Source organism: Mycobacterium kansasii ATCC 12478 (genome assembly GCF_000157895.3).
Lineage (GTDB): Bacteria > Actinomycetota > Actinomycetes > Mycobacteriales > Mycobacteriaceae > Mycobacterium > Mycobacterium kansasii.
Genome location: NC_022663.1, coordinates 3511654 through 3568750, shown reverse-complemented (window position 1 = coordinate 3568750; position 57097 = coordinate 3511654). Strand labels below are relative to the sequence as shown.

Genomic DNA, 57097 nt, shown 5'->3' with positions numbered 1-57097 from the left:
CACGGCATCGATCTGCGCGCCGCACTCCTGGTCCAGACCGGCCAGCGCGCACTCCCAGCCCGGTGTCCCGCCCCAATCCGACATCACCCAGCCGCGGTATCCCCAGGCGGCCTTCAGCACATCGTTGAGCAGGACGGCGTTCGCGGCGGCGTAGTCGCCGTTGACCTTGTTGTAGGCCGTCATCACCGCGCCGGGCTGGGCCCGCTCGATGGCGATCTCGAAGGCCAGCAAGTCCGATTCGCGGTGCGCGTCGGGATCGATGACGGCGTCCAGCCAGTGCCGGTTGGTTTCATTGCAGTTCAGCGAATAGTGCTTGGTCGTCGAGATGACACCCTGCCGCTGGATGCCGATGATCTGCTCCGCGGCCATGGCCGCGCTCAACAGCGGGTCCTCGGAGAGGTACTCGAAGTTGCGGCCGTTGCGCGGGTCACGCGTCAGGTTGATGGCGCCGGCCAACTGGACGTTGAACCCGCGGCTGCGGGCCTGCCGCCCGATCACCTCGCCGGTGGCCCGGGCCAGTGCGGGGTCGAATCCGGCGGCCAGCGCCAGCCCGGCGGGCAGCGCCGTGGCCGAATCGCCGGGGCGGTAGCCGGGATTGGTGACACCGAGTCCGGCGTCGCTCATCCGCAGCGCCGGAACCCCCAGCCGCGGAATGCCGGGCACATAGCCGGCGCTCATCGAAACGTCGGGCGGGATGCGCTCATCGCGCAGCGGCCACCAGTCCCCGGCGCCCATGACCCCGACCAGCAGGGCGAAGCGTTCGTCGTCGGTCATTTGGGACTCGATCTCGCGGGCCCGGGCGTCGGGGTCTAGTCCGTCCACCGCACACCCTCTTTCGCGTAGACAACCCGCAGAATGTGGCCAGCCTCGGCTCCCATCACCAACTCGGCCAGCTCACACATCGTCGCCACGAATTGCGGCCCGTGCGGCGGCGGCACCCGGCACAGGTGATGGGCGACTTCATGGAGCACGACCAGCTCGCGCATCGCCCAGCCGGCGGTGTCGCGGTCCGGCACGGCGATAGTGCCTGCGCCGTCACGGTTTTCGTAGTGCGCCGCGGTGGCCGCCCGCCGGGCGCGCACCCGTAGCGGCGACACCGACGACCAGTTCCGGCGCACCGCCGGCAGGGCCAGCACGTCGTCGACGTAGCGCTGCACCGACGCCACCGAGGCGAAGCGTCCCTCGGGCGGCAGCGTCAACTGGGTCCCGAAGAAGTCCACTCCGGGTGACCCGTGCTCGACGGCACGGTCGAACAGGGTGCGGACGAACTCCTCGGCCGCATAAACCCTGGCCCGCTGGGAGTCGCGGCCCGAGGAATCCGCCCGGGTCACCGGTCCAGGGCGGTGCGCGCGCCGGGCAACTCGGGGCTCTGGCCGAGCCGCGCCTGGCGCCCGGCCCGGTCACCGGCGCGGCGCGCCGCCGACGAATATCCGGCCGAGGCCCGGTGGGCCTGCCAGGTGCCGCGCGCCCGGGACGCGCCGCGGTAGTAGTCGCGCAACTCGACCTCCTTGTCCCGCAACGCGATAGCGGTGCGCGGTGCTCGGCCGCGGTCCGCGGTGACTTCGCGTCTGGCCTGCTCGCGGGCCTCGGCCAAACGCTGGCCAACTCGGGCCCCGAACGCGAGCTGGAAGTTCAGCCGGGCCGTGATGGTCGGCGTGGGCCGGTGGGCACCGGAGGCCAGGTAGGCATCGGACGCCCGGACCATCTGAACCACCAGGCTGGCGTACAGCGCGTGGGTCGCGTCGATGTCCTCAGGAAACCCGTAGGCATAGAGGAACGTCGAATTCGACGCGACGTCGCAGCGTACGTCGTTGGCCGCGGCGATCAGCACGAACAGCTGCACATAGGTTCGCAGCCCCCGGACGCCGGCGGTTCCGATCGTGATGGTGCGCTGGGTCGGCGATTGCGCGGCCGAACGGGTAGCCGAGTGGGACCGCGCCACCGCCAGGTCGATGGACGCCGCCGTGGCCAGCCGCTGCGCGGCGGCCATGAACGCGTCGGCTTCGTGGGGATTGTCGGTGCCTTCGGCCTGACGCAGCAGGGCGGCGATGCGGGCCAGCATCTTGTCGTCGGTCATGGCGGCCAAACTACTGCAGCGGTACGACAATTCGGTTTCAGAGGCGTTTGGTGATCCAGCCGACCACGTCGTCGAGCACCTGGTTGCGCTCCGGCTCGTTGAAGACCTCGTGGTAGAGCCCGGGATACTCCTTCAGCTCGACATCGCCGGATCCCACACATTCCACCAGGCGCCGGCTGCCCTCGATCGGGATAAGCCGGTCACCCGTGCCGTGCACCACCAACAGCGGCGCCGTCAGCGCCGGTGCCCGCCGCGGCATGGTCTCGCCGACCTGCAGCAGCGCCCGGCCGATCCCGGCCGGCACCCGGCCGTGGTACACCCGCGGATCGTTCTGGTAGTCCGCCACCACCTGCGGGTCGCGGGATATGGCGGTGAAGTCGAGTTCCTGGACCGGCAGACCCGGCAGCACGACGCCGAGAACCTTCGCGGCCAGCGCCACCACCGGCGACACCAGATCCTGGGCCGCCACCGCCGGGGCCGACAGCACCATCAGGTCGTAATTGTCCGGGCGTTCCACGCCATAGGCGAACACGATCCCGCCGCCCATGCTGTGCCCGAGCACGATGCACTTCAATCCGGGGTTTTCCCGGGTCGCGATGCGCACCAGGGTGTCGAAGTCGGCGGTGTATTCGGAGATGTCGCGCACCAGCACCCGCTTGCCGCCCGAGCGGCCGTGTCCGCGATGGTCGAGCGCGTAGGTAACCAGACCGGCCTCACCGAACCGCTGCGCGACGTGGTCGTAGCGGCGGGCATGCTCGCCCAGACCGTGAGCCAGCACAACCACGGCATTAGGCGCGGTGTCGGGCGTCCAGACGTCGTAGACGATGTCCACACCGCCGACGCCGGCGAAGTTCCGTTCAGTGCGCGTCGCATTCATTACGGGCAGCTTACGGCCTGCACAGCGGCTCCCGGGCGGGGCTGGGCGGGGTGTGTCATAGGCGCTGCGTAGGCTCGTCGGGGTGGGCCTGCTAGCACAGGACAATGACCTCGGCGGTGATTTCTCCGCCCGTGCCGAACCCTACCGGCGCGAACTGCTGGCGCACTGCTACCGGATGACCGGATCGTTACACGACGCCGAGGATCTGGTGCAGGAAACGCTGCTGCGTGCCTGGAAAGCGTATGACCGGTTCGAAGGCAAGTCGTCGATACGGACCTGGCTGCATCGGATCGCCACCAACACCTGCCTGAGCGCCCTGGAAGGCCGGCAACGCCGGCCGCTGCCGACCGGACTGGGAACGTCCAGTGCGGATCCGACGGCGGAGCTGGTCGAGCGCGGTGAGGTGCCCTGGCTGGAGCCGCTGCCGGAACCGACGGATGATCCGGCGGATCCGTCGGTCATCGTCGGATCGCGCGAATCGGTCCGCTTGGCCTTTGTGGCCGCGCTGCAGCATCTGTCGCCCCGGCAACGTGCGGTGCTGTTGTTGCGCGACGTGCTGCAGTGGAAGTCGGCCGAAGTGGCCGAGGCGATCGGCACCACCACCGTCGCCGTCAACAGCCTGCTGCAGCGGGCCCGGTCCCAGCTGGAGACCGTGCGCCCCAGCGCCGAAGACCGGTTGAGCGCGCCGGATTCGCCGCAGGCCCAGGACTTGCTGGCCCGCTACATCGCCGCGTTCGAGACCTACGACATCGACCGGCTGGTGGAGCTGTTCACCGCCGAGGCGATCTGGGAGATGCCACCCTACGTCGGCTGGTACCGCGGCGCGCAGGACATCATCACGCTCATTCACCAGCAATGTCCCGCCGAATCGCCCGGCGATATGCGCATGCTCCCGTTGGTGGCCAACGGCCAGCCCGCCGCGGCCATGTACATGCGCGCGGGTCAGCGGCATGTGCCGTTCCAGTTGCACGTGCTCGACATGGTCGACGGCCGGGTGTCGCACGTGGTGGCCTTCCTCGACGGCTCACTGTTCCCGAAGTTCGGTCTGCCACCGTCGCTGTAATGGCGCTGTGATGACCGTCGTTTCGCCCGTCCCCGGCAAGCCGCTGCTGCTGTTGGGCGCCCTCGACATCGGCGGCGTGGGTTACGTCGCCGAGGAATTCTCAGGCCTGGGGGATGACGTGCCCTGCCGTAATTTGGCGGCTTGGCGGACGACGTAGTCAGTACGCGGGCCCGATCTGCCGGAACATTGCGCGCATTATCGACGGCACTTCATCGCGCTGCCCATGGCTATGTTGGCTATGGGAGCCCATTCATCCCGTTATGACCGAACGGTCCGGCGCTACCGCCTTTGCCACCCGGCTTACCCCCCGTACCGTTGCCCCCGTCACCGCCATTGCCGATGAAAATGGCGTTGCCGCCGTCACCGCCGTTGGCTCCGACACCGAAACCGCCGGTCGCACCAGCGTTGCCGCCGCGACCGCCGTCGCCGATGAACAGGCCGCCGCGGCCACCGGCACCGCCCATGCCGGCGGTGCCGCCACCCTCGCTGGCACCGCCGGCCCCGCCGGCTCCGCCATTGCCGAACAACCTCGCGGCGCCACCCGCACCGCCCATACCGCTGGTCCCGTCACCCACCAGACCGGCTCCGGCTTGGCCACCGCTGCCGCCCGCACCACCATTGCCCCACAGTCCACCCCTCCCGCCGGTGCCACCATCGCCGCCGTCACCCCCGGTATTGGCCGACGAGAGCCCGCCTGCCCCACCGTGCCCACCCTGTCCGCCGGCGCCACCGCTCCCGAACAGGTGGCCGGCTCCGCCGATCCCACCGACGCCACCTTTGCCCGCGGTGCTTCCGGGCACAGCTGCAGCGGCTCCGCCGTCTCCTCCTGGTCCGCCAGCCCCACCGTCGCCGAAGAGCCCCGCGGCGCCGCCGGCTCCGCCCATGCCGCCGTCGCCGGCGACGCTGTTGGGCACCGCGGCGCCCACCCCACCCATTCCTCCGCGTCCGCCGGCTCCGCCGTTGCCGAACAGCCCGGCGGCGCCGCCGGCGCCGCCCACCCTGGTAGCGTCTGGTGGCTTTTCACGAACGTCTTGCCGGGCTTGCTCAGCCGATGATGTGCGGCGGCGGACGGCGCAAAACCCGCCCCGGCAATCAGTGCAAGGTTCAGCTCCGCTCGCTGGGCGCCGGACCACGGTCAGCACCAGGCGAAGGCGGCAGGGCGAGCTAATTCATCAGCCGGACAACAAGATTCGTGAGTGGCCGCGGGGGCGGCTAACCGATGCACCCGGGCGCCCCGCGCCCGCATTCGCGCCGCCGCAGCGGATGCCCTGCCGCGCATGCAGCGACGGCCGAGCCGCTACTGTGGAGACCATGCCTGCCACCGTGGAGATTCGGCGAGCCGCCGAGCGGGCCGTCACCACAACCGACTGGTTGGAATCCAGACACTGCTTCTCGTTCGGCGATCACTACGACCCGGACAACACCCACCACGGGCTGCTGCTGGTCAGCAACGACGACATCGTGCAACCCGGGACCGGATTCGCCACCCACCCGCACCGCGATATGGAAATCGTCACCTGGGTGCTGAAAGGTGAACTGACCCACCGGGACTCGACGGGCACCCACGGCGTGATCTACCCCGGCCTGGCCCAGCGCATGTCGGCGGGCAGCGGTATCCGGCATTCGGAAACGAACGAATCGGCCACGCGTCCAGTGCATTTCGTTCAAATGTGGATAGTGCCCGACCAGACCGGCATCGCCCCGAGCTACCAGCAGCATGATATCGGCGATGACCTGTCCAACGGCGCTCTGGTCACCATCGCCTCGGGCATCAACGGCCACGACGATGCCGCGATCACGCTGCACAACCGCAGCGCGGCCCTGCACGCGGCGCGGTTGCGGCCCGGCGACATGGTCGACGTCCCCGCGGCGCCTTACCTGCATCTGTTTGTCACCCGCGGCCGGATTGACCTGGACGGGGCCGGCGAACTGGCCGAAGGGGATGCGGTCCGCTGCACCGACACCGGGGCGCGGCGGCTCACCGCCAACTGCCCCGCGGAGGTCCTGGTGTGGGAGATGCACGCAAACCTGGGGTCCTGAGCCCGCTCTGACACCACATAGAGTGGGCTCGACAGACAGGAGCCCACATGTCTCAATCGCATCCGCGTCATGCCGCACCGAACCCCAAGCGCAGTATCAAGTCGGTTCGGACCGTGCGGTTCTGGGCGGCACCGATACTCATCACACTGGCCCTCATGTCGGCGCTGGCGGCCCTGTACCTGGGCGGAATCCTGAACCCGGCGACCAACCTGCGCCACTTCCCCATCGCGGTGGTCAACCAGGACGCCGGACCCACCGGCAAGCAGATTGTCGAGGGTCTGGTGGCCGGACTGGACAAGGACAAGTACGACCTGCGCGTCGTCTCCCACGACGAGGCCAAGCGGCTCCTGGACCGGGCTGAGGTCTACGGTTCGGCCGTCATTCCGCCGACTTTTTCCTCGGCGCTGCGAGATTATGCGATGAGCGCCGTGCAGCCGACCCACGCGGACCGGCCCACGATTACCATCTCGACCAATCCGCGTGCGGGCACGCTGGGCTCGAGCATCGCCGCACAGACGTTGACCCAGGCGATGGCCGTGGTGAATTCCAAAGTCGGGCAACGCCTTACCGCCGACGTTGCGGCGCAGACCGGCGGTGCGCCGCTGGCCGGCGCCGCCGCGCTCGGGCTGACCAATCCGATCGACGTCAAATCCACGGTCTACAACCCGCTGCCCAACGGAACCGGTAATGGACTGTCGGCCTTCTACTATGCGCTGTTGCTGCTGCTGGCCGGATTCACCGGCAGCATCGTGGTGAGCACACTGGTGGACTCGATGCTCGGTTACGTACCAGCCGAATTCGGCCCGGTGTATCGCTTCGGTGAGCAGGTCCGCATCTCGCGGTTCCGCACCCTGCTGCTCAAGTGGGGATTGATGACAGTGCTGGCCTTGCTCACGTCGGCGGTGTACCTGGCGATTGCCCATGGCCTGGGCATGCCCGTTTCCCTCGGCTGGCAATTGTGGCTGTACGGAGTGTTCGCGATCATCGCGGTAGGCGTCACGTCCAGCTCGTTGATCGCGGTGCTGGGATCGATGGGCTTACTGGTGAGCATGTTGATCTTCGTCATTTTCGGGTTGCCGTCGGCGGGCGCCACGGTTCCCCTCGAGGCGGTCCCGCCGTTCTTCCGCTGGCTGGCCACCTTCGAGCCGATGCACCAAGTGTTCCTGGGGGTAAGGTCGCTGCTCTACCTCGACGGTCACGCCGACGCCGGGCTGTCCCATGCCTTGGCGATGACGTCCATCGGTCTGGTCATCGGCCTGCTGTTGGGGGGCATCATCACCCACCTGTACGACCGCAAGGGGTTCCACCGGATACCCGGGGCGGTCGAGTTGGCCATTGCGGCCGAGCACCAAGCGCAGCACCAGGCAAGGGAACGAGCCCGCGCCGGCGCGGTCGAAGGCACAAGCGAAAATCCAAGCGAGCAAACGTGATTCGAGTGCGGCACAATCGTCACATCGCTGTTACATAAGTTGACAGTGTGACAGATGTGACTAATTCTGGGATGGCTGCTTCCCGATCGGGCCGAAAGGGCTACCGTGCTGACGCCATCTGCCAGCCTGCGCCGACTTGCGGCTTGTCTTGCCTTAGTGGCTGCATGCGCCACGCTCACCGCCACCACCGGACGACCCGTCGCCCATGCCGCCGACGGTCGCGAGATGCTCGAGCACGCCATCGCCACAACCAAGGGCTCCTACCTGGTGTACAACTTCGGCGGCGGGCACCCGATGCCGCTCCTCAACGGCGACGGCGGCCGCTACGAGATGAACAACGGCGGCCATCTCATGATCATCAAGAATGCGTCGCAGCGGCTGCAGCCGCACCTACTGGTCGATACCCACACCGGTGACCAGGCGCGCTGCGAACACAACGCCGGGGCACGCACGAATGAAGGACTTTGGCAGGCATCGGAGATCTATGCTCCGCTGCAGGCCTGGCAGCGAATGGGACAGCCGACAATCGCGATCAACGCCAACTTCTTCGACGTGCGCCCGCAAAAGGGCGGCTCCTGGCGATCGACGGGTTGCAGTTCGCCATTGGGCGCGTTCGTCGACAACACCCACGGCCAGGGCCGCGCCAACCAGGCGGTCACCGGCACCGTCGCCTACGCCGGGAAGCAGGGCCTGTCCGGCGGAAACGAGACCTGGACCTCGCTGACCACCATGATCATCCCGGCCGGTGGTGCGCCATATGTGTTGCGGCCCAAGGGCAGAGAAGACTACGACCTGGCCACTCCGGTGATCCAGGACTTGCTCAACAAGAACGCAAAGTTCGTCGCCGTCGCCGGGATCGGGCTGTTATCGCCGGGCAACACCGGCCAACTTCACGACGGCGGCCCGAGTGCCGCGCGTACGGCGCTGGCCTACGCGAAGCAGAAAGACGAGATGTACATCTTCGAAGGAGGTAACTACACGCCGGACAACATCCAAGACCTTTTCCGGGGCCTGGGCAGCGATACGGCGATCCTGCTCGACGGCGGCGGGTCGTCGGCAATTGTGCTGCGTCGCGACACCGGAGGCATGTGGGCCGGTGCGGGGACGCCGAAGGGCTCGTGCGACACCCGTGAGGTCCTGTGCGACTCCCACGAGCGGGCGTTGCCCAGCTGGCTCGCATTCAACTAGTAAGCGCCTGAGGCGTTTTGCGATCCACGGGGCCGTAGCGGAAGACCAGCATGCTCACCGAGACCACGGCGGCGGCCAGTGCGAACACCGGCGCCACGGTCACCCGGGACATGGCGGCACCGAGCAGGGCGCCGCCGCACATCGCCGCGATCACGCTATAGCGCAGCAAGCTTCGGCCACCCGTGCCGCCGGCCAGCCGGCTCTCGGCGCCGATCGCGACGATGGTCGACGTCAACATTGTGGTGCTGAGCTCACGAATACCGAACTCCCGAGCGATCGCGTTCTGCAAGCCGAACGTCAACGCGAGCCCACCGATGAGGAACAGCTTGGTGTTGTCGTGATAGTGCAGCACCCCGCTGCCGGCCAGCACCGACAACGTCGCCAGCACCGCGACCTCGGTCCCCAGCGCCGCGCTGATCCAGCGTCGTGGCTGACCACCGAGCGCCCGGGTCAACCGGCCGCCGATGATCGTGCCGATGACGAAGGTGACCACGGACACCACGCCGGCGACCAGGTCGATACCCGTCTGCGACTTCGGTACCAGGCAAATGCCGAGGAAGATCACGTTGCCGGTCATGTTGGCCACGAAGACATGCCCGAGGACCAGCACACTGATCGCGTCGGCCAAGCCGGTGGCGAAGGTCAGCAACAGCAAAGCGACGATCGTCAACCGGTGATACCGGGGTGTGCTGACGGCCATGTAACCCCTCGACCAGGCCGAGGCTACAGGCGAGGCGTCAAATCCAGCGAGGTGATCGTCGTCATCCTGGTCACAAACCAGCGGGAGTTATCCCGCTTCATGATCAGCCGGTACGACAGATACTTCATTGCCGGAATGTTCTTGGTCAGCGGGCTGGTGGTGGTGGTATTCGTGTACACGATGGCCACCGCATTGGGACCATCCAGCGATTCGACCGCGACGCCGGTGACCTCGGTGTTGTTGGTGACCTTGGCTTGCTTGTTCGGCGCTACGATGCTGTCGACGAATTTTCGGTATTGCGCTCCGAAGTCACCGCTGAGGTAGACCGCCGCGCGATCGGCCAGCTTATCCATGTTTTCCGGGGTGTAGGTCCACAACGTCGTGATCGCGTTCGCCGCGGTCCGCGCCACGTTCAGCTTGACGGCGACGACCGCGCGATCGGCCAGGTACGGCTGCAGGGTCGCGCCGGCAAATGCGGCAGAACCCACGAAAAGCAGTACGCCAACCACAGCGACGGCCGCAGCGACGCGCTTGCCGCTGGGGCGTTTGACCTTGCCCCTCAGTCGCTTGAGGAACCCGACCTTGCGTCCGGCGCCGTCACCGGCCGCCTCGGCGTCGGTTACGGCAGTCTCGGTGTCGCCACCGGCGACCTCGGCGTCGGTGTCGGACTGTTCGGAATCAGTGTCGTCACCGGCGGCCTCGGAGTCGGTGTCGGCCGCCTCGGCGTCGGAGTCGGCCTTTTCGGAATCGGTGTCGCCGCCATCAGCTTGCTCGGACTGATCAGCTGCTGCTGGCGCAACGTCGCCGCTTCCGAGTTCCTCGTCCACCGCCTCGGTTGCTTGAGTTGCCTGATCGTCGGTCTCGGCGTGGGAATCTGGTTCGGCGTCGGACGCATCCGAGTTGGCCTCGGTCAGATCATCTGCAGCAGGTTGCTGATCTTCCACTGATTCCCTTCCTGCTTAGCTGTGGCAGCCCAACGGTTCGTGTTCTCGAAGACCTCTTTGCCGTCGGGTGACTTGGAGGTGACCTCGGTGGCCACCAAAACGCTGGCGGTGCCGTCGTCGTTCCACCGTTCCACGCCCGCGTCCAGGACGGTACCCCTGGCGGGCTCGGCTTGAGCGACCTGCAGCAGGATCTCGTTCGCCTTGTCGTGGTATTGCTTGGCGAAATCGCCGGTCGCCTGCGCCAATATCCGCTCGACGTATTCGTTGGCGTGATACGGGTCAACGGAGGTGAACTGCCCCATGAACCATTTCACGTAGTTGACCACCTCGTGCTCCCGGTGCGCGGCCTGATCCCGCGACACGTGCGCGACCAGCATCAGGCTGGATAGCGTGATCGCCACCACCATCACCACGGCAGCGGAAATGGCCACGAACGGGAATACCCACGGTCGCCTCGGCGGCAGCGGGTGTGTGACAAACAGGAATCCCTCACCGGGGTGGAATCGGCGCCGCGGACTCATTTCCCGTCCCCGCGCGGCTTCGGTTTGGTCAGTACAGTCAGGTCGTCAACGCGCCATTGGTCGTCCCGGTCCCTTGCGAAGCTGACCCGTACGGTTGCGCTGATGTAGCGGATGTCGGGTGGTGTGCCACGGCGACCCTGGATGAACAACAGCATGGTCGCCCGGTTCGGCGTCGCGGATTGGATAGAACTGCCCGTCACCCAGTACTCGTTGAGGACGGGGTGCCCCTTCGCGACGGTGTCCTGCTGGGCGGCCAACTGACCGCGGTACCTGTCGGTGGTCAGCGATTGTGCTCGAGCGAAGTCCTCGCGCAACGTTTTCGGGTCGTATGTCAGCATCTGGGCGACCATCTTGGGGCCCTGCGTCGCAAGCTCAGCACGGGTTCGATCGGTTGCCTTGTCGTAGGAGTACACCACCGCGTAGCTCACACCGGCACCGCCCAGGCACAACCCGGCCGCGGTGACCAGTACCACCGCCGTCCACCGCCGTACCTTGGCCGGGCGCTCGACGGGCTCAGCGGTTCGCACCTCGGTGCGCAACAGCATGTCGGCGAAGGTGCGCCGGTCCGGATCCCACAGCGGCCACAGCCATCCGACCACCAGCGGCACGGTGTCGACCAGGTGGGCGAGGTCACGCACCATCAGCCGCCACGGACCGACGGCGTCTCCAGCCGCCCCATTGTGACGTACCACCGCGATTCCGCACAGGGCGCGTCCCAGGGTCCAACCGGTCAGGGCGGGCGCCAGCCACCGGTTGACCGACATCAGCAGGGTCACCAAGGCCAGGATGGCGACGCACACCCACCACCATGAGCTGTCCGACGGCACGGTAAACGAGACCAGCGCCAGGGTCGCTACCACCGCGATGCCCGGCACCACATCAACGGCGAACGCAGCCACCCGCAAATGCCATGGCGCCAAAGCCTTTTCGGCTAGGGCTTGGACGGTCTCGGGGGTCTGGATCTCCTCGACCACCACCGTCACTTCGTCACCTGGTCGAGTTTCGAAATCTTGTACTGACCGTCCGTAGGCGTCATACGCACCCGCAGCCGGTAACCGGTTTCCTGATCCTGCGCCTGATCGTTGGACATCCGGACGCGCAGGGCGACCAGCACGTCAACCGATCCGTCGGGGTTGTTACGCTCGACCGCGGCCCGCATATCGGTCAACTGAACGTGCACGTTGGCGGCCTGGTACGCCTGAACGAGCATGCTGCTGTACAGCACGGCTTGAGAGCGGTACTGGTCGGTGCCGCAGTCGATGATCTTCTGTTCACTGGCGGCCATGGAGTTGGTATCCGGTGCCTGCGTGACCGCGACACAGTCCTTGGCCACCTGAAGCGCTGCCGCGTTGTTGCGGGCTATGGCCGCGCTCTGCTGGTGGGCACGCAGCGCCAGATAGCCGCCGGTCCCGATACCGCCGGCGACGAGCACCAGTGCTGCGCTGATACCGACTAGCCATCCACGACCCAAACGCGACGGGCGCCGCTCGACGGCCGGCGCCGCGGTTTGGTCCTCACCTGTGCTGTCGGAGATGTCCGGACCGGCTTCGTCCTCCGATTCGGCCGAATCCTCGTCCGTCGCCTCGGCGCTGTCCGGACCGGCTTCCGATTCTGCAGTCAGTTCACCCTCCGTGTCGGGGCTGTCTGAGCCGGTTTGGGCCTCGGATTCTGCCGAGTCCTCGTCCGTTGCCTCGGGGCTCGACGAATTATCCGCGTCGATGGGGTTCAGCCGGCTGGCGCCAGCATCTCCTTCCATCCGTCGTCTCCTGTTTTGGTCGAGTTTTCGACGGAGTATCTGACTCCGTCGGGCCCTACCAGTTCACCGCTCTGAGGGCTGTAGACCGCCGTGGGCGGCCCGCCCGGAGTGTAGACACAGGGGTTGGGCTGCTGTCCGTTGCACTGCACAGTACCCGAACCGGGCCGCTGCAGCGGGTCACTGACCGGCGGCGGCGTCCCGCCCGGAGGCAGTCTGTCGGCCGGTGCCGGGTTCATCCCGTTATTGATCGATGGTGCCGGGATCACCAAGCCGGGCTTGACCGGCTGATCGCAGCGCGCCGCCGGCGCGGGGCACGTCAACAGCTGGTTGGGGTCGCCATACCAGGGGTTGGTACCCGCCGGCACGTATGGTTTCGGGTCGCGGCATTCCCGCGGCGTCGCCGCTCGCTTGCCCGGGACGTCAACACACGGAATGTTGCGCGACCCGCGCACGCTGTTGGCCGGAGTATCCATCGGAATCTTGCAGTACGTGCCAGTCGGCAACGGCTGCAGGCTGGTGTCGGCAAAAGAGCGCCACTCCGAGGCAGGGATGAACCCGGTCAGACACGGCGGCGGCTGGTTGATCGCCAACGCCAGGTCTAGGGCGGCCATGTTCGGGAAGGGCGCGGCCACTGTCTGCGCGATCGAAGCACCCTGCGGCAGGAACACCAGCACCTGCTCGACGCCTTTGTGGTAGCGCTTGAGCAGGTCGAACACGACTTCGAGGTTCGCCAGCGTCTGCGGCAGCGAATCACGCACGTCGGTGAAGACCTCGTTCAGCTGGTCAGCGGTCGGAGCTGCCTGGGACAGAATGCTTTTCACGTTCTGGTCCCGTTTCGCCGTCTGCGCGGCCAGTGTGTTGAGGTTGTGCGCCCAGCGTTCGATCGCGTCACCCGAGCGGACCTGGCTCTCGATGACGGGTCCGGAATGGTCGATGATGTCGTTGACGTCGTTGATCTGGGTGCGGAAGTCACCAACGATCGCCTGTGTGGCGTCGACCAGCCGTTGCAGGGCTGGGCCCAAACCGCCTACGGCTTGCGCCGTTTCGTCGAGCAGCACGGGGATCTTGTCCGCCGGCAACACCTGAAGGCCGCGGTTGGCGGTGTCCAGGGCCGGCCCGATCTCACTGGGCACCGTCCCCTTGGTGATCGTTTGTCCGGGCGAAAAGACCTTGCCCGGGTTGCCCGTCGACACCAAGTCCAGGTACTGCTCACCGACCGCCGACACCGAATGCACGTTCGCCGACGCATCGACCGGGATCTTGTAGCGGCTGTCAATGCTCATCGTCGCCTCGGCGCCGGTCGGCGTCGGCTCCACGTCGGTGACCTTGCCGATGGTGACGCCGCGATAGGTCACGTTGGCCGTGGGGTAAAGGCCGCCCGATGCCGGCAGCTCCGCCTTGAGCGTGTAGCGGCCGATGCCGGCCAGCGACGGAATCCGCAGGTAGTAAACCCCCAGGACCAACAGCGAGACCACTGTCAGGACCGCGAACACGATCAACTGGCGTTTGATGAAGGGAGTCAGCATTGCCGGTCGCCCCTTTCCACCAGCGGTCCGCCGGGCGCGTCGTTCGGGTTCGGCGTGTAGCGGACGTCGGGGATCATCGTCTCGGGATCGCGACCGAAGGACTGTTCGAGCGCGCGCAAGGCTCCGGAAAAGCCGGTACCGGTGAGCAATGCGTTGTCCATGGCGCTGAAGGTCACGTCAATCGTGGCCGACACGTTCTGGTAGTCGCCGCGGAACAGCTTCGGCACAGTATCGATGTCGTACGGCTGGGTGAGAATCAGCTTCAGCGCGCCGATCAGATACTGCGAGCCGCGGCCGAGTTCCTTGAGGGGGCATTGCAGCGCTTGCAAGTCGGTATGCAGCGGGCCACGTGCCTCCGACAGGTATTGGTCGGTGACCTGGGTGAGCTGTCCCAACGCGTCGACGGCGTTGATGAGCAGGTCGCGCGTGTCGGCGAAGTGCTTGATCAGCGGCGGGATGTCGGTCAGTACCCGGTCCAGTACATCGGATCGGCGACCCACGTAGACCAGCAAACGATTGGTGGAGTCGATAGCGTGGGTGATGTCATCGCGTTGCTGGTTGAGCTGGTCGGTAAAGGTGTCCAGCTTGGTGAGGAAGGCCCGAATCTGGTCGGCCCGCCCGTGGAAGACGTTGTAGACCTCGTTCTGGAGCACCTCGAGATTCGGGATCCCGCCGCCGCGCAAAATCATCGAGATGCTGGCCAGTGTTTGCTCGGTGTTGGGATACGCGGAGGAGTTCTTCAGGGAAATGGTGCAATCTTGCTTGCGGTGCGGCGGCGGGCACAGCGGCTGCGGCGACGGGTCGGGCGGCGCCGCGAGTTCCACATGCTGAGAACCCAGCAAACTGGTCTGGCCGATCTTCGCGGTGGCGTTCCTCGGTAGCTTGACGCCCTTGTCGATGCCCAGCTTGAGGGTCGCTATCCAGTTCTCCAATCTGATGTCACGTATCGAGCCGACCGTGACGTCGGCGACCATCACCTTGCTGTTGCCGTTGATCGCCAGCGTGTCGGGCACCTGCACATAGAGGACGTAGGACCCGTCCCCGGTGCCCGGACCACCCGGAATCGACACATTGGAGATCCCGCGCCAGCCACACGAACTCAGCATCAGCGCGACCATCAGCAACGCCAACGCCTGCCAGGCGCGGTGGCGGACGCGTCCCACGGCTCGCCTCGGTGCCCAATGGCTCGGGTTGCTCTTCGCGCGTACCGCGCTCATCGCGCCCCTCGGTGCCCAATGGCTCGGGTTGCTCTTCGCGCGTACCGCGCTCATCGCGCCCCTCGGTGCCCAATGGCTCGGGTTGCTCTTCGCGCGTACCGCGCTCATCGCGCCCCTCACTGACCCGCTCCTGCCTCAGCGGGAAGTGGCGCGCCGACCGGCGCCGGTGCGGCGGCGGGACCGGGCGTCGGAGCAACCGGACCCGGGATCACCTCTGGGCCGGGCGGCGGCGGCTGTATCGGCACCGGGGCCTGCAAACCGATCGGCGGCAACACCGGGTACTCGTCGTAGGCGTTCGGCGGTCCGGGTGGCGTCTGCAAGGTGGACTGAACGGGCTCGATGTCGGGGCCTCCCATGAGTTCGGCCAGCGACTCGGGGGTCATCAGGCCAGCGGTGATCGGCCCTACCTGCTGCCCCTGCATACCCGGGGCGACGATCCAGCCGGGCTGGGTGTTGCGGTGCGACAACGGGGTGTCGGGCACCCAGATTCCGGGAACGGTCGTGTCCTTATACCCGTTCGGCGGCTGCAGGCGTGGCTCGGAGTAGGCGACCTGCTTGGGCAGCACTTCGGCGGTGCTGAAGAAGTTCACCCCGAACGGGAAGTAGTTGAACTTGATCGAGTCGAGGATCGGCGCCAGATACTGCGCACACAGTTCTGCAGACTCCTGATACCCAAGCCGGCTGGCGGCCTGAATTGAGCTGCAGATGAACTGCATCGGGTTGGCGAACGAGGTGATCTCCGGGATGGCGACCACGGAACCGTGTGACGGGTGATAGATCTGGTTGACGTTCGACGCCGCCGTCGGCAGCACGTGCAAGGCGGTCTCCAAGCCGTTCAGCGGCTCGGGCTGCAGCAGCGTGTTGGTCGCCTCGGCCAGGTTGTTGACGTCGTGGGTCAGCACTTCGCGGTTCGTGTCGAGGAACGGCCGGATCGTCGTCAGCAAACTGTCGAACTGCTGTAACGCATCGGAAAGTGCTTGGTCGGAGCTGACCAACCGGCCGGTGAGGTCGGCCAGGTTCTGGTTCAACGCCACGAATTGTGCGTCGTCCTGGTGCAGCGCGTTGACGAACAGCGCCAGGCTGCGCACCACCGCGAAGAAGTCGCCACGGCCTTCGTTCAGGGCGGTCAGCGCACGCGAGAGGTTGTCCAGGGTGGTGTTGAACTGCTTGCCCTTGCCCGCCAGCCCGTTCGCGAACGATTCGAGAACCTCACCGAACGGTCCCTTGGGCTGCTGCTCGGTGGGGCCGAGCTTGTCGATGATGTTGGTGATGCTGTTGCGCAGTTCGTCCCACTCCACCGGCACCTGGGTGCGCTCGATCGGGATGACCGCGTTGTCGGCCAGCACCGGCCCGCCTTTGTACGGCGGCTCCAATTGGATCGAGCGCGACGCCACCAGGGTCGGGTTGAGGATCACCGCCGAGGCGTTGGCCGGCACCTTGTACTGGTTCTGATAGTGGAAGGTGACCTTCATTTTGTCGCCGGCCGCTTCGATGCTGTCGATCTTGCCCACTTGCAGGCCCATGATCTGAACCTTGTCACCGGGGTACAGCGCATTTGCGGCAGGGAAATAGGCAACCACGGTGTTGTTGGTCAGCTTCTGGTAAAGCCGCCAGCCGACAAATGCTGCCACCAGGGCCAAGACCACGATCAGCGTTCCGACGATCACCGTCGCCCGCGTCATCCTCGGAAGCCGCAGATTGCGGATGTCAAAGACGGTGCTCAATTCTGGCTCCCTCCAGTCACACCGCTACCGCCGGTGCCTCCTGGGTTGATATAGGGGTCGGGCAGCTGCGGCCCCGGCCCGGGCGGCGCGGGCGGACCCGGCGGCAGCCCCGGCGCGAACGTCGACGGCGGCGGTGTCGGGCCGGCCGGCGCCAGCTGCTCGGTGCGCGCACCCGGCGGTGCGTTCGGCGGCAGCGGCACCGGGGTACCCGGAACGTCCGGCGGCGGGTCGCCCGGCCGCCCCGCGATCGGGATGCCCGGCGTCGGCGGCAGGCCGTTCGGGTTCGGCGGGGACGCCTCGACATCCAGCGGCGCCGGGAAGTTCGGACCTCCGAACGGGCCGAGGAGCGCACCCGCGCAGGGCAGCGGGTTCCACGGCCGCGGCAACCCCTCGTCGCCGACGGTGACATTGCCGCCGGGATTGGCCGGCGTGTACGAGCAGGGTGAACCGGGCGGGACGGCCGGCCCCGGGTGCTCGGGCGTGCCCTCCAGCACACCCGGCGCCGGCGGCGGCGCGCCGTTGGGGAACCGGGTGCCGTTGGGGTCGGGCCAGCGGAATTCCGGCAAGCCGGCACTGCGCCAGAAATTCTCCGGGTCCAGGCCACGCTTCTTGAACGCGGCGTCGATGAAGGGCTGCAGAATCTGCCCCGGGACCAGGTTGTGGATGACCACTTTGAAGAACGGCCCCGATGCTATGGACTCGTTCAGCGACGGGAGGAATCCGCCGACCATCAGGAGCCCGTTTGCCAGGTCGTCTTTGCGCTCAACCAGGATGTCGCTGACCTGACGCAGCTGCTCGAGCACATGGTTGAGGTTCGGGTTGTCGTTGATCAGCCCCTGCACCTGGGCCGAGAACGAAGCGATGTTGCCCAGCAGGGCGTCGATGGCGCGCCCGCGTTCGTTGAACGCGGCGATCAGCGTCTTGGCGTTGACCAACAGCCGGTCCACCTGCTGGCTGCGATCGCCGAGGATGCTGGCCACCTGGTTGGCCTGCGCAAGCAGGTGCTTGATCTCCTCGTCGCGCTTGCCGATGGTGTCGGAGAACTTGGCCACGCCCTCGAGCGTGGCGCTCAGGTGCGGGTAGGTCTGGTCGATGGTCTGCGACAGCACATGCAGGGACTGCTTGACCGTGTCGATGTCCCAGCCGGTGGCCGCCTTGGTGACGTCGAAGAAGGCGTCGTAAATCTGGTAGGGAGTGGTGCTTTGGCCTAATGGCAACGTGCCCCCCGGGCGCAGCGGCTGGTTGCCGCGCGCCTCGATCTCGAGGACCTTCTTACCGAGGATGGTGTCGGTGCGAATCGCCAGGCGGCTTTCGGTGCCGATGACGTTGGTGCCGACCGAGAATTTGATCTTGACGTGGTCGCCGTCGATGGACAGCTCCTCCACCTTGCCGACGTCCATGCCGGCGATGCGTACCTTGTCGCCCTTGTTGAGGCCGCCGGTGTCGGTGAACTGACCGTAGTAGCTCGGCCGCGCGAACAACATCGGGACGCTGGTGAAGCTCTGGCCGACGGCGACGACGATGATCATCACCACGATGCCCATGAGGCCGATACGAAGCCGATTGGGGGGTTCCAGCGTTCTCATTGTGGCGTGCACCTACCCGTCGGCTGGGTGAAGAGCCGGACCGTGCGCACCGGCCCGCCGGGCTGCAGCCCATTGATTCTGAGGCTGATGTCGCAGGAGTAGAAGTTCACGAAGTCCCCGTAGGACCCGATGGTGCGCCCGATCATGTTCAGCGCGGTCGGGACCTTGTGCAGGAAATCGTTCAACTCCTGACGCTGGTCGATGAGCGGCTGCTGGACGGCATCGAGGTAGTTGACGGTCTTGTGCAGCAGTGCGCGGTCCTCGGCCAGCAGATCGGCCACGGTTCCGGCCGCGTTGCTGATGTGCACGATGCCGTCCGCCAACTGAGTGCGGTGGTCCTTCAACCCGGTGATCAGCACCTCCAGGTTGTTGACCGTCTGATCGAAGTCCTTGCGATGACGAACCGTGGTGTCCAGCACCGTGTTCAGGTTCTTCACCACCTCGCCGATCGCCTGGTCGCGTTCCGCGATCTGTGAGGTCAGCTGCGCGGTCTGGTCGAGAATGTCGTTGATGGTGCCGCCCTGGCCCTGAAACACGGTGATGAGCGCCGAGGCGATGGTGTTGACCTTGTCCGGGTCCAGCGCCCGGAACACCGGCTTGAAGCCACCGATCAATGCGTCGAGGTCGAGTGCCGGCGAGGTGCGCGACAACGGAATGAACCCACCCGGCCGCATGATCCGGTCGCTGCCCTCGCCGTCACCGCGCTTGAGCTCCAGGTATCGATTGCCGATCAGGTCGAGGTAGCGGATCTGCGCGGTCGTCGATTGGTAAAGGGGTATCGAGCGGTCGACGTCGAAATCCACCCGGACCCGTTTGCCGCCGTCGACCAGCGACACCTCTTTGACCTTGCCGATCTCCACCCCCGAGGCGCGGACGAATTGTCCGGCCCGCAGCCCGCTGACATTGCTGAACTCAGCGGAGTAGCCGTAGGTGCGGTCGAAGCGGATCTGACCGAAAACGATGACGATCATCACGCTGAACAGCACCAGCACCAGTGCGAAGGCGCCGAGTCTTATTGCAGTACCGGTGATTTTCATGGGTTGATCGTGTTGTCCCCTACTTGACGGCCCCAGACGTATTCGATCGCGTAGGGCGAACCGGTCTCCAGGTGGTTATAGGGAGCGATGCTGTTGGCGGTGTCCATCACCAACTCGGGTGCCGGCCAGAAATCGTGGGTGATCTGCTGCCAGCAGCCCGGCGCACCACCAGGGCCGCCATGTGCGTTGACCCGCGGCAGGTTTTCCGGATACATGTAGGGATTCGGCGCCCCGCCGACCACACCTGCGGCCAACCCGCCGATCTGCGAGAGCAGCAGCGGCACCAGCGACGTCGGGTTCAGCATCAATCCCAACCCGGACAGCAGCTCGCTGTGGGTGGCCAGCGAGTAGCCGTTACCGCCCAGGAACGTGGCGGCCTTGGGTTCGATGTCGTGGTAGTTGCGCAGCGTGCAGAACAACTCCGGGCTGTAGGTGTCGAGCAGCTGAGCGCTGGGCACCAGGTCGGCGGCACCACGCGCCAGATACGGGCCACCCCGCCCGAAGACGTCCGCGCCGGTGTTGCCGAACCCGACCGCCGCCAGCAACGCGGCATCCAATTCGCGCTGGTGCTGGTTGATCGTGCGCGCCGTGGGAACCGAATTGTCAAGGAAGTCGAACAAATCCGGCGATGCGTTGGCGTAGACGTCGCCGAGCGCCGCCAACTGCTGAATGTCGTGGCGGGCCTGCGGCATCCGCGGGTTGACATCGTCGAGGATCGCGTTGGCGTTCACGATCGATTGCCCGAACCGATCGCCCAATCCGGTCAGCGCCTGCGCGGCCGCGCTGAGCGTCAGGTTGAGCTTGACCGGGTCCACCTTCTCGGCAATCGACGTGATGGTCTGGAACAAGGTGTTGATCTCGGTCGTCACCCCGACGGCATTGATGACGCTCTTGGGGGTGAGGTGCCCCTTCGAGATGACGTTGCCCCGGTCGTCTCTTGGCGTCGTCAGCGAGACATACTTGCCGCCGAACACCGTCGTCGCCTTGATTTGCGCGTTGACGTTCTCCGGTACCAGCGAGAGGTACTTCGGATTGACGTTCAAGACGAACTTGGCGGCTGGTTTGCCGTCGCGCGTGACCTCCGAGATGCTGTCGACCCGGCCGATCTGCACGCCGTTGTAGGTGACCTTCGAGCCGGGATCCATCACCAGGCCGGCTCGTTCGGAAAACATCGTCAGCTTGACCTTCGGGGTGAAATCCCCACGAAACTGCAGGTACACCAACACGAATATGACAAGCGCGAGCACCAGAAAGACAACGCCCGCCGTCTTGTACGGCGGATCGCTGACCTTGTTGACCTTGGCCGGCATCGTCATGGCGTTACACCGTCAGTGCGAAGTTCGGGTCGACGCCGTAGAGCGCCAACGCGGCGGACAAGACGACCACGGGAATCGAAACCAGCGAGAAACGCATCGATCGGCCGACGGCCTCGCCGACACCGACGGGGCCGCCGCCTGCGCTGTACCCGTAGTAGCAGTGACTGACCATCACCACCGCGGTGATGATGATCGCCTCCAGAAACGACCAGAAGACGTCGTCGGGGCGCAGGAACGTCCGGAAGTAGTGCTCGTATGTGCCGGTCGACTGGCCGTAGAGCACCGTCGTGGTGATCTGCGGGGACAGGAACGCCATGATCATCGCCATCGCATAAAGCGGGATGATCACCGTCAGCCCGGCCAGGATCCGCGTGGTCGCCAGGAAGCAGACCGACTTGATGCCCATCACTTCCAGGGCGTCGATCTCTTCGCTGATCCGCATCGCGCCCAGCTCGGCGGTGGCACCGGCACCGACCGTTGCCGCCATGGCCACGCCGGTGACCACCGGCGCGGCGATGCGGACGTTGATCAGCGCGGCGAAAAAGCCGGTGAACGCCTCCACACCGATGTTCCCCAGCGACGCGAAGCCCTGGATGGCGACCAGCGAACTGCCGGACAACGTCACGAAACCGACGATGGCGGCGGTGCCGCCGACGACGGCCATCGCACCGGTGCCCATTCCGATCTGAGCGATCAACCGCAGGGTTTCCTTGCGGTAGCGGCTCAGCGCAAACGGGACGTTCCCGAGACTCACCAGCGTGAACCAGGCCAGCCGGCCGGTCGTGTCCAGTCCGCGGACCGCGGCCCCGCCATACCGGTTCACATTGGCGGCGGCCCTGGGGAATCGGGCCCGTAATACCGCAGAAGTCGCCATGTCAGTGCCCCGTCCCGAACCGGACGCCGACCGTGGTCAGCACCACGTTGACCGCGAAAAGGGCGACCACGCACAGCACGACGGTCTCGTTGACAGCGGTACCCAAACCCTTGGAGCCACCCCGAACGGTCAGCCCGCGATAGCAGCCGACCAGCCCGGCGATGAGCCCGAACGTCGCCGCCTTGACCATTGCGATGACGACCTCGGGCAGGCCGGTAATGGTGGTGAGCGTGGCCAGGTAAGCCCCGCCCGACACGTTCTGCAGATACACACCGAAGAGATAACCGCCCACCAGGCCGACGGTGATCACCAGGGCGTTGAGCAACGTGGCGATGAGGGTCGCGGCAATGACGCGGGGAACGACGAGCCGGTGGATGGGGTCGATGCCCAGCACCTCCATCGCGTCGATCTCTTCACGGATGGTGCGGGCACCCAGATCGGCGCAGATGGCTGTCGACCCGGCGCCGGCCACCACCAGCACCGTGACCTGCGGGCCGAGCTGGGTGACGGCCCCGATCGCCGCGCCGGCACCGGAGAGGTCCGCGGCACCGAACTGGGCCAGCAGCACGTTGAGCGTGAAGATCAGCAGGACGGTGAACGGTACCGAGACCAAGATGGCCGGCAGCAGCGCGACCCGCATGATGAACCAGCACTGCAGGATGAACTCGCGCCATTGGAATGGCCGGCGAAACAGCGCCTTTCCGGTCAACACACACATCCGGAAGAATCCGCCGACAAGCGTGAGAGGCGTTTCCAACTGGTCCCGCAGATAGCCCATCAGGTGCGGACGCGTCGAGGTCGTCGTCACTGTCGCCTCCTCACCGTGGGACCGCTCGGGTTGCGGCGTAACGGCCGATCATGTCGCACGCCTTCCTCCTTGCCCCATCCCTAGGTGTGTGACCGTCGGCTCCCTACCTGCAGGTAGTAACGGAGACCACAGGAATGTACCTGATGGCCGTCGGCGTGTGAACCGCATCCTCACAATTAACCCTTCGTCAACAGCGGGCAACCCGCAAAGGTCCTGTCAGTCGTCCTCTCTTGTCGTCGAATACGTTGGCGCAGAACGGTTTCCGAAGCTTTTCCGAGCTCCGTAACGCAATCTCAATTCGGTTTTGAGCACCTTCCCGGCGGGGTTGCGGGGCAGTGCCTCGACGATCTCGAGCGCCTTCGGGTGTTTGTAGCGCGCGAGCCGTTCGGTCAGGTACTCAGTTAGGTCTTCGATCCCGAGGGGAGCGTCCGTTACAGCCGCGATCGCAACCGGCACCTCGCCCCACTTTTCGTCGGGCCGGCCGATGACCGCGACTTCGACGATGCCGGGATGCCCGGCCAGAACGTTTTCCACCTCGGCGCAGTAGATGTTCTCGCCGCCGGAGATGATCATGTCCTTCTTGCGGTCGACCACCCAGACGTAGCCGTCCTCGTCCATCCGAACGAGATCCCCGGAATGAAACCAGCCGCCGGCGAACGCTTCCGCGGTGGCCTCCGGGTTGTTCCAATAGCCGCTCATCAATGTTGGTGCCCGGTAAACGATTTCACCTACCTCACCGACGGGCACGTCGTTCATCTGGTCGTCGACCACGCGGGCGGCGACCGTGGGGATCACCTTGCCGACCGAGCCGCGTTTGCGGATCGCGTCCTCGCCGAGCAGCATGCAGGTGACCGGCGACATCTCGGTCTGGCCGAACGCGGCCAGAATCTGGGTTCCGGGAAAGACCTCCGACATCTGCCGCAGCAACGCATCCGGCGCCGGTGCAGCCCCCCATGACATCACCCGCAATTTCAGGTTGCGCGGCCGCGCCTGCTGCTCGGCGCACACCGCCTGCCACTGCGCGGGCACCAGAAAGATGCCGGTGACCCGCTCGGCCTCCAGCACGTCGAGCAGTTGACCGGGATCGAACGCGCCCAGTGGGTAGAGCACGGTGGGGACGCCGAGCATCATCCCGGTCAGCATGTTGCCGATGCCGGCGATGTGGAACAGCGGGACGCCGATGAAACCGACGTCACTGTTGACGTTGGCGCCGCTGGTGTACAGCGCGGTGATGGCCTGCCCGGTGAGGTTGGTGTGCGTGAGCACCGCGCCCTTCGGCCGGCCGGTGGTCCCGGAGGTGTACATGATCAGGGCCGGCGAGTCGTTGGGGATGTCGACGGGCGCCGGCGGGTCTCCCGGTTCGCTGAGCAGGTTGTCATAGCCCAGCACGGTGTCGTCGGATGCGCCGCCGGCCACCACGATCGTGTCCACCAGCGGGTGGATGGCGCGGACTCCGGTGGCTACCGGTGCCAGCACCGCCTCGGTGACGAGCACCCGCGGGGCGCAATCCTCCACCAGGAAGGCGATCTCCGTCGGGGTGAGCCGGAAATTCAGTGGCACCGCGATCGCCCCGAGCATGTTGGCCGCGAACACCGACTCGATGAACTCGGTGCGGTTGAGCATCAGGATCATCACCCGGTCGCCGAAGCCGACCCCTCGACGGCTCAATGCGCCGGCCAGCGCGGAGACCCGATGGCTCAGGTCAGACCACGTCAGGGTATGACCCGTAAAGCGAAGCGCGGTCGCCCCGGGCTGCATCAGCGCGTGCCGCTGCAGCTGGTTGACCCAGTTTTGCCGCCGGGCCAGGTAAGGCTGTTCCAGGCCATGTGTGGCCTGGCTCAGATGACTGGCCAGTTGCGCGGTCAACTGTGCGATCCCTTCACTTCTGCACCGCTTGCGTCACGCTGATATTTGATAAAACATGGTGTTATCTGGGTCACATTAACGGGCTCAGTGGCCTTAAAACAAGACCTGCAAAGTCCCGCCAAGCCCCCGAAAGTCCTGGCAGGCCGCATGAACGCTCCGCTATCCGCCCGGCCGCGAAGCCGGCGGCCGCTGCGCCGGGCGCAGTTGTCCGACGAGGTGGCCGGCCACCTGCGGGCGGCGATCATGTCGGGGACCCTGCGTCCGGGCACGTTCATCCGCCTCGACGAGACCGCGGCCGAACTCGGGGTCAGCATCACGCCGGTCCGCGAGGCCCTGCTGAAGCTGCGCGGTGAGGGCATGGTGCAGCTCGAACCGCACCGTGGTCACGTCGTATTGCCGCTGACCAGGCAGGACATCGACGACATCTTCTGGCTGCAGGCCACCATCGCCAGGGAGCTTGCCGCCGCGGCCACCGCCCGGATCACCGACGTCGAGATCGAGGAGCTCAGCCGCATCAACGATGCGCTGGCCGCCGCCGTCGGGTCCGCTGACGCCGAGACCATAGCGACGCTGGAGTTCTCATTCCATCGCGTCTTCAACCAGGCCAGCCACCGAATCAAACTGGCCTGGTTCTTATTGAATGCCGCCCGGTACATGCCGGCGCAGGTGTTTGCCGCCGATCCGCGCTGGGGCGCGGCCGCCGTGGAAAATCACCGCCGACTGATCGCGGCGCTGCGTCGCCGGGATGCGGCCGCGGTCGCCGAGCACACTGTCTGGCAATTCACCGACGCAGCGCGCCGGCTGACCGAAACGCTGGACCGCAACGGAATCTTCGGCCAAGCCGACCGGGTTGCCCCGTCTCCCTAGCCGGTGGCCAGGTGTTCGGCCCGCTGTTTGAGGTTCTCGGCGAGCTGCTCGAGGACGTTGTTGAGCAGCATCTTCACCATGGGCGCGGGCACCGGCAGGCTGGGCTCGACGTCGATGTCCACGGTCAGCAAGCTGTTGGCGCCGGTCTCCACCACGCTGAACAACTGTTCCTGCTTGAGAAATAAGTCGCCCTGCTGCATGACCGTTTGAATCTGATTCTCGCCGGGGTAATACACGGCGTGGATATAGATGCCCTCGAAGCCTTGGATCGCGGTGTCGAGCCGCACCTGGCTGGGACGCCCGTCATCGTAGCGGTGCAGCACCCAGGCGCCCTTGATCCCTTCGTTCCATTCCGGGTACCGCTCGATATCGGCGACGATGCCCATGATCGCTACGGCGTCCGCGCTGACCTCGACGGTCTTGCTCAAGAGTGGCATTGGCGAAGCATACCCGGGTAGCCGGCGGGCGCTGACCGTGCCGGTTCGGGCCTGATTTCGGGTGTGGCCCGGCCCATTTCACGCGGCTTTCACGCTGCTTTCACGCGGCTTCACGCGCGGGCCTCACGCAAGCTTCACACAAGCTGTGGCCAGCAATGAGCGGATGGCCTCCGGGATCGGGACGGGTTTGCGGCTGGTCCGGTCGACGTAGACGTGGACCCAGTGGCCCAGCGCGGTGATCGGCTGCGCCCGGTCGGTGCCGGCCGTGAATACGCCGAGTCGGTAGGTGACGCTGCTGCGGCCCAGGCGGGTGACCGCCAGGCCCACGACCAGCTGTTGGGGGAAATGCAGTTCGGAGAAGTAACGACAGCCCGATTCGGCGACGATGCCCAGCGACGGCGTGGTGAGGGGGTCGAGGTTGGTACCCGTGTTGATCCAGGCGTTGATCGCGGTGTCGAAGAGTTGGTAGTAGACGGCGTTGTTGAGGTGGCCGAACATGTCGTTGTCGGCCCAGCGGGTGAGCACCGGCCACAGCACCGGGAAGTCGCCGCTGGTGAGGTTCTGCGGTGCAGGCGTTTCGGGCACCGACGGGACCGACGGGACCGATGGGACTTTCGATGTCGAAGCCATGGTTGTATTCCAACATGTTTCACATCCGCGGCGCGGTGCTCGAGCGGATCGGATCACCTCGCCCGTACGTCGAATCACGGCCGATCGGCGTCGCCGACCTCGATCTGGAAGCGCCCGGCAGCGACGAAGTGCTGGTCCGCATCGAGGCGGCCGGCGTATGCCACTCCGATCTGTCGGTGGTCAACGGCAACCGGGTGCGGCCGGTGCCGATGTTGCTCGGCCATGAGGCCGCGGGGATCGTCGAACAGGCCGGCGACCGGGTTGACGACGTAGCCGTCGGCCAGCGAGTCGTGCTGGTTTTCCTACCGCGGTGCGAACACTGTGCGGCATGCGCGACCGAGGGCATGACGCCGTGTCAGCCGGCCGGCGCGGCCAACGCGGCCGGAACATTACTGGGCGGCGCCATCAGACTCAGCCGGCAAGGTCATCCGGTTTACCACCACCTCGGGGTCTCGGGATTTGCCACCCACGCCGTGGTCAACCGGGCCAGCGCCATCCCGGTACCCGACGATGTTCCGCCGCACGTGGCGGCCCTGCTCGGATGCGCGGTGCTGACCGGCGGGGGCGCCGTACTCAACGTGGGTAACCCGCGACCGGGACAGTCGGTCGCCGTCGTCGGACTCGGGGGCGTCGGGATGGCGGCGGTGCTCACCGCCCTCACCTATCCCGACGTCCGCGTCATCGGTGTCGATCAGATGTCTGAAAAGCTCTCCGCTGCAAAGAAACTCGGCGTCCATGACGCATACACGCCGCAGCGGGCCACCGATGCCGGAGTGAAAGCGGACGTGGTCGTCGAGGCCGTCGGTCACCCTGGCGCGCTTGAGACCGCGATCGCACTGACCGCCCCGGGCGGCCGAACCGTTACCGTCGGGCTGCCGCCCCCGGACGCGCGGATCAGCATCTCGCCGTTGGGTTTTGTCGCCGAAGGCCGGTCGCTGATCGGCAGTTACCTCGGTTCGGCGGTCCCCAGCCGCGACATTCCCCGGTTCGTGTCGCTGTGGCGGTCCGGCCGGCTGCCGGTGGAATCGCTGGTGTCGTCGACGATTCGGCTGGACGACATCAACGCGGCGATGGACCGTCTGGCCGACGGCACGGCGATCCGCCAGCTCATCACGTTCTGACTCGGTAGGCTCACACCGGCACTAGCCCCACCACTGCGTGTCGCTGAACAGCGTCTCGACCGACTCGACCGAGCCACAGGGTATTCCGGCTGCCTTCAGCGCCTGACACTTGAACGCCCGGGCGGCCGAGCTGAGCACATGCTGCACCGGACTGATCGTGCGATTCAGCCCCCACGGCCACTCGTCACCCCACAGCGCCACCTCGCCCGACCGGTGCTCGAGCGCCTCGAGCACCAGGTCCCGCACGCGATCGTCTGCCGCGAACGCACCTGCGCTGACGGCCAGGCTCTGACCCCGTGTTCCCCATGGGCGGGACTCGGTCAATCCGGTCTCCAGGTCCGCGGCCCGGGCACCGAGGATCTGCAACGGCCGGGTGCCGTCGCCGCGCGGCAGCAATACCGTCACCTCCCAACCGGCCGTCACCCGGTCGTACAACCAGCCCCCGGCGGCGTGCACCACGTCGATGGCACTGGTGGCCACCACCTCGAGCCGGTAACGCAGACATTCCGTGCCGGTCCGCGGCCCTCGGCGCTCATCGGTCGCCAGGTAATCGCTGATGCCGAAACTGGGAGTGATCATCGGTTCATTCCTCGTGCGTGGACCACATGCTGACCGGTGGCTTGCCGCGGCCGTCAGGGGTGTCCGCCGCACCGGATAGCCCATCGGGACCGGTCCGGTTTCGGCGAATCGGGTGACAACGGCTCACCCGACAGCGTGACACTTTTGCGCAAACTTGTAAAGCTTCCCGGGCCGTCACGACCCGCGGCGGGCCGCAAGTTCGGCCAGAACTTCCTCGGTGTGCTGGCCCAGCGCAGGAGCCGTCCAGCGGGGCGCCCATGGCGTGCCGTGGAAGTCCGCCGGCGTGGCCACCATCGGCACGCTCGATTCCCCGTCCGGCACCTCGACGATGCCGCCCGCGGCGTGGAATTGCTCGTCGGCGACGACGTCCTCGAGCGTGTTGACCGGAGACCAGAAGAAATCCGGTTCGGCGGCGAAGGCTTCCGACCATTCGGCAAGCGGCTTCGTCGCGAAGATCTCGTCCAGCGCGGCGATGAGCGGCACGGCGTTGACCGCGCGGGCGCGGGCATCGCCATACCGCGGATCGGCCAGCCATTCCGGCCGCCCGACAACGCGACACAACGCCGGCCAGTGCCGATCCGCCTGAAGCCCGACGATCCAGAACCGCCTCCCGTCGCCGGCGGTGTAGTTGTTCATGCACGGGTTACCCATCGACTCGCGTTGTCCGACGGCGATCGGCTGGCCGGTGAGCAGATACGTGTTCAGGTCGAAGCTGACCGTGTAGGCGCCCTGGCGGTACAGCGAGGTGGTCACCAGTTGGCCGGTTCCGGTGCGCTCACGGGCGAGCAGTGCGGCGCAGACAGCGGCCGCCAGGGTCATGCCCGCCGAGTGATCACCCATGCCGCCGCGCTGGAACGGCGGGGTGCCGCCCGGCGGGGTGAGCAGATCGGCCACACCGGCGCGCGCCCAGAACGCCGCCACGTCGTAGGCGGCGCGGTCGGCGTCCGGCCCGCTTTCGCCGTATCCGGTGATCAGCCCGTAGACCACACGGGGGTTGTGGCCGGACACCGACTCGAAGTCGAGCCCCAGCCGTTGCAGCGCGCCGGGGCGCACGTTCGTCACGAAAACGTCTGCATCGGTGAGTAATTCGAAGGCAGTGCGGCGACCGGCAGCGGTGGTGAGGTCCAGCACGATGCTGCGCTTGGAACGGTTGTCCATTTCGAAAGGCGGGTTGACCCCGAGATCGCATCCCAGCATCCGCCCGAACATCCGGCCCGGATCGCCGGTCGGCGGTTCGATCTTGATGACGTCGGCACCCCAGTCGGCCAGGATGGCGGCCGTGGCCGGTCCAGCGACCCAGACCCCAAGCTCGACGACCGTGATGCCTGCTACGGGTCCCGCCATGGCTCATTCCTACCCCAGCTTGTATGCCCGAGGCTCTTCGGGACCGAAGCCCGGCAACGACCCTTCGAAGGCAGCACCCGCCGGGTGCGGTTGGGACATACGAAGTCCGACGAAACGTCACCTCCGCATCGCGCACGCGCAACTACATCGAAACGAGAAGCCGGCTGGTGCATACGGTCATAGCACACTCACATTTCGGGTAACGGCAATCCGTGACGGATAGCGGCGGGCCGCGACTTACGCTTACTTGAAAGCACGACGTCGCCGGGTTTCGGGGTCCGCCAGCAGCGCGCCCGCAACCCCGCACTGAGCAGACGCGGCTCGCGGCGACGCGGTCACCATGGCCGCGGCGCTGGTGCCCCAGTTGGGAGAAGCCTCATGAGTCTGGTGGCCGGACGTGGTCCCCTCAGCCGGAACCCGGCCGGAATCTTCTGTCCGCCGATACCCGCAAACGTCGTCTACATCGAACCGCATCCGCGCCGGATTCAGGCCTTCCGGAATGGGCGGCTGGTCATCGACACCGAGCGGGCGCTACTGGTCCACCGGCGCGATCAGCCGCTCAGCTACGTTTTCCCGGACGACGAGGTCGGCGACCTACCGACCGAGCATGAATCCGAAGCGCCCGGTTATGTTCACGTGCCGTGGGACGCCGTCGACACCTGGGTGGAGGAGGGCCGCAAACTCGTCCACTATCCCCCGAATCCGTACCACCGGGTCGATTGCCGCCCGACCACCCGTCACCTCAACGTCTCCCTCGCCGGGACGGCGCTGGTGGACACCCACGATACGGTGATCGTTTTCGAGACGTCGCTGGAACCGCGGCTGTACGTTGAGCCTTCGCAGGTGCGCACCGATCTACTGCGGAAGTCGGACACGTCGAGCTACTGCAACTACAAGGGCGCCGCGACATACTGGTCCGCCGTCCTGGACGACGTCTTCGTTGAAGACGCCGCGTGGAGTTATACCGATCCGTTTCCGGAAAGCCTGCCGATCAAGGGATTCCTCAGCTTCGACGACACCCGTATCGATGTCATCGCGGAGCTGCCGGGCCGCGTTCTCGGGGCGACAAAGGTGCTGTGATCCGCGACGAGGGGTCAAGCGGCATCGATCACCAGAGTCCAAAACCGCTCGATGCTCTCCAGCACATGAGCAAGGCTGTCGCCGGGCAGTCCCACCTGCACCCAGGTAACACCCAGGGCTGCAAGCTTTTCCAGCCCGGACAAGTAGGCGTCGGCGTTGAAGCCGTCGCTCGCCGGGCTCCCCCCGTCGGCGTTGGTGAACGTGATATCAATTGCCGACCAGTCCCGGCCGGCCGCGTCGCACTTGCGCCGTAAGTCGTCGATGCCGTCGGCAAGCCGGTCCACCGAGTCGATGGCCGCGGTACCCGCGGTCCGGGCCAGCCGCGCAGGGGCGGGGAACGGGCACCAGCCGTCACCGTAGTGGGCGACGCGACGACGGGCCGCCCGGGTGTTACCGCCGATCCAGATCGGCGGTGGACTGAGCGGTCTGGGATGCGCGGTGATGCCGCTCGCGGTGAAATGCCTTCCCACAAAAGATATGTCATCGCTGGTCCACACCGCGCGGATGACCTGCAGCGCCTCCTCGAACAGCTCGGCACGCTCGTCGTAGTCGACACCCAGTGCCGCGAACTCCCGTTTCAGATATCCCACCCCGACCGCCAGGGTGAACCGGCCGCCGGACAGCAGGTCCAACGTTGCGCCGGACTTGGCCACCAGGAACGGGTTTCGGTACGGCAGCACCACGATGTTGGGAATCAGGCGCAGTGTCGTCGTGCGTGCGGCGGCAAAACCCATGGCGACAAACGGATCCAACGCGTCATGGCCGCCCGCCTGAAGCCAGCGCTGTGACGGCGCCGGGTGGTCGGTGAAGCCGAACCCGTGAAAGCCGGCGCCTTCGGCCGCCGCGGCGATCGCCGCGATACCCGCCCCGGATAACAGCTCCGGGTGGTAGGGATGACTGTGCATCGGGTGGGTGACGACGAAGCGCATACCGCTAGAACCGGGACCGGGCGTCGATCGCCGTGTCGGTGGTGCGCAGCGGCCGGATCATCGCCTCCTGCGCAAAGGACGCAATGAGTCCGCCCTCCTCGGTGTGCACGGTGCCGCGGACGTACGACATCCCGGCGCCGACCTGCGTGCTCTCGTGGGTGTAGAGCAACCAGCCGTCCCAGCGCACCGGTTCGTGGAAGGCCACCGAGATCGTCATCGGCGCGGTGGACACGCTCAGATGCGCCTGGCTGGTACCGATGCCCGGGTGCGCCCGCATGGTGGTCGAAATGCCGAGGTGGCCGGTGAAGTACGCGACCAGCGCCTTCGCCAGGTCGTCACGGACCGGAATGGGGTCGTAGCGCAACCACGCGTATAACTCGGGTGGTCCGACCTCGTCGGGACTGTTGACGTCGACCACGTCGACGAGTCGCAACTCGCGTCCGAGCATCGGCACCTGCGAGACGTTGGAGTCCGCGGGCGCCGCGACGCCGGGCCGCGGCAGGTGATGGCGGATCACGTCGCCGGTGGGGACGTCGGCCAGGACGGTCATGGTGATGCAGCGCCGGCCGTCCTGCTGTGCCGAGACGACGGCGGTGGCGGTGGACCGGCCCTCGTGCACGACGTCGAGGAGCAACTCGACCGGCGGACCCACCGCGACGGCGCGGGAGAACACCGCGTGCGCCGAACGCACCGACTTGCTCTGGAACCGCTGGGCCACCGCGACGATCGCCTGTGCCAGCACCTGGGTGCCCTCCACCACCTGCCGGCCGTCCTGCCCGGCGATGCCGGTTTCGGCCCTGAACCGATCGGCACCCTGGGCCCGCACCTCGAAGAGCTCGAGCAGCCGATCGACCGACCATTGGGCCTGTTCGGAATCTGTCGTCAACCGCGTTCACCTCTTGCTTGCGACGCCAACTCAGGGCCCAGCGTGACACTTTGCGCTTATTTTGTAAAGGTTGCGCGTGAGGGTCCTGTCGCCGGGCCGGCTCCGGCCTCCGGCCGGTTGCCGTGGGCGCGGCGGTGAATCACCGTGACACTTACCCAAGGCTTTGTAAAGTTTGAGACATGAGCCAGGCGTTTGGGGCAACAGCAGCGACCGAGACCGACAATTCGACGCGTCAGCGGATCCTGGCGGCCACCGCGGAGGTACTCGGCCGCAGCGGCAAGACCAAGCTCAGCCTCTCGGAGGTCGCGGCCCAGGCCGGCGTATCGCGTCCGACCCTCTACCGCTGGTTCGCTTCCAAAGAGGAGTTGCTCGCCACATTTTCGCGCTACGAGCGCCAGAACTTCGAAAGCGGGCTGGCCGACGCGACGGCCGGCCTCAAAGGCGTCGAAAGGCTGGATGCCGCGCTGCGTTTCATCGTCGACTACCAGTACTCCTACTCGGGCGTCCGGATGGTCGATATCGAACCGGAGTTGGTCATCGCGCAGATGTCCGGTGTCATACCCGAGATGCGTGACGGCTTGCAGCGGCTGCTTCCGGGCCCCAATGCCGCGGTGAAGGCAGCGACGGCAATCCGAGTCGCGATCTCGCACTACATCGTTCGAAGTGACGACGCCGATCAGTTCCTGGCTCAGCTGCGCCATGCCGTCGGAATCAAGGGAGCCGAATGAGGGCCAACCGCGCCTCTATTCGAACAACACCGCCGCATTGAGGTAGCCGGTCGGGTCCAGCGCAGCCTTGATAGTTCGCATGACGGCGATGTCGGTGGGCTCCCGGGACATCCCCAGGTACCGGCGCTTGCGGCTGCCGACGCCGTGCTCGGAGCTGACGTTGCCACCGCACTCGGCGATCAGTCCCATCAGCTCCGGATACAGCGCAGGTTCGCGATCCGGCGGCAACCGCAGCACGTTGAGGTGCAGGTTGCCCTCGCCGATGTGGCCGAACAGGACCGGCAGCGCGTCGGCGACATGGGCGTGGACCAGACTGGCCGCGTCCCGGGCGAATCTGCCGATCGCCGGCAACGGTAGCGAAACGTCGACCTTCAACGGTGGCCCATAGCCGCCCAGCACCTCGGCCAACGCTTCCCGGGTACGCCACAATCGTTGCCGCGCAGCGCTATCCACGCCGACTGCCGGTTCGCCGCGGAACCGCATCCCGCCGAGCAGCCCGGCCAGCCGATCGGTCTGATCGTGGTCGGCTGCCAGTTCCACCAGCAGCAGCCAGTCTCCCTCGACGGGAGCGGCCAGCCCCAGCTGCTCGCGAGTCAGCGCGGCCGCGCGGCCATCGATCAATTCCAGTGCCGCGATTCCGTCCGCGTCGCGCAACACCCGTCCGGCGGCGACCAGCGCGTCGAGGTCGGAGAAGCCACAGATCGCCGTCACCCGATGCGATGGAGCCGGATGCAACCGCAGATCCAGCTGGGTGATGACGCCCAACGTGCCTTCGGCGCCGACGAACAGCGCCGGCAGGTCGTAGCCGGTGTTGTCGCGGCGCACCCGGCTGTGCCGGTGCAGCACCGAGCCGTCGGGCAGCGCCACGTCCAGGCCCACCAGCTGCTCGCTCATGTTGCCGTAGCGCACCGTACGCAGGCCACCGGCGTTGGTGGCGGCCATCCCGCCGACGGTCGCGGAATCGCGAGCCGACAGGTCGACGCCGAACACCAGGCCCGCCGCCGTCGCGGCGCGCTGCACCGCCGCCAGCGTGGCCCCGGCGCCCGCCACGACACGGCGTTCGAGGACGTCGACATCGCCCACCGCACAAAGTCTTTCGGTGGACAGCAGCACGTCGTCGTGTTGCGGAACGGTGCCGGCCACCAGGGAGGTGCGACCGCCTTGCACGGTGACATAGGCCCCGGCGTCCCGGCACACCCGCAGCACCTCGGCGACCTGCTCGGCGGAGCCTGGCCGCACCAGCGCACTGGCCCGTCCCCGATAGCGGCCGGTGTGGTCCACGCTGCGCGCGGCGAGCACGTCGGCGTCGGTGACGACGTGGTGCGAACCGACCACATTCGCCAGGCCGCGCAGCATGCTCACGACCGTTGGTGCGGCGCGTGGGCGACGCGGATCGCCATGGCTGTCCTCCGTCGAGCTGCGATGTTGTAGCGTTTCCAGACCGTAGTCCATCATCCGGCGGGCTCCGAACATCCCGATGGAGCGGCTGTGCCCGAACGCGAACCCGAACGCGAGGACGTCTATTTCACCTCGGGTGCCGACCGGATCAGCGCGTGGCTCTACCGTCCCACCGGCAGCGGCCCGTCTCCCCTGCTGGTCATGGCACACGGTCTCGGTGCGGTGCGCACCATGCGATTGGACGCCTACGCCCAACGGTTTTGTGCGGCCGGATACGCCTGTCTGGTGTTCGACTACCGCAACTTCGGCGACAGCGAGGGGCAGCCCCGCCAGCTGCTCGACATCGGCATGGAACTGGCGGACTGGCGGGCCGCGGTGACCTACGCGCGTACCCTGGACGGTATCGACCACAGCCGAATCGCCTTGTGGGGCACATCTTTTGGAGGTGGTCATGTGATTGCGACGGCCGCCCGGATGCCGGGCATCGCCGCCGCCGTCGCACAGTGCCCGTTCACCGACGGCATCGCCTCCGTCCGCGCGATCAACCCGGGGACTGTCGCACGCCTCACCGCACTGGCGATACGCGACGTCGTCGGCGCCCTGGCCGGACGGCCCCCGGTGCTCGTCCCCACGGTCGGCAAGCCCGGCGAGGTTGCAGTGATGACCGCCGCGGACGCCTACGAGGGCTATCTCAAGCTGGTGCCCGAGGGTGTGGAGTTGCGCAACGAGATCGCCGCCCGGATCGCCATGCGGGTCCTCACCTACCGCCCGGGCCGGCTGGCCGCGAAGGTCCGCTGCCCCATCCTGTTCTGCGTCTGCCAGACCGACTCGGTGGCACCCGCCGGCCCAACCCTGCGTTACGCCGCAAGAGCTCCCCGCGGTGAGGTCAAGCTGTATCCCGAGGGGCATTTCGCCATCTACGTCGACGACGCGTTCGAGCGCGCCGTCGCCGACCAGATCGCGTTCCTGGACAAGCATCTGAAAAGCGGCTAGTCCCGGCCGGCCGATACGGGCAAACGCCAGACTTCCCGGCGTGACCGCTCTACCCTCTGTAATTACCCAATACCCGCGGTTGCGGCTAGTTGCGGCGGGACAGGGCGGGGCCCGTTGCCGGGAAGGACGGGGAGATGTCGTATGTGTTTGCTGCCCCCGAGTTGTTGGCGTCAGCAGCCGCCGATGTTGACGGCATCGCCGCGGCGATAGGCGCGGCCAGCGTGGCGGCCGCCGGACCGACGTCCAATCTGCTGGCGGCGGCCGGTGATGAGGTTTCGGCGGCTACGGCGGCGCTGTTCAATGCCTACGCGCAGGAGTACCAGGCGGTCGTCAGGCAGGCTGCGGCGTTTCAGCAGGAGTTCACCCGGACACTGGCCGTCGCGGCGGGTGCCTACGCCCAGGCCGAAGCCGCCAACGCGGCTTTGCTGAACGGGGCGTTGAACGGGGCGCTGTCGAATGCGCGCACCGCGGTCACCGCACCGATCCAGTCACTGTTGACCAGCGCGGGGGTCGGCACCGGCGGACCCAGCGCGCTGACGGCGGTTCCGGCCGCGGCCTCCCAAATCGCGCTGATCATGGGCGGCACCGGAAACCCCGACCCCGACCCCAAATACCTCAATCGAATCAACGTCAAATACATTCAGCACCTCTTCCCCGGGGCCATCCCGAAGGCGCTCTTCACCCCCGAGCAGTTCTGGCCGGTTACCCCCCAACTCGGCAACATGACGTTCAACCAGTCCGTCGCCCAGGGTGTGACGGCGCTGAACAATGCCATCAATGCCCAAATTGCACTGGGAAACAAGGTCGTCGCGTTCGGCTATTCGCAAAGCGCCACCATAGTCAACAACGAGATCAACGCCCTCATATCCGCGGGCGCACCCCATGCCAACGACATCTCCTTTGTCATGATCGGCAATCCCAACACCCCCGACGGCGGAATACTGTCGCGATTCCCCGGCTTCTATATCCCGTTCCTTGATGTGCCGTTCAACGGCGCGACGCCGCCGAACAGTCCTTATGCGACAACCATCTACACCGCCCAGTACGACGGCATCGCCAACGCGCCGCGCTATCCGCTCAACATCCTGTCGGACATCAACGCCTTCATGGGCTACTTCTATGTCCACAACACCTATCCGACGCTCTCGGCCAGCGAGATCGCCAACGCGGTACCCCTGCCGACCTCTCCGGGCTACGCCGGCAACACCCAGTACTACATGCTGCTGACTCAGGATCTACCGCTGGTCCAGCCGATTCGCGACATTCCCTACGCCGGACCACCGATCGCCGACCTTTTCCAGCCGCAGTTGCGCGTACTCGTCGACCTGGGCTACGCCGACTACGGACCGAACTACGCAAATGTTCCCACCCCGGCCGGGCTGCTCTCGATCCCCAACCCGTTTGCCGTCGGCTACTACCTGGCCCTGGGCAGCCTGCAGGCGCCCTACGCCGCCGCGGTGGAAATCGGGGTGGAAGCCGGATTCTGGGGCCCGGAGTGGTTCCCCCAGGCCTATCCGTGGATTCCGTCCATCAATCCGGGCCTGCATTTCTATATCGGCCAGCCCGAGGTGACATTGCTGTCGCTGGCGAGCGGGGGCCTCGGGTCGCTGCTGCATCTGATTCCGCCGCCCGTCTTCCCATGAGACGACGGCGCATGACCCGGTCGCCACGAGTTCGGGAGTTCGGGTCCGCCGGAAACGTGGAATCGCCGGACTTCCCGGCGGGACCGCTTTAGTCTCAGCTCATACCTGATACCCGCAGTCGCAGGCCCTTTCCGTGATCGACCGGAAAGCGCCCGGTATGCAAAGGACTTAGCGATGTCGTATTTGCTCACTGCGCCAGAAATGGTGTCGGCGGCCGCCACTGATCTGGACGGGATCGCGGCTGCGCTGTACGCGGCGAACGCGGCCGCGGCCGGCCCCACGACCGGATTGCTGGCGGCGGCCGAAGACGAAGTATCGAGGGCTGTCGCGACTCTGTTTGGCGCCTTCGGTCAGGAGTATCAGGCTGTCGTCACCCACGCCGCCGCGTTTCACACCGAGTTCACCCGGGCACTGGCCGCGGCGGCGAGCGCGTACGCACAAGCCGAGGCCACCGCGTCGAACGCGCTGAGCGCATTCGGCACGCAAGTCCAGACCCTGTTGACCCCGCTGCTTCCCAACGGCGGCGCCGGTGCCATCAACCCGCCGTCGATAACCAGCCTCGGCACGCAGGTCGCCTTCATCATGGGCGGCACCGGCATCCCGGACCCCGACGCGATGTATGTGACAGGCGCTCAGACGCTGTTCATCCAGCCCCGTTTCCCGGGTTACCTATCGAATGCCCTGCACACGCCCGAGCAGTTCTGGCCCACGACCCCGAATCTCGGCAACCTGACGTTCGGCCGGTCCGTGGCCGAGGGTGTGGCCATTTTGAGCAACGCGCTCACTACGCAACTCAGCACCGCGGGCAACAGCGCCGTGGTTTACGGCTACTCGCAGAGCGCCGCGATTGCCACCATCGAAATACGCCATTTGATGGCCCAAGTCACCCCGCCGAGTCCCAGCGACCTGGGCTTCGTGCTGACCGGTAACCCGAACAATCCCAACGGCGGCGTCCTGCAACGCTTCACCGGCCTGTACGTGCCGGTTCTGGATGTGCTGTTCAACGGCGCGACGCCGCCGGATTCGCCCTACCCGACTGTCATCTACACCAACCAGTACGACGGCACCGGCAACTTCCCGCAATACCCGCTCAATCTCTTGGCGGACCTGAACGCCGTGATCGGAATAGTCGACGGTACGCATTACTACGTCGGCTTGCCGCCGGACCAGGTTGCCAACGCTGTGCACCTACCGACTTCCCCGGGCTACAGCGGCAACACCGAGTACTTCCTGGGCCTCACTCAGAAGCTGCCGCTGACCAGCCTTATTCGTCCGATTCCCTATGTGGGGACGCCACTTGCCGAGCTGGTCCAGCCGGACCTGCGGGTGCTCGTCGATTTGGGTTACTCCGACTACGGGCCGGGCCTGAGCTATGCGGACATTCCCACCCCGGCCTCTTTCCTGTCGGTTCCCAACCCGTTCGCCGTCAGCTACTACCTGGCCAAGGGCGCCGTGCAGGGAGTCCAGAGCAGCATGGTGAGCCTTGGGTGGTTGCCGCCGTCCTACATACCCACTGGGTATCCGTACGCTCCGTCGGTGGCCCCGGGTCTGAACTTCTTTGTGGGTCAGCCGAGCGTGACCGGCCTGTCCCTGCTGACCGGTGCCCTGGGCACCGCGGCCAAAGATCTGGGATGGATTCCGCCGTGGTGGGATTGATTCCTCTCATGCCGGGGCTTGCGCGTTGCTAAAATCACACTCTCGCTGACCATGTGAAACCCGCCGTTTTCCAGCGTAAGGAAAGCCTGCTCGTTACCCCTTGGAGAACGCCGGGATCGTCAGGGGAGGACGCGCAATGACGCACTTAATCGCTGCGCCCGAAATGATGGTGTCGGCGGCTACGAATGCGGTGAAGATTGGTTCGGCAATCAGCGCGGCCGGCGCGGCCGCAGCGGGGTCGACGACCAATGTGCTGGCGGCCGCTGCCGACGAGGTATCGGCGGCCATCGCCAAACTCTTCGGCACATACGGCCAGGAGCTTCAGGCGGCCCTCACCCAAGCCGCCGCATTTCACGACGAGTTCGTCCAAGCGCTGGCTGGTGCGGCAACCACCTACGCGCAAGCCGAGGCCGCCAACACGTGCGCGGTGTCCAATGCCTTCAACGCACTTCTCGCTCCGATCGAGAATTTGCTGGCACCGCCGCCCGTCAACGGTGCCACGACACCGACTCCGTCGGCTCCGCTACCCCTTGGCTCGACAGTGGCGCTCATCATGGGCGGAACGTTTGACCCTCAGCCGTTCCCCGTCTACGTGACGACCATCAATGGTGCCTACATCCAATTCCTCTTTCCTGGCGCAAACGCGGCGGGCTTGACCTACCCCGCGCAGTTCTGGCCGCTCACATTGAATCTCGGGAACTTGACGATCAACGAGTCCATCGCCCAAGGCGTTGTTGATCTCAACAACGCGATCACTTCGCAGTTGAACGCGAGCCACAACGTCATTGATTTCGGTTTCTCGCAAAGCTCCGTAGTTGCCACAAATGAAATGTATGCGCTCATGAACCTACCCCCTGGCCAGCGTCCCGATCCCAGCCAACTTTCATTCGTGCTGGCCGGTAATCCCGCCACCCCGAACGGGGGCATCTTTACCCGCTTCCCGGGTTTCCACATCCCCGTCTTGGACTTAACATTCACTCCGGACACCCCGCCGAATTCCCCCTACCCGACCAAGATTTTTGCGACCCAATACGACCCAACCAGCGACTTCCCGCAGTTCCCTCTCAACTTCCTGGCGGACCTCAATGCGATCATGAGCACCGGCCAACACGATTTGTATCCAAACCTCGATCCCAATGATGCGGTAGCGTTGCCGACATCTCCCGGCTATAACGGCAACACCCAGTACTACATGTTTATGACGCGAAACTTGCCGTTGCTTGAACCGCTTCGCGCCATCCCGTTTATAGGTCGCCCGCTCGCCGACCTCATTCAGCCGGATCTGCGGGTGCTGGTCGACTTGGGTTACACCGACTGGGGATCCGGCCAGGACTATGCCAACATTGCCACCCCAGCCAGCCTGTTCGGAATACCCGACCCTCTCGTCGTCGGCACCGACCTGGCCAGAGGCGCCGTGGAGGGAACTCAGGCCGCGCTGGTGGACATTGGACTGTTGCCGCAGTCCGCACTGCCGAATGCCTATCCATATCTTCCATCACTCGACACGAACCTGAATTTCTTCCTGGGCCAGCCGACTGATACGACGATATCTCTGTTCACCCGCGCCGTCGGGCCCCTGCTGGATTTGATTCCACCTATTTACTGACCAGTTTTGAGTCCCGATCCCGCACAGGATAACCGCGGGAGTCATCACATCCACCTAAGGAAGGCCGCAGCGGCAGATGCCGGAACGTAACCGCAGCCCTGCCTGAAACCTACCCCTAGGTTCCATCGGTTTGGCTCCTGGCATCCCTTGCTCAACTGGCCAGCCTAAGTGACCCAGCGGTTCGTCGGGTGGCGCCCACAGGGTTTCGCGCTGCGGTTGATTCCGCCCATGCCGAGGCTTGCGCCTTGCTAAAATCGCAAACCTGCTGATCAGTTGAAACCCCTGTTTTCCAGTGCAGGAAAGCTTGCTTGGCCCCCTGGAAGACACCGGATCGTCAGGGGAGGACGTGCAATGACGCACTTAATCGCTGCGCCCGAAATGATGGTGTCGGCGGCTACAAGTGCGGTGAAAATTGGTTCGTCAATCAGCGCGGCCGGTGCGGCCGCAGCGGGATCGACGACCAATGTACTGGCGGCCGCTGCCGACGAGGTATCGGCGGCCATCGCCAAACTCTTCGGCACATACGGCCAGCAGCTTCAGGCGGCCCTCACCCAAGCCACCGCGTTTCACGACGAGTTCGTCCAGACGCTGGCCGGTGCGGCAACCACCTACGCGCAAGCCGAGGCCGCCAATGCCGCCGCGGTGGCCAACGCTCTCGGCGGACTCAACGCGCAGGTCCAGAGCCTGCTTGCGCCGGCGGTCGGCAACGCCACCACCGCGCCGACAGTGATGGCTGCCGCGGCACCCGCCGCCTCGGCGGTGGCGCTGGTCATGGGCGGAACGTTCGACCCGGAGCCCTTCCCCCTCTACGTTTCACTGATCAACAGTTCCTACATCAAGCCCTTCTTCCCCGGCGCAAACCCGACGGGCGTGAGTTACCCCGCACAGCTGTGGCCGCTCACCATATTCCAGGGCAACCTGACGCTCAACGAGTCCGTCGCCCAAGGCATGACGGATCTGACTAATGCGATCTATTCTCAGATCGGCGCGGGAAATACCGTCGTCAATTTCGGGTTCTCGCAAAGCGCTGTGGTTTCCACCAACGTGATTACCCAACTGATGGCCCTGCCCCCTGGCATGCGGCCCGACCCCAGCCAGCTGTCGTTCGTGCTCGCCGGTAATCCCGCAACGCCCAACGGGGGCTTCTTCACCCGATTTCCAGGCATTACCATCCCCTGGTTGGACATAACGTTCACCGAAGCGACCCCGCCGGATTCTCCCTACCCGACCACCATTTACGCCACCCAATACGACCCGGCCAGCGACTTCCCGCGCTACCCGCTCAATTTGTTGGCCGACCTCAACGCGCTAATGAGCACCGGGCGACACGAGTTGTACCCAAATCTCGACGTTAACGACGCGGTACCGTTGCCGACGTCTCCGGGGTATAACGGCAACACCCAGTACTACATGTTCATGACCAAAGATCTGCCGTTGCTCGACCCGCTTCGCGCCATCCCCTTTGTGGGTGAGCCGCTCGCCGAGCTCATCCAGCCCGATCTGCGGGTGCTGGTCGATTTGGGCTACTCCGATTGGGGAAACGGCCAGGACTACGCGAATGTGGTGACCCCAGCCAGCCTGTTTTCCATCCCCGACCCCTTCGTCGTCGGCCGAGAGCTGGTCGATGGCACCGTCAAGGGTGTCCAAGCCTCACTCGTGGAACTAGGCGTATTGCCGCAATCCGCACTGCCGAACGAATACCCATACCTTCCGGACTTGGACACCGACGTGAATTTCTACGTGGGCCAGCCAACCGTGACGGACATATCTGTGCTTACTCGCGCCGTCGGGCCGCTGCTGGACATGATTCCGCCTATCCACCACAACCCTCTGCTGACGCCATTGGCACTTCCGTTGATTCCGCTAATCCTTCCGTTGCTCCAGTAGCGCAGCTCAGGTGTAAGCCGAGAACTCCTGCTGGCGCCGGCCAGGGCAGGCCCGTTGGGAAGACAGGACAGACAGGCGATGTCGCACGTGCTGACCGCCCCCGAGATGGTGGCGACCGCGGCCACGGACGTAGCGGGCATCCGATCGGCGATCAGCATGGCCAATGCGGCTGCGGCAGCACCGGTCTCGGGAGTGCTCGCCGCCGCCGGCGACGAGGTGTCGACGGCCATTGCCAGGCTATTCAGCGCGTACGGGCTCGAGTATCAGGCCGTCATGGAGCAGGCGGCAGCATTTCATGCGGATTTCACCGCGGCGCTGGCCGCGGCGGCCAGTGCGTACGCGGAAGCCGAGGCGGCCGGTGCAGCCTTGCTGTCCAGGGCCTCGAACGGACTCGGCGCTGTCAACGCGCCGATCCGCACGCTGTTGGGGTCGACGCCGGCGGGCACCGGATCCTCCGGTGCATTGGCTTCGATGATGAAGCTGGCTGCCGTGGACCCGCTGACGGCGCTGATCATGGGCGGTACCGACAATCCCCTGCCCGATCCCGCCTATGTGACGGCCATCAACAACGCCTACATCCAGCCCCGCTTCCCGGGAGCTGTGCCGCAAGGCCTGTTCACGCCCGAGCAGTTCTGGCCGATTACCGGCACCCTGACGTTCGGCCAGTCCGTCGCTCAGGGGGTCACACTGCTGAACAGTGAGATCGACCATCAGATCAACACTCTCGGTAACAGTGTCGTCGTCTTCGGCTATTCGCAGAGCGCCGCGATCGCCACCAACGAAATCAACGCCCTTATGGCCGCCGGTGCGCCGTACACCGGCCAGCTGTCGTTCGTGCTGGCCAGCAATCCCAACAACCCTGACGGGGGTATCCTCGCGCGGTTCCCGGGTTTCTACATCCCGTTCCTGGACGTGCCGTTTACCGGCGCGACGCCGCCGAACAGCCCCTACCCGACCTCCATGTACACAATCCAGTACGAGGGTGTCGCCAACGCGCCGCAATACCCGCTGCACGTCCTCTCGGACGTCAACGCCGTCATGGGCTACTTCTATCTGCACGACACGTACCAACATCTGACGGCCGCCCAAGTCGGAGGTGCTTTACCGTTGCCGACGTCTCCGGGCTATACCGGCAACACCCAGTACTACATGTTGTTGACCCAGAACCTGCCGCTGGTGCAGCCGATTCGCGACATCCCGTATCTGGGTCCACCGCTTGCCGACTTGATCCAGCCCGACCTGCGGGTGCTGGTCGACCTGGGCTACGGCAACATCGGCGTCGGCGCCGACTATGCCAACGTTCCCACACCTGCCCGGCTGGTCCAGCTGATCGACCCGTTCAGTGTCGGCTTCAATCTGGCCAAGGGCGCGGTGCAAGGACCGCAAGCGGCGCTGGTGGACATCGGGCTGTTGCCGTCGTCCTACCTTCCGGACACCTATCCGTACGTTCCGTCGCTGAATCCGGGCCTGTCGGTGAGCTTCGGCCAGCCCAGCGTGACGGGCCTGTCGGTGCTGAGCTGCACGCTCGGGTCGATACTGCACCTGATCCCGCCGGTGAATCCCTAACGACCGACGGTATCGCCGCTAGGCTAGGGCCCCAGCGGAGAATTCCTGCGGATCGACTCGTCGCGAATCAGTCCGCGCAGCAGCGCGGTGCTGAATTCGGCCGCGATCTCCTTGGCGGTGCGGCGGCCGCTCGGCCGCAGCCAGCGGTAGCTGCCCAGCGTCATCCCGATGTAGCCCAGCGCCACCACATGGGAGTCGCATTCGTAGAACTCGCCGCTGGCGATCCCGCGGTCGATGAGGCCGTGGACGTGCTCGTAGACCTGGGCTTCCTTCTCGCGAACCTCCGCCACCTGTTCGCTGGTGAACCATTCGGTGATGTAGGGCTGCTCCTGGAAGTACACCGCGGCCCGTTCCGGATTGCGCGCAATGCCGGTGAGCAGCCGCACGGTGTACTGGTAGAGCGCTTCGCGCGCCGTCCAGGACGGGTCGTCGTGCACGGCGGCCAGCGTGCCCTCGGCGGCTTGACGATAGATGTCGAACAGGATCAGCGCCTTACTGGCGTAGTAGTGGTACACCGTCGCCTTGTTCAGCCCGATCACGTCGGCGACGTCATCCATCCGGGTGCCGTGATAACCGCGGGCAGCAAACAGCTTCGTGGCAACGGCGAGCAACTCCTCACGGCGCGAAAGCCCGTTCTCGGACGGCATTTGTGGCATCGGTTCTCGCTATCTCGCTGCCCGCGGGGCTCGGCGCCCCGAATCAAGGCTTGACCAATCAACTGGTTGGACAGTTTAGGCAGGGCCGGCACCGCCTGTCGCACCGACGCGGATCCGACTAGACTCCTGGGGGACCAAGTCGCGAGTCGATAGCGAGTCGAGAGGTGCAGTAATGGATCCAAGTCCTGACTACGACGTGAGCGACGAAATCGAGTTCTTTTTCAACTACCTGACTTGGGGCATCCGCGGGGTCGAGGACGGCAACGGCTATCCGCCGCCGGCCTACCCGCCCGTTTAGATATCCAGCGCCACCGGCGCCACCAACGAAACCGACAAGCTCCATCGCGGCTCGGTCGCGGCTGGCTAGCCCTGTGTTGGCGACCTGCCGTTTGTGGCGATTGGTGATCCCCAACCGGCCGCGATCGCTATATTTGGGCCCGCGGAAGCTGGATTGGCCAAAATGCCGGACGTCCCCTGCAGGACTCTTTTAGGCTCTGGGCAACCTCTCTTGGGCTGGCCGCGCTTGGGAAGGTCGGTCCCGATTGACGGGTAATGGCCTCGGTGTCGGACAGGAGACGAGATGCCCAGTGTGATCGCGGTCCCGGAGATGCTGGCCGCGGCGGCCGCCGGCGTGGATGGGATCGGTTCGGCGGTCAGCGCGGCCGGCACCGCCGCTGCGGGTCCAACGGCCCATGTGCTCGCGGCGGCCGGCGATGAGGTGTCGGCGGCGGCCGCAGCGCTGTTTCGCGCATACGCCCACGATTGTCAGGCGGTCCTGAACCAGGCCGAGGCCTTCCACAGCGAATTCACCCAGGCCCTGGCCGCTGCTGGGGCCGCGTACGCGCAGGCCGAGGCCGCCAACACCGCGGCCATGGCGGGGGCACTTGACACGCTCGGCGCGCCGGTCCAAGCCCTGCTGGGACTGGGCAACACCGGGCCTGGCGGCGCCGTTACCACGCCGACTTCGACCGTGATGCTGTCCGGCAACCCGGTCACGGCGTTGATCATGGGCGGCACCGGGTATCCGACCTTTCCCGCGCCTGTCTTGGCGGCCCTTGACAGCGCGTACATCCAGCCCATCTTCGGGCCCAACAATCCGGTCGCCCAGTACACGCCCGAGCAGTGGTGGCCGTTTATCGGGCACCTGTCACTCGACCAGTCCATCGCCCAGGGCGTCACATTGCTGAACAACGGAATCAACACGGAACTACAAAATGGGCATGACGTCGTCGTTTTTGGCTACTCGCAAAGCGCCGCGGTAGCCACCAATGAGATACGCGCGCTGATGGCCCTACCACCCGGCCAACAGCCAGACCCCAGCCGGCTGGCTTTCATGATGATCGGCAATATCAACAATCCCAACGGCGGCATTCTGGAGCGTTACACCGGCCTTTACATCCCGTTCATGGATGTGTCGTTCGACGGTGCGACGCCACCGAATTCTCCTTACCAGACCTACATCTACACCGGCCAATACGACGGTTATGCCCACAACCCGCAATACCCGCTCAATATCTTGTCCGACATCAACGCCTTTATGGGCATCAGATTGGTCCACAACGCGTATCCCGTCACGGCCGCCGACGTTGCGAATGCCGTGCCATTGCCGACCTCCCCGGGCTACACCGGCAATACCCATTACTACATGTTTTTGACCCAGGACCTCCCGTTGCTGCAACCCCTTCGCGACATTCCCTTTATCGGGCCTCCACTCGCCAACCTGATCCAGCCGGACCTACGGGTGTTGGTCGATTTGGGTTACGGCTACGGCTACGCGGATGTGCCCACCCCCGCCAGCCTGTTCGCCCCCGTCAACCCGTTCACAGTGATCTCCCACCTGGCGACTGGGGCAGTGCAAGGCCCCCAAGCCGCGCTAGTAGACATCGGGGTGTTACCGCAGTCCTCGCTGCCTGACACTTACCCCTATGTCCCGTCGGCGAATCCCGGCCTGGTCTTCAACTTCGGCCAATCGAGTGTGACAGAGCTGTCGTTACTGAGTGGCGCACTTGGGTCCATAGCGCGATTGATTCCGCCTGTCATTTAAGGCAGCCGCGCGCCGGCATCAGCCAACCGGGTACCCGGCTATAGGGCCTTGAGCTCCTCGGTGACCTCGGACACCGATTTCTTTGCGTCCCCGAACAGCATCGTGGTGCCCTCGGCGTAGAACAGCGGGTTGTCGATGCCGGCGAAACCCGAGTTCATCGATCGCTTGAGCACGATCACCGACTTGGCCTTGTCGACGTTGAGGATCGGCATGCCATAGATCGGACTGGATGTTTCGTTGCGGGCCGCCGGATTGGTGACGTCGTTGGCGCCGATGACGATCGCGACGTCGGTGCGGGCGAACTCGTCGTTGATGTCGTCCATGTCCTTCATCGCGTCGTAGTCGACTTCGGCCTCGGCCAGCAGCACATTCATGTGCCCGGGCATGCGACCGGCCACCGGGTGGATGGCGTATTTGACCGTCACACCCTTGTCCTCGAGCAACGACGCCATGTCCTTGACGGCATGCTGTGCCTGCGCCACGGCCAGCCCATAGCCCGGCACCACGATGACCTGGTTGGCGTAGGCCATCTGAATCGCAGCGTCGGCCGCCGACGTGGCCTTGACGTGCTTGTCGCCGCCCCCGTCGCCGCTGGGGGCCACGCCGCCGCCCCCGAAACCGCCCGCGACGATGGCCGGGATCGAGCGGTTCATCGCCTTGGCCATCAGGTTGGTCAGGATGGAGCCGGATGCGCCGACGATCATGCCGGCCACGATCATCGCGGTGTTGTTCAGCGCCAATCCGGCCGCCGCGGCGGACAGCCCGGTCATGGCGTTGAGCATCGAGATGACCACCGGCATGTCGGCACCACCGATCGGTAGCACCACCATCAAGCCCAGCACACCGGCTGCGGCCAGCAGACCGATCATCCACCACAGCGACGCTCCGCCGCTGCCCGGATGTGCGCCCAGCCCGATCACCACCGCGGCCGCGACAGCCCCGGCCAGCAGCAGCAAGTTGACCGGCTGCTGCGCCTTGCCAAGACCGATCGGGCGGCCGGAGATGATCTCCTGCAGCTTGCCGAACGCGATGATCGATCCCCAGAACGAGATCGATCCGATGATGGCGGCGAACAGCGAGGCCACCACGATGTGCACGGTGGGCGACTCGCCGTGGCGGAACGCGGAAAACCCGCTGGTCTGGATGAATTCCGAGAGCGCGATCAGGGCGACCGTCCCACCGCCGACGCCGTTGAAGAACGCCACCAGCTGCGGCATGGCGGTCATCTTGGTCAGCCGCGCCGGCGGCACACCGAGCACGACGCCCACCACGAGGCCCGCGATGATCAGCGGCCACTGGCTGGTGTGCCGGATCATCACCAGGGTGGCCGCCACGGCGATCGTCATACCGACCGCGGCGATCAGGTTCCCGCGCACCGCCGTCTTGGGTCCGGTCAGGCCCATCAGGCCGTAGATGAACAGCGAGAACGAGACGATATAGAGACCGATCACCAAGTACGTCATTTGGCTGCCGGCTCCTCTTTCTTTGCGGCTTTCGTTGCGGCCTGCGGCTTCTTGCCCTTGAACATGCCGAGCATCCGGTCGGTGACGATGAAGCCGCCGATGACGTTCAACGTGCCGAACACCACCGCGACGAACAGGATGATCTGCACCGCGATCGACGGGTTCTCGACCCGCCCGAACACCACCAGCGCCCCGAGCACCACGATCCCGTGGATCGCGTTGGTTCCCGACATCAGCGGGGTGTGCAATGTATTGGGCACTTTGGAAATCACCGCGAATCCGACGAACCCGGACAGCACCAGGATCGCCAGGTTCTCCAACAGTTGGTCGTACATCGCTAGGAGGCCTTTCCGTCCTGGGTGCGGGTCACACACGATTCCGCGATGACCTCGTCGTCGAAGTCGGGGGCCAGCTTGCCGTCCTTGACCAGGAGCTCGAGCAGGGCCGTGATGTTCTTGCTGTAAAGCTCACTGGCGTGCTCGGGCATGGTCGCCGGCAGATTCAGCGGCGAGGCGATGGTGACGCCGTGCTTGACCACCGTCTTGCCCGGTTCGGTCAATTCGCAGTTGCCGCCGGTCTCGCCGGCCAGGTCCACCACCACGCTGCCGGGCTTCATAGCTTCCACGGCGGCAGCGGTCACGAGCCGCGGCGCCGGCCGGCCCGGGACCAGCGCGGTGGTGATGACCACGTCGAAGCCGCTGATCGCCACTTCCAGAGCCTTCTGTTGCTGGGCACGTTCCTCGTCGGTCAGCTCGCGGGCGTATCCGCCCTCGCCCGAGGCCGTGACTCCGACGTCGAGCCACTGCGCACCCACCGAGCGCACCTGGTCGGCGACTTCTGGACGCACGTCGTAGCCGGTGGTGCGTGCCCCCAACCGCTTGGCGGTCGCCAGGGCCTGCAAGCCTGCCACGCCTACACCCAGCACCAGCACCGTGGCCGGCTTCACCGTTCCCGCCGCGGTGGTCAGCATCGGGAAGAACCGGGTCGACTCCGATGCGGCAAGCAGCACCGCCTTGTAGCCGGCGACGTTGGCCTGCGACGACAGCGCATCCATGACCTGGGCCCGGGAGATGCGCGGAATGGCTTCGAGAGCGAAGGCCTCCACGCCGGCTTGCTTGAGCGCACCGATCGAGTTGTCGGCGTTGCGCGGGGCCAGGAAACCGATCAGGGTTTGCCCGCTGTGCAGCCGGCCGACCTCCTCGGTGGTCGGCGGCGCGACCTTGACGACGACGTCGGCAGCCCACGCGTCTCCGACGGTGGCGCCCGCGTCGGTGTAGAGCTCGTCGGGTAGCAGCGCCCGCTGACCGGCACCGGACTCGACCACGACAGCGACACCGCTGTTCACCAGCGCGGCGACCGCTTTGGGTACCAGCGCAACGCGCCGTTCGTCGGGCCGTGACTCGGCCACCACCCCGACCCTGATGGTGTGGGTCTGCGCATCTGTCATGGCGCGTACATCTACTTTCCTCATACTTTCTAGTACGTTCTAGTACGTTCTAGTACGTTCCTGCGCGATGGATATGCCGCCGGCTAGGCCGCGCGCCTGGCTACCATAACGCGTGCCGGGTTCACCACCGATTTGTGACCGTTCACGTCGAGGTGCCGGCAACCCTCAGCACACTGGTTGATGGTTCGCCGCTCGATGCCAATCCGGTAGCCGCCGGGCTGTTGTGGCGACACAAAGTGAGGTTGTGTGGAGCGGCGGCGGGCCTCACCAGAGCGGGATGTCCTGAATGTGCTCGGAGGCCGGTCGCGGACCGAACCAGCGCCGCTCGGATTCGGCGATTCGCACGTCGTTGATGCTTGCCTCGCGGCGCGCCATCAGCCCCGACGGGGTGAATTCCCACAGCTCGTTGCCGTAGCTGCGATACCACTGACCGGTGTGGTCGCGGCACTCGTACTGGAACCGCACCGCGATGCGGTTGTCGTGGAAGTCCCACAAGCTCTTGCGCAGCGTGTAGTCGAGCTCGCGCTGCCACTTGCGGGTCAGAAAGGCCACGATCTGGTCCCTGCCCACGATGTGCTCGTCGCGGTTTCGCCATTGCGAGTCGACGGTGTAGGCCAGGCTGACGTGGTGCGGGTCGCGAGTGTTCCAGGCGTCCTCTGCGGCCTGGACCTTCTGGGTTGCCGTTTCGACGGTGAACGGCGGAAACGGGGGGCGGCTGTCGGTCATGCACTACATCGTCGCCATCGTCGCCCTGCTGCGCTTGCGCGCGGGTACTTTGCCCAAGGCCCGCAGACCGCGGACAACGCGGTCCTGCGGTGCGCTCCGGAGACGTTTCGTGGCGCTGCCGGGAGTCGGTCCAATGCCGCATGTCGTTGTGATCCCCGATGTCGTGTCCCGGGCGGCAACGGATTTGGCGCACATAGGTTCCCCACTTCGCGCGGCGACTGCGGCAGCAGCGGCGCCGACGAGGTGTCGGCCGCGGTCGCCGGCCTGTTTGCGTCAGTGCGCTAGCCACCAGCGGGCGGACGGGCCACCACCGTGGGCCGGAATCCGTATTGCGGCAGCGAACGACCCGGCCCCTGGCCGTTGCCGCTCAACACCCCGCCTAAGGGCATCTCCGGTAGACCGGACTCGACCGGCGGCGTGGTCATCGGGGTAGCGACCGACATGGCGGCCAGCCGGCCGGTGGTCGGGCCGACCGCGGTCCAGGTCGGCGGAACCGAGAGCGGCCCGATTGCGGCCGCTCTGCCCAAAGCAGCCGACACCATGTCGGCGTTAGCGCCCCAGGCCCGCAAGCGCGCCGGGTTCTCGGAGGGCCCGGCGAGGACGCCCGCAGCCCCGCTGGCGCCCGCATCAGCAGCGTGATCAGCGGCGGCCGCACCACCGAGGAAGCCGAGAAAAGGCGCGAGTGTGTTGCTCGGCATATAGAACCCGGAAGAAAATATCGTGTTCCAGATATTGGCATCGGGGCCCCAGTTGTTCCAGAACCTTTTGAGCCACCCAGACCCGCTCAACAGGTCGTCAATCCGCGATCGGCGTGCGGGAAACCGAGCGTGGGCCGCCGGTGATGAGAATTCCCGCAGCGCAGCCGGCAACGCGGAAGTCAGGCGCGCGAGCATGGCGTGCTCAGCGCCGGCTTTGCCGGCGGCTTCGGCAACCATAGCGGACCGCAGCGTCGAGCCGCTCGGGTTGGTGATGGGTCGCAACCACATGAACGGGGTGAGTGTGGCGGCTTCGGCCGATAAGGCGGCATAGCTATACATCGCGGTGGCGTTTTGAGCCCACATGTCGGCATATTGCGCCTCGAGGACGGCGATGGCCGGGGTGTGCTGACCGAACAGGTTGGTGACCGACAGTGCAATCCGACGGGCACGGTTGGTCCTGATTATCGACGGCGGCACCGTTTGGGTGAGCACGTCGTCGTAAGCAGCCGCGGCGGCGTCAGCCTGCACGGCGGTCTGCCGAGCGTGGTCTGCGGTAGCGCTAATCCACTTCCGATAGGGCTCGGCCGCAGCTGCCATTGACACCGACGCCGGACCGCGCCATTCGTCGTCGACCAGCGCGGAGACAGTGGAGCCGAAGGCCAGCGCGTGACTACTTAGCTCGTGAGCCAGCCCCTTCCAGGCCAGCGCAGCGGCCCGCAGCGGCGCCGCACCCGCACCGGAGCGCAATCGGGCCGAGGTGATTTCGGGCGGCAACCGAGCGAAATCGACTAGTGCATTCACCGCGTCCGCCTTTTAGTGCTGCTTGCAACAGTATCTATGGCATAACTTAAGCAAGGTCACCCTAACTCGCCATCGACACTGCGTGCAGCTTGGGCGCGACTGCCCTGCCATCAGCCAGCGAATCCCGTGTCTTATGGTGACGGAATGGACTTCGCGATGTCGGCCAAGGCCGTCGACTACCACCAGCGGTTGTCCGACTTCATGACGGAGCACGTCTTCCCGGCCGAGTCCGACTACGAGAGATATCGCCACGAAGCCGGCCCGGACGACCACACCGTGCCGCCGATCATCGAGGAACTCAAGATCAAGGCCAAAGAACGCGGCCTATGGAACCTGTTCCTGCCGGCAGAGTCGGGCTTGACCAACCTGGAGTATGCGCCGCTGGCCGAGCTGACCGGGTGGAGCCTGGAGATCGCGCCCGAGGCATTGAACTGCGCGGCGCCCGATACCGGCAACATGGAAATCCTGCACATGTTCGGCACCGACGAGCAGCGCCGGCAGTGGCTGAAGCCGTTGCTGGACGGCGAGATCCGCAGCGCGTTCTCCATGACCGAGCCCGCGGTCGCCAGCAGCGACGCCCGCAACATCGAAACCACCATCTCTCGAGACGGCGGCGACTACGTCATCAATGGCCGCAAATGGTGGACATCGGGAGCTTCCGACCCGCGCTGCAAGATCCTGATCGTGATGGGCCGCACCAACCCCGACGCGGCCGCCCACCAACAACAGTCGATGATCCTGGTGCCGATGGACACCCCCGGGGTGACGATCATCCGTTCCACCCCAGTGTTCGGCTGGCAGGACCAGCACGGCCACTGCGAGGTGAGCTACGACAACGTCCGGGTGCCGGCCACCAATCTGCTCGGCGAAGAAGGCTCCGGCTTCGCGATCGCCCAGGCCCGGCTGGGACCGGGCCGCATCCACCACTGCATGCGCGCACTGGGCGGAGCCGAACGCGCGCTGGCGCTGATGGTGGACCGGGCGCGCAACCGGGTGGCGTTCGGCCGCCCGCTGGCCGAGCAGGGGGTGGTCCAGCAGGCAATTGCCAAGTCCCGCAACGAAATCGACCAAGCAAGGCTGCTGTGCGAGAAAGCGGCGTGGACCATCGACCAGCACGGCAACAAGGAGGCTCGCCACCTGGTCGCGATGATCAAGGCGGTGGCACCGCAAGTCGCGTGTGACGTCATCGACCGCGCGATCCAGGTGCACGGCGCCGCCGGGGTCAGCGACGACACCCCGCTGGCCAGACTCTACAGCTGGCATCGTGCGATGCGGATCTTCGACGGACCCGACGAGGTACACCTGCGGTCCATCGCGCGCGCCGAGCTGGGGCGGGAGAAATCCGCGTTCGCCTCCGCGGTCACCCGACATGGCTGACCTGGAACTGCCGGGCGCATGGAACTTTCGTGACGTTGCCGACAGCACCGCGCTGAGACCGGGGCGGCTGTTTCGCTCCAGCGAGCTCAGCCGCCTCGACGACGCCGGCCGCGAAACGCTGCGCCGGCTGGCCATTACCGATGTCGCCGATCTGCGCTCGTCGCGGGAGGTCGTCCGGCGTGGTCCGGGACGAGTGCCTGCCGGCGTCGACATCCACCTCCTGCCGTTCCCCGACCTGGCCGACGACGACGCCGGGACCGACGCCGATGCGCCGCACGAGCACGCGTTTCGGCGGCTAATGACCAGCAGTCCGGACGGCGAATCAATCGACCAGGCCGCCGTCCGTTACATGACCGACGAATATCGCCAATTCCCCACGCGTACCGGTGCGCAACGCGCGCTGCACCGCGTCGTCACCTTGCTGGCCGGCGGGCGGGCGGTGCTCACGCATTGCTTTGCCGGCAAAGACCGGACGGGCTTCGTCGTTGCCACCGTGCTGGAAGCCGTTGGTGTCGACCGGGAGGCCATCCTGACCGACTTCCTGCGCAGCAATGACGCGGTGCCGCGGTTGCGGGAACAAATCGCGGAAATGATCCAACAGCGCTCCGAGGCCGAACTGACGCCGGAGGTGGTGACATTCACCGAAGCCCGGCTGTCCGACGGGGTGCTCGGCGTGCGTCCGGAGTACCTGGCGGCATCGTGGCAGACCATCGATGAGACCTGGGGATCGGTGGATGCCTACCTGCGCAACGCGGGTATCACGCCGGCCGATGTCGGCCGACTGCGGGACGGGTTGTTGGGCTGAACTCCAATCTTTGAGGTCGGCCCAAAGGCCAGACACGATCGCGGAATCGCCTTACGCTCAACGAGTACCCGACATGTGCACCCCCGTCGCCAGGAGGATGGCGTCTTGTCGTATGTTCTCACCCAGCCGCCGGCCATGGCCGCGGCCGCAACCGAGTTAGCAGGGATCGGCACGGCGATCAGCGAGGCCGCTGCGTCCGTGGCAGGTCCGACGACCACGATCGCCACGGCTGCTGCAGACGAGGTGTCGGCCGCCATCGCGCAACTCTTTGGCGCGTTCGGGCAGGAATACCAAGCGATCAACGCACAACTCGGGGCGCTATATAACCAATTCACTCAAAACTTGGCAGCGGCCGCGAACGCCTACTTCGGTGATGAGGCCATCAGCGCCGCCACCCTGGTGAAAGGCGCCACCACCGGGCTCTTTACGCCAACCTCCCCCCCGGTGGTACCGCCGGCTTTCGGCCAGAACACCGCGATTGTCATGAGCGGCACCGGATCGCCGATACCCTCGATCCAGTACGTCGCCGCCATCACGAATCTATTCCTGCCGCCCGGCATGGTCGTGAACCCGTTGAACACCATTGAGGAGCTTTATCCCATCACCGGCGTCAAATCCCTGCCCTTCCAAAACTCGGTGCAAACAGGGCTGCAGATCCTTGACGCGGCAATTTGGGAGCAGATCCACGCCGGAAACCACGTCACCGTTTTCGGCTATTCTCAAAGTGCCGTCATCTCGTCCCTGGAAATACAACAGCTTCTTTCCCTGGGCCCCAATAAGCCGGACCCGAGTCAGCTCAGCTTTATATTCATCGGTAACGAAATGAATCCCAACGGCGGCATCCTCTCACGCATACCCGGGCTGAACATTTCGACCCTCGGCCTGCCGTTCTACGGGGCGACTGCGGACAACCCCTATCCGACGACTACCTACACGCTCGAATACGACGGCTTCGCCGACTTCCCGCGGTATCCGCTCAATGTCTTGTCCGACATCAACGCGGTTTTCGGGATAATCACCGTGCACACCCAGTATCAGTACCTCACCCCGCAACAGGTAGCGAACGCCATACTCCTGCCCACCGAGGGCGTGACGTCGAATCAGTACTTCATCATTCCAACCGCGCACCTGCCCCTGCTGGATCCGGTGCGGGCAATCCCGGTCATCGGACCGCCGTTGGCCGCGCTCATCGAGCCGGACCTGCGGGTGTTGGTCAACCTGGGCTATGGCGACCCGAGATTCGGATATTCGACGAGCCCCGCGAATGTGCCCACCCCGTTCGGGCTCTTCCCCGACGTCCCGCCCGGCGTCATCGTCGATGCCCTGGTTGCGGGAACCCATCAAGGCATCAACGATTTCGCGGCAGCTCTGCCGGCTGCGCTCAATCCCCCGGAATTGCCGGTGATCGGGTTCCCACCGTACATCCAGCAAATCCTGCCGCCGAGTCCGGGACCGGTGCCCGCGACACCCGCCAATATCGCCAGCACTTTTGCGGCCGTTGTGTCGGACAGCTACTCACTTCTGCTGCCCACGGCGGATCTGGGTCTGGCTTTTGCCACTATTCTTCCGGCTTACGACCTCAGCCTGTTCCTGAATCAGCTGCTACACGGAAACTTCATCGCCGCGATCGAATTGCCGCTGGCCGCCACCGCGGGCTTGGCCGCGCTGGGCGCAATGATCGAATTCATCGCGATCGTGAGAACGGTGGCGGCAATTATTCAGCAATTACAGAGCCTGAACTTCTAGCTGGATTGCGGCTAGACGCGATGAAATACCTGGGCACTAAAGCGGCGGACGGTTGGCACTGAGCGCCTGAGATTGGTCGTTAAGGAGGATGCGCCGATGCCGTACGTACTCGCCGACCCGCAGATGATGGCGACGGCCGCGGCGGATCTTGAACGCATTGGCGTAGCGGTGGGCTCGGCCAGTGCCGCGGCAGCCGGTCCGACGTCAAGCCTGGCGGCGGCGGCAGCTGATGAGGTGTCGGCGGCCATCGCGAATCTGTTCGGTGCGTACGGCCGGGAGTACCAGGCCATCGTCAATCTGCTGAAGGCGTTTCAGGCCGAGTTCGCTCGAACGCTGGCGGCCGCGGGTTTGGTATACGCGCAAAGCGAAGCCACCAATGCGGCAACGGTTTCGGCTTCCATCACGGCGTCGCCACTGACGGGACCGACCGTTTCCCTGATCATGGGAGGCAGCGGAAACCCAACGCCCGGAATCGATTACGTGAACGATCTGCTCAACTATATCAGTCCGCAATTCGGGGCGACCAATGCGCAGGCGCTGTTCACCCCGGAGCAGTTGTATCCGCTCACCGGCGAAAAGAGCTTGCCGCTCACCACTTCGGTGAGCCAGGGCGTCCAGATCCTGCACAATGCGATCCTCAGCGAGGTCAACACCCTGGGAAACAGCGTCGTCGTCGGCGGCTATTCACAGAGCGCGATCATCGCCTCGTTGGAGATGCGCAATCTGGCGGCCATGCCGCCGGGCACCGCTCCGCCCGCCGACAGGCTCGGCTTCGTCCTGCTGGCCAACCCGATGAATCCCAACGGCGGCCTCCTGTCGCGCTTCGCCGGCCTCAGCCTGCCGAGCCTGGGTGTGGAGTTCTTCGGAGCGACGCCGGCCGACACCATCTACCCGACCTCGATTTACACCCACGAATACGACGGCTTCGCCGACTTCCCGCGCTATCCGCTCAATATCGTGTCGGACTTGAATGCCATCGCGGGCATCGCCTTCGTCCATACCGATACTCCGGAGATCAATCCGCAGACGCTGCCCCCGGGCGATTTGATCAAGTTACCCACGGAGCCGACATACAACGGAAATACCTCGTACTACATCATCCGCACTCACCATTTACCGCTGTTGACGCCGCTGAGATTCATTCCGGTGCTGGGTAACCCCCTCGCCGATCTGGTCGAACCGAATTTGACGACCATCGTCAATTTGGGCTACGGCGACCCCCGCTACGGCTATTCGACCGCGCCGGCGAATGTGCCCACGCCGTTCGGGCTCTTCCCTGAAGTCGACCCGGCGGTCGTCGCCGGAGAATTGGTCACCGGAACGCAGCAGGGCTTCAACGCCGCGGTCAACGATATCCTCGGCCAAGGACCGCAAGGACCGCCCACCGTGCCCAGCCTGGGTTCATCGCGCCTGGTGGATCTGCTTACGTCGATC

At 65.7% G+C, this 57097-nt stretch carries 52 protein-coding genes and 2 pseudogenes (2 of these 54 running past the window's edge); 22 read left to right on the top strand and 32 right to left on the bottom strand.

Features of this window, described 5'->3' with window-relative positions; translation table 11 throughout:
• The 4 genes in view from MKAN_RS15585 to MKAN_RS15570 are tightly spaced (at most 37 nt apart) and all read right to left on the bottom strand, a layout consistent with a single transcriptional unit that may run on beyond the window.
• Positions 1 to 774 carry the beginning of a beta-glucosidase gene (locus MKAN_RS15585; protein WP_036395934.1) on the bottom strand. Its footprint begins 1296 nt before the window's first position, so 774 of the gene's 2070 nt are visible here — the first part of the coding sequence; its start codon is at positions 772 to 774; its stop codon lies off the left edge, out of view.
• Positions 775 to 809: 35 nt separating this feature from the next.
• Positions 810 to 1331 carry a TIGR04338 family metallohydrolase gene (locus MKAN_RS15580; protein ID WP_023369621.1) on the bottom strand — a complete coding sequence of 174 codons (522 nt, stop codon included), beginning with the start codon at positions 1329 to 1331 and terminating at the stop codon, positions 810 to 812.
• Complete coding sequence (locus tag MKAN_RS15575) at positions 1328 to 2077, bottom strand: DUF2786 domain-containing protein (protein WP_023369619.1); 750 nt, start codon at positions 2075 to 2077, stop codon at positions 1328 to 1330. The genes MKAN_RS15580 and MKAN_RS15575 overlap by 4 nt, the downstream gene beginning before the upstream one ends.
• A 37-nt stretch (positions 2078 to 2114) precedes the next feature.
• A complete protein-coding gene (locus MKAN_RS15570; RefSeq protein ID WP_023369617.1) occupies positions 2115 to 2954 on the bottom strand; it encodes an alpha/beta hydrolase in 840 nt (279 codons plus the stop codon).
• Positions 2955 to 3036: 82 nt separating this feature from the next.
• Between MKAN_RS15570 and MKAN_RS15565 the strand changes: the two genes are divergently transcribed.
• Entirely contained in the window at positions 3037 to 4017 is a 981-nt protein-coding gene (locus MKAN_RS15565) for a sigma-70 family RNA polymerase sigma factor (protein WP_023369615.1), read from the top strand.
• A 10-nt stretch (positions 4018 to 4027) separates the two neighbouring features.
• Positions 4028 to 4174, top strand: a complete 147-nt coding sequence (locus MKAN_RS30545) for a hypothetical protein (protein WP_023369613.1) — start codon at positions 4028 to 4030, stop codon at positions 4172 to 4174.
• A gap of 79 nt (positions 4175 to 4253) precedes the next feature.
• Here MKAN_RS30545 and MKAN_RS15560 read toward each other — a convergent pair.
• Positions 4254 to 5012 (bottom strand): annotated as a pseudogene (locus tag MKAN_RS15560) (PE family protein); the annotation flags it as partial.
• A gap of 316 nt (positions 5013 to 5328) precedes the next feature.
• On the opposite strand from MKAN_RS15560, the gene MKAN_RS15555 reads away from it, so the two are divergent.
• The 3 genes from MKAN_RS15555 to MKAN_RS15545 all read left to right on the top strand — a co-directional run bounded on the left by MKAN_RS15555 (position 5329) and on the right by MKAN_RS15545 (position 8675).
• The gene (locus MKAN_RS15555) at positions 5329 to 6057 is read left to right on the top strand and encodes a pirin family protein (protein ID WP_036395938.1); all 729 of its coding nucleotides are present in this window, start codon (positions 5329 to 5331) and stop codon (positions 6055 to 6057) included.
• Positions 6058 to 6104: 47 nt separating this feature from the next.
• A complete protein-coding gene (locus MKAN_RS15550) occupies positions 6105 to 7487 on the top strand; it encodes a YhgE/Pip domain-containing protein (RefSeq protein ID WP_023369607.1) in 1383 nt (460 codons plus the stop codon).
• A gap of 75 nt (positions 7488 to 7562) precedes the next feature.
• Entirely contained in the window at positions 7563 to 8675 is a 1113-nt protein-coding gene (locus MKAN_RS15545; protein ID WP_099184479.1) for a phosphodiester glycosidase family protein, read from the top strand.
• Here MKAN_RS15545 and MKAN_RS15540 read toward each other — a convergent pair.
• From MKAN_RS15540 to fadD5, 14 genes are all read right to left on the bottom strand, one after another.
• A complete protein-coding gene (locus MKAN_RS15540) occupies positions 8668 to 9375 on the bottom strand; it encodes a YoaK family protein (RefSeq protein WP_023369603.1) in 708 nt (235 codons plus the stop codon). The two genes, MKAN_RS15545 and MKAN_RS15540, sit on opposite strands and share 8 nt — an antisense overlap.
• A 23-nt stretch (positions 9376 to 9398) precedes the next feature.
• A complete protein-coding gene (locus MKAN_RS15535) occupies positions 9399 to 10319 on the bottom strand; it encodes a mammalian cell entry protein (RefSeq protein ID WP_036395889.1) in 921 nt (306 codons plus the stop codon).
• Positions 10286 to 10840, bottom strand: a complete 555-nt coding sequence (locus tag MKAN_RS15530) for a mammalian cell entry protein (RefSeq protein ID WP_023369599.1) — start codon at positions 10838 to 10840, stop codon at positions 10286 to 10288. The genes MKAN_RS15535 and MKAN_RS15530 overlap by 34 nt, the downstream gene beginning before the upstream one ends.
• Complete coding sequence (locus tag MKAN_RS15525; RefSeq protein ID WP_023369597.1) at positions 10837 to 11823, bottom strand: RDD family protein; 987 nt, start codon at positions 11821 to 11823, stop codon at positions 10837 to 10839. Before MKAN_RS15525 ends, MKAN_RS15530 begins: the two co-directional genes overlap by 4 nt.
• A complete protein-coding gene (locus MKAN_RS15520; RefSeq protein ID WP_023369595.1) occupies positions 11820 to 12596 on the bottom strand; it encodes an Mce associated membrane protein in 777 nt (258 codons plus the stop codon). Before MKAN_RS15520 ends, MKAN_RS15525 begins: the two co-directional genes overlap by 4 nt.
• A complete protein-coding gene (locus MKAN_RS15515; RefSeq protein ID WP_023369593.1) occupies positions 12566 to 14122 on the bottom strand; it encodes a virulence factor Mce family protein in 1557 nt (518 codons plus the stop codon). The genes MKAN_RS15520 and MKAN_RS15515 overlap by 31 nt, the downstream gene beginning before the upstream one ends.
• Positions 14116 to 15240: a virulence factor Mce family protein gene (locus tag MKAN_RS15510; protein ID WP_225722943.1), complete on the bottom strand. Its 1125-nt coding sequence runs from the start codon at positions 15238 to 15240 to the stop codon at positions 14116 to 14118. Before MKAN_RS15510 ends, MKAN_RS15515 begins: the two co-directional genes overlap by 7 nt.
• Positions 15241 to 15455: 215 nt before the next feature.
• Positions 15456 to 17063 carry a virulence factor Mce family protein gene (locus tag MKAN_RS15505; protein ID WP_023369589.1) on the bottom strand — a complete coding sequence of 536 codons (1608 nt, stop codon included), beginning with the start codon at positions 17061 to 17063 and terminating at the stop codon, positions 15456 to 15458.
• The gene (locus MKAN_RS15500; RefSeq protein WP_036395891.1) at positions 17060 to 18649 is read right to left on the bottom strand and encodes a virulence factor Mce family protein; all 1590 of its coding nucleotides are present in this window, start codon (positions 18647 to 18649) and stop codon (positions 17060 to 17062) included. The genes MKAN_RS15505 and MKAN_RS15500 overlap by 4 nt, the downstream gene beginning before the upstream one ends.
• On the bottom strand, positions 18646 to 19686 hold the full coding sequence (locus MKAN_RS15495) for a virulence factor Mce family protein (protein ID WP_023369585.1): 1041 nt from the start codon (positions 19684 to 19686) through the stop codon (positions 18646 to 18648). The genes MKAN_RS15500 and MKAN_RS15495 overlap by 4 nt, the downstream gene beginning before the upstream one ends.
• Positions 19683 to 21002, bottom strand: coding sequence for an MCE family protein (locus MKAN_RS15490; protein ID WP_023369583.1), 1320 nt, complete (start codon positions 21000 to 21002; stop codon positions 19683 to 19685). Before MKAN_RS15490 ends, MKAN_RS15495 begins: the two co-directional genes overlap by 4 nt.
• A gap of 4 nt (positions 21003 to 21006) precedes the next feature.
• Positions 21007 to 21876 carry an MlaE family ABC transporter permease gene (locus tag MKAN_RS15485; RefSeq protein ID WP_023369581.1) on the bottom strand — a complete coding sequence of 290 codons (870 nt, stop codon included), beginning with the start codon at positions 21874 to 21876 and terminating at the stop codon, positions 21007 to 21009.
• Between the two features lies 1 nt (position 21877).
• Positions 21878 to 22654 (bottom strand): MlaE family ABC transporter permease, encoded by a 777-nt coding sequence (locus MKAN_RS15480; protein WP_036395893.1) that lies wholly within the window; start codon positions 22652 to 22654, stop codon positions 21878 to 21880.
• A 246-nt stretch (positions 22655 to 22900) separates the two neighbouring features.
• The gene (fadD5, locus tag MKAN_RS15475) at positions 22901 to 24550 is read right to left on the bottom strand and encodes a fatty-acid--CoA ligase FadD5 (RefSeq protein ID WP_023369577.1); all 1650 of its coding nucleotides are present in this window, start codon (positions 24548 to 24550) and stop codon (positions 22901 to 22903) included.
• A 147-nt stretch (positions 24551 to 24697) separates the two neighbouring features.
• Between fadD5 and MKAN_RS15470 the strand changes: the two genes are divergently transcribed.
• Positions 24698 to 25417, top strand: a complete 720-nt coding sequence (locus MKAN_RS15470; RefSeq protein ID WP_023369575.1) for a GntR family transcriptional regulator — start codon at positions 24698 to 24700, stop codon at positions 25415 to 25417.
• Here the strand turns inward: MKAN_RS15470 and MKAN_RS15465 are convergent.
• Both MKAN_RS15465 and MKAN_RS15460 read right to left on the bottom strand, forming a co-directional pair.
• Positions 25414 to 25854, bottom strand: a complete 441-nt coding sequence (locus MKAN_RS15465) for an SRPBCC family protein (RefSeq protein ID WP_023369573.1) — start codon at positions 25852 to 25854, stop codon at positions 25414 to 25416. The genes MKAN_RS15470 and MKAN_RS15465 overlap by 4 nt on opposite strands.
• 123 nt (positions 25855 to 25977) lie before the next feature.
• The gene (locus tag MKAN_RS15460; RefSeq protein WP_023369571.1) at positions 25978 to 26484 is read right to left on the bottom strand and encodes an acyl-CoA thioesterase; all 507 of its coding nucleotides are present in this window, start codon (positions 26482 to 26484) and stop codon (positions 25978 to 25980) included.
• Between the two features lie 14 nt (positions 26485 to 26498).
• Here MKAN_RS15460 and MKAN_RS15455 point away from each other — a divergent pair, with 14 nt between their 5' ends.
• Complete coding sequence (locus tag MKAN_RS15455; protein ID WP_023369569.1) at positions 26499 to 27605, top strand: alcohol dehydrogenase catalytic domain-containing protein; 1107 nt, start codon at positions 26499 to 26501, stop codon at positions 27603 to 27605.
• 21 nt (positions 27606 to 27626) lie between these two features.
• On the opposite strand, the gene MKAN_RS15450 is transcribed toward MKAN_RS15455, so the two are convergent.
• Together MKAN_RS15450 and MKAN_RS15445 are read right to left on the bottom strand one after the other, a co-directional pair.
• Positions 27627 to 28184, bottom strand: a complete 558-nt coding sequence (locus MKAN_RS15450) for a hypothetical protein (RefSeq protein WP_023369566.1) — start codon at positions 28182 to 28184, stop codon at positions 27627 to 27629.
• Between the two features lie 174 nt (positions 28185 to 28358).
• Positions 28359 to 29528 carry a CaiB/BaiF CoA transferase family protein gene (locus MKAN_RS15445; RefSeq protein WP_023369564.1) on the bottom strand — a complete coding sequence of 390 codons (1170 nt, stop codon included), beginning with the start codon at positions 29526 to 29528 and terminating at the stop codon, positions 28359 to 28361.
• 378 nt (positions 29529 to 29906) lie between these two features.
• Here MKAN_RS15445 and MKAN_RS15440 point away from each other — a divergent pair, with 378 nt between their 5' ends.
• Positions 29907 to 30608: a DUF427 domain-containing protein gene (locus MKAN_RS15440; protein ID WP_023369562.1), complete on the top strand. Its 702-nt coding sequence runs from the start codon at positions 29907 to 29909 to the stop codon at positions 30606 to 30608.
• A 14-nt stretch (positions 30609 to 30622) separates the two neighbouring features.
• Here MKAN_RS15440 and MKAN_RS15435 read toward each other — a convergent pair whose 3' ends face one another.
• Together MKAN_RS15435 and MKAN_RS15430 are read right to left on the bottom strand one after the other, a co-directional pair.
• Positions 30623 to 31537: an LLM class F420-dependent oxidoreductase gene (locus tag MKAN_RS15435; protein ID WP_023369561.1), complete on the bottom strand. Its 915-nt coding sequence runs from the start codon at positions 31535 to 31537 to the stop codon at positions 30623 to 30625.
• 4 nt (positions 31538 to 31541) lie between these two features.
• A complete protein-coding gene (locus tag MKAN_RS15430; RefSeq protein WP_023369558.1) occupies positions 31542 to 32423 on the bottom strand; it encodes an acyl-CoA thioesterase in 882 nt (293 codons plus the stop codon).
• A gap of 179 nt (positions 32424 to 32602) precedes the next feature.
• Between MKAN_RS15430 and MKAN_RS15425 the strand changes: the two genes are divergently transcribed.
• Positions 32603 to 33151 carry a TetR/AcrR family transcriptional regulator gene (locus MKAN_RS15425; protein ID WP_023369557.1) on the top strand — a complete coding sequence of 183 codons (549 nt, stop codon included), beginning with the start codon at positions 32603 to 32605 and terminating at the stop codon, positions 33149 to 33151.
• 15 nt (positions 33152 to 33166) lie between these two features.
• Here the strand turns inward: MKAN_RS15425 and MKAN_RS15420 are convergent, their stop codons facing one another.
• Positions 33167 to 34507 carry an FAD-binding oxidoreductase gene (locus tag MKAN_RS15420; RefSeq protein WP_036395066.1) on the bottom strand — a complete coding sequence of 447 codons (1341 nt, stop codon included), beginning with the start codon at positions 34505 to 34507 and terminating at the stop codon, positions 33167 to 33169.
• Positions 34508 to 34639: 132 nt separating this feature from the next.
• Here MKAN_RS15420 and MKAN_RS15415 point away from each other — a divergent pair, with 132 nt between their 5' ends.
• The 6 genes from MKAN_RS15415 (at position 34640) to MKAN_RS15390 (ending at position 43900) form a co-directional block, all read left to right on the top strand.
• Positions 34640 to 35542, top strand: coding sequence for an alpha/beta hydrolase (locus MKAN_RS15415; RefSeq protein ID WP_023369553.1), 903 nt, complete (start codon positions 34640 to 34642; stop codon positions 35540 to 35542).
• A gap of 134 nt (positions 35543 to 35676) precedes the next feature.
• Positions 35677 to 37185 carry a PE family protein gene (locus tag MKAN_RS15410; RefSeq protein ID WP_023369551.1) on the top strand — a complete coding sequence of 503 codons (1509 nt, stop codon included), beginning with the start codon at positions 35677 to 35679 and terminating at the stop codon, positions 37183 to 37185.
• Between the two features lie 174 nt (positions 37186 to 37359).
• Positions 37360 to 38841, top strand: coding sequence for a PE family protein (locus tag MKAN_RS15405; RefSeq protein WP_023369549.1), 1482 nt, complete (start codon positions 37360 to 37362; stop codon positions 38839 to 38841).
• Positions 38842 to 38977: 136 nt separating this feature from the next.
• On the top strand, positions 38978 to 40447 hold the full coding sequence (locus tag MKAN_RS15400; protein ID WP_023369547.1) for a PE family protein: 1470 nt from the start codon (positions 38978 to 38980) through the stop codon (positions 40445 to 40447).
• 351 nt (positions 40448 to 40798) lie between these two features.
• Positions 40799 to 42334: a PE family protein gene (locus tag MKAN_RS15395; protein ID WP_023369544.1), complete on the top strand. Its 1536-nt coding sequence runs from the start codon at positions 40799 to 40801 to the stop codon at positions 42332 to 42334.
• Positions 42335 to 42412: 78 nt separating this feature from the next.
• A complete protein-coding gene (locus MKAN_RS15390; protein ID WP_023369542.1) occupies positions 42413 to 43900 on the top strand; it encodes a PE family protein in 1488 nt (495 codons plus the stop codon).
• Positions 43901 to 43923: 23 nt separating this feature from the next.
• On the opposite strand, the gene MKAN_RS15385 is transcribed toward MKAN_RS15390, so the two are convergent.
• Complete coding sequence (locus MKAN_RS15385; protein ID WP_371686004.1) at positions 43924 to 44556, bottom strand: TetR/AcrR family transcriptional regulator; 633 nt, start codon at positions 44554 to 44556, stop codon at positions 43924 to 43926.
• Positions 44557 to 44728: 172 nt separating this feature from the next.
• On the opposite strand from MKAN_RS15385, the gene MKAN_RS30540 reads away from it, so the two are divergent.
• A complete protein-coding gene (locus MKAN_RS30540) occupies positions 44729 to 44854 on the top strand; it encodes a hypothetical protein (RefSeq protein WP_023369539.1) in 126 nt (41 codons plus the stop codon).
• A gap of 282 nt (positions 44855 to 45136) precedes the next feature.
• A complete protein-coding gene (locus tag MKAN_RS15380; protein ID WP_023369537.1) occupies positions 45137 to 46600 on the top strand; it encodes a PE family protein in 1464 nt (487 codons plus the stop codon).
• 38 nt (positions 46601 to 46638) lie between these two features.
• On the opposite strand, the gene MKAN_RS15375 is transcribed toward MKAN_RS15380, so the two are convergent.
• The 4 genes from MKAN_RS15375 to MKAN_RS15360 all read right to left on the bottom strand — a co-directional run bounded on the left by MKAN_RS15375 (position 46639) and on the right by MKAN_RS15360 (position 50236).
• The gene (locus tag MKAN_RS15375) at positions 46639 to 48063 is read right to left on the bottom strand and encodes an NAD(P)(+) transhydrogenase (Re/Si-specific) subunit beta (protein WP_023369535.1); all 1425 of its coding nucleotides are present in this window, start codon (positions 48061 to 48063) and stop codon (positions 46639 to 46641) included.
• Complete coding sequence (locus MKAN_RS15370; protein WP_023369532.1) at positions 48060 to 48398, bottom strand: NAD(P) transhydrogenase subunit alpha part 2; 339 nt, start codon at positions 48396 to 48398, stop codon at positions 48060 to 48062. The genes MKAN_RS15375 and MKAN_RS15370 overlap by 4 nt, the downstream gene beginning before the upstream one ends.
• Positions 48399 to 48400: 2 nt before the next feature.
• On the bottom strand, positions 48401 to 49510 hold the full coding sequence (locus tag MKAN_RS15365; RefSeq protein ID WP_023369530.1) for a Re/Si-specific NAD(P)(+) transhydrogenase subunit alpha: 1110 nt from the start codon (positions 49508 to 49510) through the stop codon (positions 48401 to 48403).
• 264 nt (positions 49511 to 49774) lie between these two features.
• A complete protein-coding gene (locus MKAN_RS15360) occupies positions 49775 to 50236 on the bottom strand; it encodes a nuclear transport factor 2 family protein (RefSeq protein ID WP_023369529.1) in 462 nt (153 codons plus the stop codon).
• On the opposite strand from MKAN_RS15360, the pseudogene MKAN_RS33040 reads away from it, so the two are divergent.
• A pseudogene (locus tag MKAN_RS33040) lies at positions 50235 to 50432 on the top strand (hypothetical protein); the annotation flags it as partial. The gene MKAN_RS15360 and the pseudogene MKAN_RS33040 sit on opposite strands and share 2 nt — an antisense overlap.
• An 85-nt stretch (positions 50433 to 50517) precedes the next feature.
• On the opposite strand, the gene MKAN_RS15355 reads toward MKAN_RS33040, so the two are convergent.
• On the bottom strand, positions 50518 to 51735 hold the full coding sequence (locus tag MKAN_RS15355; RefSeq protein ID WP_023369527.1) for a PPE family protein: 1218 nt from the start codon (positions 51733 to 51735) through the stop codon (positions 50518 to 50520).
• Between the two features lie 156 nt (positions 51736 to 51891).
• On the opposite strand from MKAN_RS15355, the gene MKAN_RS15350 reads away from it, so the two are divergent.
• From MKAN_RS15350 to MKAN_RS15335, 4 genes are all read left to right on the top strand, one after another.
• Positions 51892 to 53112, top strand: a complete 1221-nt coding sequence (locus MKAN_RS15350) for an acyl-CoA dehydrogenase (RefSeq protein WP_099185037.1) — start codon at positions 51892 to 51894, stop codon at positions 53110 to 53112.
• Positions 53105 to 53917: a tyrosine-protein phosphatase gene (locus MKAN_RS15345; RefSeq protein WP_023369523.1), complete on the top strand. Its 813-nt coding sequence runs from the start codon at positions 53105 to 53107 to the stop codon at positions 53915 to 53917. The genes MKAN_RS15350 and MKAN_RS15345 overlap by 8 nt, the downstream gene beginning before the upstream one ends.
• 105 nt (positions 53918 to 54022) lie before the next feature.
• Positions 54023 to 55663: a PE family protein gene (locus MKAN_RS15340; protein WP_036394945.1), complete on the top strand. Its 1641-nt coding sequence runs from the start codon at positions 54023 to 54025 to the stop codon at positions 55661 to 55663.
• 96 nt (positions 55664 to 55759) lie between these two features.
• A protein-coding gene (locus MKAN_RS15335) for a PE family protein (protein WP_023369519.1) crosses the window boundary here: on the top strand, positions 55760 to 57097 show its 5' portion. 345 nt of this gene lie beyond the right edge of the window; the window shows 1338 of its 1683 coding nt (coding positions 1-1338); the start codon lies at positions 55760 to 55762; the stop codon falls past the right edge of the window.

Excerpts from the sequence above, each read along its gene's own strand:
- MKAN_RS15575 (WP_023369619.1), bottom strand. The coding sequence starts at position 2,077 with ATGACCGACGACAAGATGCTGGCCCGCATCGCCGCCCTGCTGCGTCAG.
- MKAN_RS15570 (WP_023369617.1), bottom strand. The coding sequence starts at position 2,954 with ATGAATGCGACGCGCACTGAACGGAACTTCGCCGGCGTCGGCGGTGTG.
- MKAN_RS30545 (WP_023369613.1), top strand. The coding sequence starts at position 4,028 with ATGACCGTCGTTTCGCCCGTCCCCGGCAAGCCGCTGCTGCTGTTGGGC.
- MKAN_RS15555 (WP_036395938.1), top strand. The coding sequence starts at position 5,329 with ATGCCTGCCACCGTGGAGATTCGGCGAGCCGCCGAGCGGGCCGTCACC.
- MKAN_RS15550 (WP_023369607.1), top strand. The coding sequence starts at position 6,105 with ATGTCTCAATCGCATCCGCGTCATGCCGCACCGAACCCCAAGCGCAGT.
- MKAN_RS15540 (WP_023369603.1), bottom strand. The coding sequence starts at position 9,375 with ATGGCCGTCAGCACACCCCGGTATCACCGGTTGACGATCGTCGCTTTG.
- MKAN_RS15530 (WP_023369599.1), bottom strand. The coding sequence starts at position 10,840 with ATGAGTCCGCGGCGCCGATTCCACCCCGGTGAGGGATTCCTGTTTGTC.
- MKAN_RS15520 (WP_023369595.1), bottom strand. The coding sequence starts at position 12,596 with ATGGAAGGAGATGCTGGCGCCAGCCGGCTGAACCCCATCGACGCGGAT.
- MKAN_RS15515 (WP_023369593.1), bottom strand. The coding sequence starts at position 14,122 with ATGCTGACTCCCTTCATCAAACGCCAGTTGATCGTGTTCGCGGTCCTG.
- MKAN_RS15510 (WP_225722943.1), bottom strand. The coding sequence starts at position 15,240 with ATGGTCGCGCTGATGCTGAGTTCGTGTGGCTGGCGCGGGATCTCCAAT.
- MKAN_RS15500 (WP_036395891.1), bottom strand. The coding sequence starts at position 18,649 with ATGAGAACGCTGGAACCCCCCAATCGGCTTCGTATCGGCCTCATGGGC.
- MKAN_RS15495 (WP_023369585.1), bottom strand. The coding sequence starts at position 19,686 with ATGAAAATCACCGGTACTGCAATAAGACTCGGCGCCTTCGCACTGGTG.
- MKAN_RS15490 (WP_023369583.1), bottom strand. The coding sequence starts at position 21,002 with ATGACGATGCCGGCCAAGGTCAACAAGGTCAGCGATCCGCCGTACAAG.
- MKAN_RS15485 (WP_023369581.1), bottom strand. The coding sequence starts at position 21,876 with ATGGCGACTTCTGCGGTATTACGGGCCCGATTCCCCAGGGCCGCCGCC.
- MKAN_RS15480 (WP_036395893.1), bottom strand. The coding sequence starts at position 22,654 with ATGGGCTATCTGCGGGACCAGTTGGAAACGCCTCTCACGCTTGTCGGC.
- MKAN_RS15470 (WP_023369575.1), top strand. The coding sequence starts at position 24,698 with ATGAACGCTCCGCTATCCGCCCGGCCGCGAAGCCGGCGGCCGCTGCGC.
- MKAN_RS15465 (WP_023369573.1), bottom strand. The coding sequence starts at position 25,854 with ATGCCACTCTTGAGCAAGACCGTCGAGGTCAGCGCGGACGCCGTAGCG.
- MKAN_RS15460 (WP_023369571.1), bottom strand. The coding sequence starts at position 26,484 with ATGGCTTCGACATCGAAAGTCCCATCGGTCCCGTCGGTCCCGTCGGTG.
- MKAN_RS15455 (WP_023369569.1), top strand. The coding sequence starts at position 26,499 with ATGTTTCACATCCGCGGCGCGGTGCTCGAGCGGATCGGATCACCTCGC.
- MKAN_RS15450 (WP_023369566.1), bottom strand. The coding sequence starts at position 28,184 with ATGATCACTCCCAGTTTCGGCATCAGCGATTACCTGGCGACCGATGAG.
- MKAN_RS15445 (WP_023369564.1), bottom strand. The coding sequence starts at position 29,528 with ATGGCGGGACCCGTAGCAGGCATCACGGTCGTCGAGCTTGGGGTCTGG.
- MKAN_RS15440 (WP_023369562.1), top strand. The coding sequence starts at position 29,907 with ATGAGTCTGGTGGCCGGACGTGGTCCCCTCAGCCGGAACCCGGCCGGA.
- MKAN_RS15435 (WP_023369561.1), bottom strand. The coding sequence starts at position 31,537 with ATGCGCTTCGTCGTCACCCACCCGATGCACAGTCATCCCTACCACCCG.
- MKAN_RS15425 (WP_023369557.1), top strand. The coding sequence starts at position 32,603 with ATGAGCCAGGCGTTTGGGGCAACAGCAGCGACCGAGACCGACAATTCG.
- MKAN_RS15420 (WP_036395066.1), bottom strand. The coding sequence starts at position 34,507 with ATGCTGCGCGGCCTGGCGAATGTGGTCGGTTCGCACCACGTCGTCACC.
- MKAN_RS15410 (WP_023369551.1), top strand. The coding sequence starts at position 35,677 with ATGTCGTATGTGTTTGCTGCCCCCGAGTTGTTGGCGTCAGCAGCCGCC.
- MKAN_RS15405 (WP_023369549.1), top strand. The coding sequence starts at position 37,360 with ATGTCGTATTTGCTCACTGCGCCAGAAATGGTGTCGGCGGCCGCCACT.
- MKAN_RS15400 (WP_023369547.1), top strand. The coding sequence starts at position 38,978 with ATGACGCACTTAATCGCTGCGCCCGAAATGATGGTGTCGGCGGCTACG.
- MKAN_RS15395 (WP_023369544.1), top strand. The coding sequence starts at position 40,799 with ATGACGCACTTAATCGCTGCGCCCGAAATGATGGTGTCGGCGGCTACA.
- MKAN_RS15390 (WP_023369542.1), top strand. The coding sequence starts at position 42,413 with ATGTCGCACGTGCTGACCGCCCCCGAGATGGTGGCGACCGCGGCCACG.
- MKAN_RS15385 (WP_371686004.1), bottom strand. The coding sequence starts at position 44,556 with ATGCCACAAATGCCGTCCGAGAACGGGCTTTCGCGCCGTGAGGAGTTG.
- MKAN_RS30540 (WP_023369539.1), top strand. The coding sequence starts at position 44,729 with ATGGATCCAAGTCCTGACTACGACGTGAGCGACGAAATCGAGTTCTTT.
- MKAN_RS15380 (WP_023369537.1), top strand. The coding sequence starts at position 45,137 with ATGCCCAGTGTGATCGCGGTCCCGGAGATGCTGGCCGCGGCGGCCGCC.
- MKAN_RS15375 (WP_023369535.1), bottom strand. The coding sequence starts at position 48,063 with ATGACGTACTTGGTGATCGGTCTCTATATCGTCTCGTTCTCGCTGTTC.
- MKAN_RS15370 (WP_023369532.1), bottom strand. The coding sequence starts at position 48,398 with ATGTACGACCAACTGTTGGAGAACCTGGCGATCCTGGTGCTGTCCGGG.
- MKAN_RS15365 (WP_023369530.1), bottom strand. The coding sequence starts at position 49,510 with ATGACAGATGCGCAGACCCACACCATCAGGGTCGGGGTGGTGGCCGAG.
- MKAN_RS15360 (WP_023369529.1), bottom strand. The coding sequence starts at position 50,236 with ATGACCGACAGCCGCCCCCCGTTTCCGCCGTTCACCGTCGAAACGGCA.
- MKAN_RS15350 (WP_099185037.1), top strand. The coding sequence starts at position 51,892 with ATGTCGGCCAAGGCCGTCGACTACCACCAGCGGTTGTCCGACTTCATG.
- MKAN_RS15345 (WP_023369523.1), top strand. The coding sequence starts at position 53,105 with ATGGCTGACCTGGAACTGCCGGGCGCATGGAACTTTCGTGACGTTGCC.